Below are 57671 nucleotides of genomic sequence, written 5' to 3'. Positions count from 1 at the left end.
CGGACCCGGGGGTCGACCTGTTTGAGGTGCAGGTAGCCGATGCGCTCAGGTGCCCGTCGGATGATGGCGATGTTGTCTCCGCCGCAGTAAGAGATGTGGCCGGTGTCCAGGCACAGGTTGACGAACGCGCCGTCGGTGCCGTCGAGGAAGCGGTACACGGACTCCTCGGTGTCGACGTGGCTGTCGGCGTGTGGGTGGTACTGCGCCCGCACCCCGTACTGCTCGAACATCGCCTTGCCCAGTTCATTCATGCCGCGGGTCTTCTTGCGCCACTGTTCGGCACTGAGGGTGCGATCCTCGAGCACCGCGCCCGAGGACGCATCGCGCCACATTTCCGGGATCACCACCACGTGCTTACCGCCGACGGCGGCAGTCAGTTTCGCGACATCTTCGATCTGCCTCCAGACGGCACTCCAGGAATCATCCTGGTGCAGGTGCTCGAACACGGTGCCCGCCGACAGCTTCAGGTTGCGAGCCGCCAGCTCGTCGGAAAGTTGCCCGGGGTCGGTCGGTAGGTAGCCGAACGGGCCGAGTTCAATCCATTGATATCCCGCGGCCGAGACCTCGTCGAGAAAACGGGTGTAGGGCGTCTGCAGTGGGTCGTCGGGGAACCAGACTCCCCAGGAGTCGGGGGCTGATCCGACCAGAATCGTACTCACCGGGCGGGCCGCTATCGATCCGACGGATTGACCAGGGGGCGTTGCACTTTCTTCCAGTCGGCATACCGCTGATAAGCCGCCTGGGTGGATTCCAGACTGGAGACCTCGCTGACGGGGACATCCCACCAGGACTGGCTGTCAGGTGCGTAGACCAACGGGTCGGTCTCGACATGAATCACGGTGACCGTGTCGGCCGCCTTGGCGGCCTTGACCGCGTCGGCGAACTCGGCGGCGGTGGCGACCTTGATGACGTCGGCGCCCAGGCTCGCGGCATTGGCGGCCAGATCGACCGGAAGCGTGCCGCCGTCCAGGCGCCCGCCGTCACCGCGGTAGCGGTAGGCGGTACCGAACCGCTGCGAACCCACTGACTCTGAAAGTCCACCGATGGAGGCGAATCCGTGGTTCTGCACCAGTACCGGGATGATCTTGACGCCCTCCTGGACGGCGGTCACCAATTCGGTGGCCATCATCAGGTAGGAGCCGTCGCCGACCATGACGAACACGTCGCGGTCGGTGTCGGCCATCCGCACGCCGATACCGCCGGCGATCTCGTAGCCCATGCACGAGTAACCGTATTCGACGTGATATCCCTTGCGGTCGCGGGTGCGCCACAACTTGTGCAGGTCCCCAGGCATCGAGCCCGCGGCACACACCACCACGTCACGCGGATCCGACAGGGTATTCACCAACCCGATGACCTGATTCTGGTTGAGCTGCACCCCGTCTTCGCAGGCGTACACCGAGGACACGGTGTCGTCCCATTCGGCGGCCAGTTCGGTGATGCGGGAGCGGTATTCGTCGCCGACGGTGTAGTGGTCCAGCGCCTCAGCCAGTGCCTCGAGAGCTTCCCGGGCATCGGCGACGACGCTGACGCCGCCCTGCTTGACCGCATCCAGCGAGGCGACGTTGATGTTGACGAACCGCACCTCGGGGTTGTTGAACGCCGTGCGTGACGCCGAGGTGAAATCGCTGTAGCGAGTGCCGATTCCGATGACCACGTCAGCTTCGGCGGCCAGTGCGTTGGCTGCGGTGGTACCCGTCGAGCCGACCGCACCCACGGCTTGCGGATGGTCGAACGGCAGCGACCCTTTGCCAGCCTGACTCTCCGAGACGGGGATGCCCGTCCTCTCGGCCAGGGCTGCCAGAGCCTGTTCGGCCGCGGAGTAGTGCACACCGCCACCGGCGACAATCAGTGGCTTACTGGCCGCGGCGATGATCTCGGCGGCCCGGGCGATCACCGAGCGCTCGGGCAGCGGGCGGGCGATGTGCCAGGTGCGTTCGGCGAACAGCGATTTCGGCCAATCGTGCGCCTGCGCCTGGACGTCCTGGGGGACCGACACCGTCGCCGCACCGGTCTCGACCGGATCGGTCAGCACCCGCATGGCACCGAGCAGTGCAGCGGGCAGCTGCTCAGGACGCCAGACCCGGTCGAAGTAACGGGACAAGGGTTTGAAGGCGTCGTTGACCGTTACGTCGCCGGCGCAGGGCAGCTCGAGTTCCTGGAGAACCGGGGCACTGACCCGGGTGGCGAAGGTGTCGGCGGGCAGCAGCAACACCGGCAACCGGTTGATGGTCGCCAACGCCGCGCCGGTGAGCATGTTGGTGGAGCCGGGTCCGACGCTGGCGGTGACGGCCCAGGTCGCCAGCCGGTCCTTCTGACGCGCAAAGGCGACGGCGGTGTGCACCATGGCTTGCTCGTTGCGGCCCAGCACGTACCGCAGAGCGGGTTCGCGGCCGGCGGCCAACGAGTGGACCTCGTCCTGCAGGAGCGCCTGGCCGAGTCCGGCGACATTGCCGTGCCCGAAGATTCCGAGGCACCCGGCGAAGAACTTGGTGCGCACGCCGTCGCGCTCGACGTACTGGTTGGCGAGGAACCGGACGGTGGCCTGAGCAACGGTCAGCCGCACGGTGGCTTCGGTGTCGGCCAGCTTCTCGGTCGACTTCGGCGCGGTGGATACCACGGTCAGACTCCTCGGTTGGTGCGCATCGGCAGACGCGGATCGATCTCCTGGTGCTCCCAGCTGTCCCGCAGCCAGGTGTGATTCGGGTCGTCACAGATCAGCCACGCCCGGTTGGGACCCGAACCCGCCATGACGTTCAGGTAGTACATGTGGTGGCCGGGTGCGGCGATCGACGGACCGTGATAGCCGTGCGGGACCAGCACCACGTCACCGGAGCGGACTTCTTCGAGCACCTCGATCGGGCGTGCCGGAGTGCCGTACACCCGGTGATAGCCGAAGCCGGGGGTGCCGGCCGGGCTGTCGGCGATCTCGAAGTAGTAGATCTCCTCGAGTTGGGTCTCGACGTCGGAGTTCTCGTCGTGCTTGTGAGCGGGGTAGCTCGACCAGTTACCGCTGGGGGTGATCACCTCACAGGCGATCAGGGAATCGGCCTCGAAAGTGGTTGCGGTGCCGAAGTTGTGCACCTGCCGGCTGCAGTTGCCCGCGCCGCGCAACTCGACCGGCACGTCGGTGGCGGCCACCCGGCGGTTCGGGAATGATCGAGTCGCGCGGGCGCCACACATGGCGAACCGGCCCTCGCCGGTCAGGGTGTAGATCTTGTCGATACCGATGTAAACCATGTCGGCAGGGCCGTCGAACACCGATTCCCGCCGCGAGAGCTCGAAGGTCTCGTCGCCACACATGATCCTGCCGCCCCCGACCAGCGGCAGGATCATGACCTCGGTGGCGCCGGTGGTCAGCTCGATGCGTTGACTCTCGTCCAATTCGACGATCCGCAGCGATGATTCGGTCCAACCGGCCGACTCAGGGGTGACGTCGACGGTGAACGGGAGCTCGGCGCTTCGGGCCGGAATGTAGTACGTGCTGTTCATCGCGTCCTTCACCGCACCATCGCCACGGCGGTCGCCACCGCGGAGCTCACGTCGTCGTCTGCCGGATAGAGCAGGGTGCGCCCGACGATCAGGCCACGCACCGACGGCAGGGCAAGGGCTTTCTCCCAGCTGGCGAACGCCTCGTCGGGGTCGGTGGGGTCGCCACCCAGGAGCAGGGTCGGCAGGGTGGTGGCATCCATGACCCGATCCATTTCGGCGACCACCGGCAGTTTCATCCAGGTATAGGCCGATGTCGAACCCAGGCCCTGGCTGATGTGGATGGACTTGATCACCGCGTCGGGGCTGAGGTCGTTGCGGACCTTGCCGTCGACCCGGCGGGACAGGAACGGTTCGAGCATCGCGATCAGTCCGTGTGCGGCGAGCTCGTCGACGGCCTGTGCGCAGGCCGCCAGCGTCGCTACCGTGCCGGGATCGGCAAGGTCGATGCGGCACAGCATCTTTCCACCATTCATGCGGGCAGCAGCCGTGGCCTTCGCGGTCGCGGCGGTCATCCGGTCGTCGAGTTCGAAACTGGAGCCGGCCAGCCCACCGCGGTTCATCGAGGAGAACACCACCTTGTCCTCCAACGCCCCCAGCAGCAACAGATCGTCGAGGATGTCCGAGGTGGCCAGCACCCCGTCGACACCGGGATCGGCCAACGCAGTGCGTAACCGGTCGAGCAGGTCGGTGCGGCTGTTCATCGCGGTGGGCCGCGATCCGACAGCCAGCGCACCACGGGCGGGGTGGTCGGCGGCCACGATCATCAACCGGCCGTTGCCGCGGATGGCGGTTCGGGTGGTACGGGTCTGCCAGGCCCGGGTGATCGCGGCGGGGTCGGTGGCGCGCAGTTCGGTGATATCGGCGTAATCCTTGCAGGGGCTAGACATTGACGGCCTCCACAGCGGTCTGTTCGGCGAGTGCGGCGACTTCGGCGGCCGTGGGCATCGCCGTCGAGCACTCCAGGCGTGCGGCGACGATAGCCCCTGCGGCGTTGGCGTACCGCAACGTCTTCTCCAGCGGCCAGCCGTGCAGCAGTCCGTGGCAGAGGCTGCCGCCGAAGCTGTCGCCGGCGCCGAGTCCGTTGACCACCTCGACGTCGACCGGAGGCACCGTTACCGACGCGTTCCTGGTCTTGCCGAGCACGCCACGCGGGCCCTGCTTGACGATGGCCAGTTCGACGCCGAGGTCGAGCAGTGCGTCGGCAGCCTTGTGCGGATTGGTCTCGCCGACGGCGATCTCGCATTCCTCCCGGTTGCCGACCGCCACGGTGACGTGGTCCAGCGCGCGGTGGACTTGTTCGGAGGCTGTGGCGGGGGAGTCCCAGAACATGGGGCGGTAGTCGAGGTCCAGCACGGTCAAAGGTGCCCTGCCACGAGCCAGCCAGGCTGCGAAATGTGCACTGCGACTGGGCTCTTCGGACAGTCCGGTGACTGTCGACCAGTAGAGTCGGGCAGCTCGGATGGCGGTCAGATCCAATTCGTCGGCCTCGATCTGGAGGTCGGGGGCGCTGGGCTTGCGGTAGAAGTACAGCGGGAAGTCGTCGGGCGGGAAGATCTCACAGAACGTCACCGGCGTCGGGTACTCGGAGTGGGTGGTGACGTAGCGGTTGTCGACTCCGAGGCGGCCCAGCTCGGCGCGGACGAACCGCCCGAACGGGTCGTTGCCTACGCCGGAGATCAGTGCGGCGCTGTTGCCCAGCCGGGCGGCGGCCACGGCAACGTTGGCGGCCGACCCGCCCAAGAACTTCCCGAAGGATTGCACCTGCTCGAGGCCGACACCGACCTGAAGGGGGTAGATGTCGACTCCACTGCGCCCGATGGCGAGGACGTCGAAGGGCGGGGTACTGGTCACGTCAGCTCTTTTCAGGGCTCGATGGGGCTTGTTATGACTGTGCCCCCCGCCACAACCTGATGTCAATACTTTGTCCTGACATTCGGTCTTTGTGTCAATCAATGTTAAACTGCAGCTACTGTTGGGATTCGAGTTTCTTCGATCGGAGTCGATGTGCCGTTGGCAGTCGAACTGGACAGGTCAAGTCCTGTTCCCCTGTACTACCAGCTCGCTCAGGCGATTGAAGCTGCCATCCGCAGTGGCGAACTCGCACCTGGTGACCGATTCGAGAACGAGCTGGCGTTGGCCAAGCGGCTGACGCTGTCGAGACCCACGACGAGGCGGGCCATCCAGGAGCTTGTCGACAAGGGATTGTTGGTCCGCAAGCGCGGTGTCGGGACCCAGGTCGTGCAGAATCCCGTTCATCGCCGAGTCGAGCTCACCAGCCTGTTCGACGATCTGGCTCGCGCTGGACAAGAGCCCTCGACGCAGCTGCTGGAGTATCACGTCGGGGTGCCCGATGAAGACGTGGCCCGTGAACTCAGTCTGGCCGGCGACCGCGAGGTGGCCTGCATCAAACGGTTGCGGTGTGCCAACGGCGAGCCGCTGGCGCTGATGACGAACTACCTTCCCATCGAAATCGCCCCCGCGGCAGAGGAACTCGAGCGCAGCGGTCTCTATCAATCACTACGATCCCGCGGCGTGCACATTAGGTTGGCCAGTCAGCGCATCGGGGCACGAGCTGCTAACCGCACCGAGGCCAGACTGTTGGAGGAGAAGCCCGGTGCACCGCTGCTCACCATGGACCGCACGGCGTTCGACGACTCCGGGCGGGCAGTGGAATTCGGCGCGCACTGCTATCGCGCCTCTCGATACTATTTCGACACCACCGTCGTCGACCGCTGACTCGTCGCGCAGAAGGCGGTCCGAAACGCTGCCAGCGCTGCCTCGCTGTCTCCCGATGCCCACGCCTCCAAGCCGACGGTCCCGGTGTAACCCATCTCGCGCAGTGCGGCCGCGATAGCGGGGTAGTGGATCTCGCCGGTTCCCGGCTCGCAGCGGCCGGGAACGTCGGCTACCTGGATCTCGCCGATCGCCGGCCCACAGCGCCGAACCAGGTCGATGAGATTTCCTTCGCCGATCTGAGCGTGATAGAGGTCGAGCATCATCTTGACGTTCGGATGGCCCACCGACTCGACGAGTGCCAGGGTGTCTTTCGCGCGAGCCAGCGGTACGCCCGGATGATCGACGATCGTGTTGAGGTTCTCCACACAGAACACCACGCCGGCGTTCGCCCCGAGCTCACCGATACGTTCCAGCGTGCGTTGCGCGGTCAGCCACATCTGGCCGGTGGCCCGATGCCGCGGGCGGGCGGCCTGGCCGTCGGCCAATTCCGACGTGTGCACGTTGAGTCGTGGAACACCCAGTCGCTCAGCGGCTTTGATGCTCAACGCGGCGGTGCGCACCACCTCGTCCGCGCTCGAGGGGTCGATCAGGTCGCCGTGCAGATAGCCGGTCATCGAGGAAAATCGTGCGCCGGTGCCGGCCAGTGCCGCCAAGTCTTTGTCGTGCCAGCTCCAGATCTCGACCTCGAAGCCCAGTGCGTCGATCCGGCGCACGCGTTCCAGGATGGGCAGGTCGCGGAACACCATCTCCGCGCAGACCGCCAGCGTGAAATCAGCCATCGCCGGACCCTAACATTTGACCTGCAGTCCTAATGTCCGAACAAAGTCTTGACTTTCGGTTGTGAGCCGTATTACATCGAGACAGCATCGTGTCGTGCGTGATGTCGTCGAGGACAAGGAGTCGTCATGAGGTTCAATCGGCTAGCGGCCGTGGCCGGAGCGAGCGCGCTCGTCATCGGGCTCGCAGCCTGCTCGGCGACCGGAGGCAAGCCGCGGGACAACGGTGCAGGATCCGGCGGCGGCACCGTCGACACCCCCCGGATGACGATCGCGATGATCACCCATGAGGCACCCGGCGACTCGTTCTGGGACCTGGTCCGCAAGGGTGCTGAGACGGCCGCCAAGAAGGACAACATCGAGCTGCGCTACTCCAGCGATCCCGAGGCACCCAACCAGGCGAACCTCGTCCAGAGCGCAATCGACAGCGGGGTGAAGGGCATCGCGGTGACACTCGCCAAGCCGGACGCGATGAAGGCCGCCGTCGAGGGCGCCGAAGCCAAGGGGATTCCCGTGGTCGCGTTCAACGCCGGGCTGGACGCCTGGCAGGCAATGGGCGTCAAGGAATACTTCGGGCAGGACGGCTACATTGCCGGGCAGGAGGCCGGTAAGCGGTTGCAATCCGACGGTGCCAAGAAGGTCGTATGTGTGATCCAGGAACAGGGCCACGTTGATCTGGAAGCGCGCTGCGCCGGGGTGAAGAACACCTTCCCGGCCACCGAGGTGCTCAACGTCAATGGCAAGGACATGCCGTCGGTGGAGTCGACCATCACGGCCAAGCTGCAACAGGATCCGGCCATTGACACGATCCTGACCCTCGGTGCACCCTTCGCGCTGACGGCGGTCCAATCGGTCAAGAATGCGGCCAGCAATGCCAAGGTCGCGACGTTCGACACCAACGCGGCGTTGGTCGATGCGATCCAGAAGGGCGACGTGCAATGGGCCGTCGACCAGCAGCCTTATCTGCAGGGCTATCTGGCTGTCGACTCGCTGTGGCTCTACCTGAGCAACAAGAACATCATCGGTGGCAATCAGCCGACGCTGACCGGGCCGTCCTTCATCGACAAGTCCAATATTGACGCCGTGGCCGAATTGGCCAAGGGCGGAACCCGATAGCGATCGGCGGGAAACGACATGACTACGCAAGCAGACCTCGAGGTCGCCGACCACAAAGTGGTGCGGGACGACCGTGTCAAGGAACGCAACCGGCTGCAACGCCTGCTGATTCGGCCCGAGATGGGCGCGGGCATCGGTGCCATCGGTATCTTCGTCTTCTTCCTCGTCGTGGCCGCGCCGTTCCGGGAGGCCGCATCGCTGGCCACCGTGCTCTATGCCAGCTCCACCATCGGCATCATGGCGTGCGGCGTCGCGGTGCTGATGATCGGCGGCGAGTTCGACCTGTCGACCGGCGTCGCGGTGACGTTCAGCTCGCTGGCGGCCTCGATGCTGTCCTACAACCTGCACCTCAATCTCTGGGCGGGCGCTGGGCTGGCATTGATCCTGGCGCTCGGCGTCGGCTTCCTCAACGGCTTTCTGGTGATGAAAACCAAGATTCCGTCCTTCCTCATCACGTTGAGCACGTTTTTCATGCTGGCCGGCATCAATCTTGCGGTGACCAAACTCCTCGCCGGGCAGGTCGCCACCCAGAGCATCAATGACATGCAGGGCTGGGATTCCGCGCAGAAGGTGTTCGCCTCGTCGTTCACCCTGTTCGGTGTGAGCATCCGGATCACCGTCGTGTGGTGGCTGGTCTTCACCGCGGCGGCCACCTGGGTGTTGTTCAAGACCAGGATCGGCAACTGGATCTTCGCCGTCGGTGGTGACGCGGAGAGCGCACGCGCCGTGGGTGTTCCGGTGACCAAGGTCAAGATCGGGCTGTTCATGTTCGTCGGCTTCTGCGCCTGGTTCGTCGGCATGCACCTGCTGTTCGCGTTCAACACCGTGCAGTCCGGTCAGGGCATCGGCAACGAGTTCTTCTACATCATCGCCGCAGTCATCGGCGGCTGCCTGCTCACCGGTGGTTACGGCACCGCCGTGGGTGCGGCCATCGGTGCCTTCATCTTCGGTATGACCAATCAGGGCATCGTCTACGCCGGCTGGAACCCCGACTGGTTCAAGTTCTTCCTGGGCGCGATGCTGCTGTTCGCGGTGATCGCCAACAACGCCTTCCGTAACTACGCAGCGAAGAAATGACGCCATGACCATCTCTATCGAAAGACCCAGCAGCGATTCGCAATCCGGTGGCAAGGTGCCCCTCGTCGAGTTGAAGAACGTCGGCAAGAGCTACGGCAACATCACCGCGCTCAAGGACATCTGCCTACGGGTGCACGCCGGGGAGGTGACCGGCATCCTCGGTGACAACGGCGCAGGCAAGTCGACGCTGATCAAGATCATCGCCGGGCTGCATCAGCAGACCGAAGGAGACCTGCTCGTCGACGGCGAACCGACCCGGTTTTCCTCGCCCGCCGAGGCCTTGGGTAAGGGCATCGCGACGGTGTACCAGAACCTCGCCGTCGTGCCGTTGATGCCGGTGTGGCGAAACTTCTTCCTGGGCCAGGAGATCCGCAAGAAGAGTTTTCCGTGGTCGCTGGATGCCAACGCGATGCGGGCGACCACGCTGTCCGAACTGTCCAAGATGGGCATCGACCTACCGGACGTCGACGTGCCGATCGGCTCGCTGTCCGGCGGTCAGCGCCAGTGTGTGGCGATCGCGCGCGCGGTGTTCTTCGGCGCCCGAGTGCTCATCCTCGACGAGCCCACCGCGGCGCTGGGCGTCAAGCAGTCCGGCGTTGTGCTCAAATACATCACCGCCGCCAAGGAAGCCGGCTTCGGCGTCGTGTTCATCACCCATAACCCGCATCACGCGCACATGGTGGGCGACCACTTCGTGTTGCTCAACCGCGGCCGTCAGAAGCTGGACTGCACCTACGACGACATCACCCTCGAACACCTCACCCAGGAGATGGCCGGCGGCGATGAACTCGAGGCGCTCTCGCACGAGCTGGGTCGCTGAGGGCAGCGGCTTCCCGCCGCCGCAGGATGTCACCGTGCTGTGAGGGCGAACAGCCGCAATTCACGGTCGGTGCGGGTGCGATACGACTGGTACATCGGATACGCCAGGAAACGCTGCACACCACGCTCGCGCTCAGGTCCGGTGAGCAGCGTTGCGATCACCGGTATTTCGACACCGGCGATCGCCACCACCGCCAGGGGATCAGTCAGCAGGTTGGCCGTCCAGGCCGGGTGATGTTGCTGACCGAAATTGCTGCCCAACACCAGGAGACGATCGCCGTCGCGCAGGTAACTCAACGCCGTCAGCCGGGGCTGACCGGACTTGCGGCCGGTCGTGGTGAGCAGCAATTCGGGCAGCGAGGTCGGTCCGAACAGGGTGTACTTGCCCCCGGTGGCGCGCAGCACGCGCCGATCCAGGGGCACCAGCAACCGGATGAAACGTGACCCGATCGGCGACGATGCAACTGCGAGAAATGGCTTGAACAGCGGTGGGATGGCTTCATTGCCCCAATGGGCGTCAGGGAACGGTTGCGGCACCCTGAAATGGTGCCCGAATATGTGCGCGGCGTGGGCCGATTCAGCGTGGTGACATCCCCGCCGCGCGATAGGCGGCATCGACGTAGTGCATGTTCTGCACCGCGTCCCCAACCCCGATCGGCAGGGCGATGCCATCGAGGAGGTGCGCAGCGAACGCCTCCAGTTGATAGGAGTACGACGGTCGCAGCCCCAGGTGTTCCACCCAGGTCGATTGTGGTGTGCGGATGGTGATCCGGTCGTCACTGTGCGGCTTGATGAAGTTGTGTGCGACTGCGTCACCCTTGGTGCCCACCACTGTGATGGTGAACGAAAATGCCTGTCCGGCCATGGTATTGGCGCTGCATCCGGTGGCGCCGGTGGGGAAGCGGAGCTCGACGTCGCACCACTCGTCGATACCGGGGCTGCGCTGCGAGGCGTGCGCAGCGGCGATCGTGGGCCGGCCCAATCCGAGAGCACCCAGCTGTCGCATGATGTGCAATCCGTAGCAGCCCAAGTCCATCAACGCGCCACCGGCCAGGTCGAGCGACCAGCGGGGATCGTCGGCCGCCGGGGCCGGCATGGCCATCCGCACTTCCACATGCCGGAGGTCGCCAAGAGTTCCGTCGGTGGCCAGCTCGAAGATTCGCCGGGTCACCGGATGGAACAGGTAGTGAAAGCCCTCCAGGATGCTGATGTCCGCGGCTTCGGCGGCATCGGCCACCTCTCGAGCCTCATCGTGGTTGCGCGCGAACGGCTTCTCGGTGAGCACCGGCTTGCCCGCCTTGATCGCCTCGAGGTTCCATGGGGCATGCAAGGCATTGGCCAGCGGGTTGTAGACCAGGTCGACCTCGGCGTCGCCGATGACATCGGCGTAGGAATCGGCGATGCGCTCCACGCCGTAGGCTTCGGCGAAGGCTCGGGCCCGGCTTGGGTCGCGGGCGGCGACCACGACCAGCCGGTGACCGAGTTCACGGGCCGGTGCGACGATGGCCTGTTCGGCGATCCGCGCCGCGCCCAGGACACCGATTCGCAGGCTCATGCCGGGATGCGGCCGGCGATGTCCCGCAGGTGGGTGACGCTGGCCACTACGTCGCGCAATGGTCCTTGGCCTTCCGGCTCGCCGCTGAGAATGGTGTCCTGCTCGAGAACGAACCAGCCGTCGAAGCCGTTGGCCAACAACGCGGTGACGATTCCGGCAATGTCGACGTCGCCCGTGCCGAGCGGGGTGTACATGCCCTGGGCGACTGCCTCGGTGTAGGTGAGTTCACCGGCCTGCACGCTGGCGGCCAGCGTCGCATCGACATCCTTGAGGTGGGTGTGGGCGATCCGGTCAGGTACCGACTGGGCCAACAGCAGTGGATCCGTTCCGCCGATCAGCAGGTGCCCGGTGTCCAGGCACAACTGGATCGAGGAACCCGTCAGCACCCTGTCCACCTCGACGCCTTTCTCGACCATAGTGCCGACGTGCGGATGCAGCACCGCGGTGATTCCCCGCTCGGCGGCGACTGCGGCCAGCCGATCCAGGTTGGACAGCAACGTCGACCACTGCTCCTCGTCGAGCTCAGGGCGGGAGTCATAGCCCTCGGTGCCGGTGGCCGCCGCGAGAACGAGCATCGAACCACGGGACGCGACAAGAGAATCCAGTACCGCTGCCACGTCGGTGACCGGGTCATGGCTGGGATCGTGCAGCACCACCGGCGCGAAGCTGCCGACACAGCTCAGACCGTGTTCATCGAGCACGGTGACCAGTGCGGCGGGGTCGGACGGCAGGAAGCCCTCCGGTCCCAGCTCGGTGGCCGACAGCCCGGCTTGGGCCATCTCGGCGAGCACCCGGTCAGGGGTCAGTTGGTAGCCCCAGCCGGGGACTTCGCAGACACCCCAGGAAATCGGGGCACCGGCAATCTTGAGATTCATCGGGCTTGTACCTCCTCGATACGCACCGGCGCGTGCCGGTGCAGTGACTCAGTGGCGGCCTCGGCGATCCAGGCCACCTGAACGGCATCGGCGACTGTGGCACCGGTGGTGGCACTGCCTTTGGTCACGTCGACAAAGGCGGCCAGCTCGGCGCGGAACGCGTCGGTGAACCGATCCATGAAGAAATGGTGCGCAGGGCCCTCCGGAAAGGTGTTGTGCGGGTCGGTGTTTCGAACCGGCACTCCCTGGTCCCAGCCGGCGACCACGCTATCGTCGAATCCATGCACTTCTAGCCGGCAGTCGTACCCGCGAGCGTTGTAGCGGGCCGCCGAGACCACGCCTAGTGTGCCGTTCTCGAACGTCACGACCACGACGGCGGTGTCCACGTCGTCGATCTCGTTGAAACGCGGATCGCCCTGAACGCTGCCGGTGGCGTACACCTCCACCGCACGCTGTCCGGTGATCCAGCACAACGCGTCGAAATCGTGAACCGCGCAGTCGCGAAAGATGCCGCCCGAGCCGGCCAGGTAGTCGAACGGCGGCGGGGCGGGATCCATCGTGGTGCTGCGGACGGTGTGCAACGTGCCCAGCGATCCGTTGTCCACCGCCCGCTTGGCGGCCGCGAAGGCGGCGTCGAAGCGACGTTGGTAACCCACCTGCACCGGGACTCCGGAGCGGGCGATCACCTCGGCCACTCGCGCGCTCTCGGCGGCACCGGCTGCAATCGGCTTCTCGCAGAAGGTCGGCAGTCCCTTGGCGACCGCCGCCAGTGTCAGGTCCGCGTGGGCGGGCGTGGCCGCCGCGACCACCACTCCGTCGATGCCTGAATCAAGCAGTTGTTCAACGGAATACACCGGTTTGGCGCCGTGCTTGGCAGCCACCGCAGCCACCACGTCCGGCCGTTCGTCGGTGACGACAAGGCCGTCGACACCGGCGAGGTTGCTCAGTGTTTCGGTATGAAATGCACCGATTCGGCCCAGGCCGATGACGCCGAGTGTGGTCATGGGATTCTCCGTTCGTTCTGGTCGCGCAGCGCGACGTCGAGGGCATCGGGGGTCAGGTCGTCGGCCAGCGCTGCGAGCACCACATCCACCTGGCTGGGCGGTGCAAGGCTGCCGATCGGCTGGTCGTTGTCGAGGTTGGTGGGGAAGGGATAGCCGTCCGCGGCGGCGACGACGACATTGAGCAGTTCTGCGGGTGCGCGGCCAGCCGCCCTCATCGCGCGCAGCGCCGGGTAGACGGCCCGCACCATGGCGGTGTGGTCGAGGGCCTCCATCGCCCGGCCGAAGGGTGATGAGACCTGCAGCAGGTTGGCCATCCGCCGAATATCGGCCGAGGTGTTGGCCCCCGCCCCGTGATACAGCGCCGGATTGAAGAAGACAGCATCGCCCTTCTGCAACGGGATCTGCACGTGATGGCTGGCGAAGTAGTCGATGAATTCGGGTCGGTGGAACGCCAGGTAACCGCCCTCGACAAGCTGCGAATAGGGCAGCAGCATGGTCGGTCCGCTTTCCACCGGCATTGCCGTGTGGGCAACCGCCCCTTGCAGGGTCAGGGCCGGGGACAGTCGGTGAACATGGGCCGGATAGTCGGCCAGCTGGGCCGGCGTGACGAAGCCGAGATGGTAGTCGCGATGGGGAACCTGGGCTGCGCCACCGGGATTGACCACGTTCACCTGTGCGGTGACCTGATAGCGCGGGCCCAGCCAGGCCTGGCAGATCAGGGCCAGCGCGTCGTTGGCGTAGTACTCGGCGTACACCTCGGGTGCTTGCAGCGCCAGCTTCTGAGCGGCATTCCACAGCCGGTCATTGGCACCGGCGGAGCCGAAGTGGTCGCCGGCAGTGCCGCCTGAGCCGCGCTGAACTGTGATGAGGGTGTCGAACGCTGCGCTGGCCGCATCGACGACGGCAGGTTCGAACGCCCCGGTGAACACCACGACACCGGGGCCGTCGGTGAGGGCCCTGATGAGCTCACCCTGTAGTAGTCGACGGTCGGCGTCGGCCAGATCCGTAGCGCGGTAGACGAGGATGTTGTCGCGAACCTGGGCGGCATGCGGGTAAGAGCGCGGGTCGGTCTCCCGCTCGGCCACCCGTCGCAGTTCGGCGAGTCCGGGTGCCGAGCCGTCCAGCCAGGGTGATGCCGGTGCCCGGACGTCGGTCATGGCTCAAGTCTTGCTGTGACCTAGACCGCAATCAACACCAGGAATCCATCAAAAAGCCATCAGCAGCGGGTAGTCTCGACCGGCATGGCGCACCGATTCAAGGTTCGGGAGATCGCCCAGCAGTCCGGGCTGTCGGAAGCGACCATCGATCGGGTGTTGAACGGGCGCCCGGGGGTGCGCGAGGCCACTCGCGCCGAGGTGCTGCAGGCGATCGAGGATCTGGAGAAGCAGCGAGCACAACTGCGACTCAACGGCCGCCGCTATCTCATCGACGTCGTGATGCAAACCCCGCGCCGGTTCTCCGACGCTTTCCGCGCTGCGGTCGAGGCCGAATTGCCGGCGTTCGCGCCGGCGATGCTGCGTGCGCGATTCCATCTCTGGGAGTCCGGGTCCACCGAGCAGATGGTGGAGACGTTGAGCCGAATCCGGGGCAGCCATGGGGTGATCCTCAAGGCGCAGGACGAGCCGGAGGTGGCCGAGGCCGTCGATCGGCTGGTCGCCGCGAATGTTCCCGTGGTTACCTACACCACCGACATCCCGGCCAGTGCACGCTGCGGCTATGTCGGGATCGACAATCATGGTGCCGGGGTCACCGCTGCATACCTCATGGACCAGTGGCTCGGTGATTCACCGGTAGATGTCTTGATCACCTTGAGCCGCAACGTGTTCCGGAATGAGGCGGAACGTGAGGTTGGTTTCAGGTCGGCGCTTCGCCGTTCCGGTCGCGGCGTCGTGGAGGTCAGCGGAAGTGACGGTATCGATGCGAGCAACGAGCGCCTCGTCCTGGACGCGCTCGAACACCATCCCACGGTGGCGGCCGTGTATTCGGTGGGCGGGGGTAACACCGCAACGGTGGCTGCCTTCGACCGATTGGGGCGCGCCTGCAGAGTGTTCATCGCCCACGACCTGGACCAGGACAACCGGCGGCTGCTCCGCGAGGGCCGCCTGTCGGCGGTGCTCCACAACGATCTGCGCGCCGATGCGCGGCTCGCGATGCGGTTGATTCTGGCCGAACACCGAGCGTTGCGGGCAGAGCCAGCGCGGCCCGTTCCGATCCAGGTGATCACGCCGTATAACCTGCCCGGGTGAGCACCGCGGCTCTTTGATCGGGGCAAGTCGCGACTAACATTTGGCGCCGACGGCGACGATGTTTCCGCCGAAAGTTGATGAGGAGACCGATCGGTGCCAGCGTGCGAGCTTGTCCCGGGCGTGACCGTGCTGGGCAATCTGGCCATCGACGTCATCGACGGCGCGCCGCCCTCACCCGGTGGATGCGCGTCGTTCGCCGGTGTGGCGCTGCAGGCAGCCGGCGGTCATGGCCGGATCGTGGGCCTGGCCGCCGACGAGGACCAACCACTATTCGCGCCCTTGCTCGAGAGGTTCGGCCCGCTCCTCACCATCTTGGGCGCCGACCGGACTAGCTCGTTCCGGCTCGACTACTCCGATGTGGACCACCGCCAGATGTCGGTAGAGGCGCTCGGTCCGGTGTGGGGGCCCGCCGAGCTCGATGCTGCCAATCCGAATACGACGTGGGTTCACCTGGCGCCGCTTCTGCGCACCGACTTCCCGGCCTCGACGCTGGCGCTGCTCGCGCAGCGCGGTCACCGGGTCGCCTACGACGGTCAGGGTCTGGTCCGTGCCGACCGGCTCGGTCCGTTGGTCGTCGATGCCGACTACCCGCCGGAGCTACTGGCCGATATCGACATCCTCAAGCTTGCCGAGGATGAGGCGGTGATCGTTGCCGATGGTGCCTTCGCGCAGGGCACCGCCGACCGGCTCGGCGTCCCCGAGATCCTGGTGACGTTCGGTTCCGAGGGGTGCGACATCTATACCGACGGCAGCTGCGTGCGGGTCCCCGCAGCGTGGCGCGTCGATGGGGTGCAGACCACCGGCGCAGGTGACATGTTCACCTCGTGCTACGTGGCCAACCGGGCGGCCGGGGCGGAGCCGGTCTTGGCCGCCAAGGCTGCCAGTGAGCTCGTTGCCGCTGAACTGGACAGGCGCCGCGGCGACCGGTCGTAGCCGTAGCCGTCGCCTCGAACCCGCCGCCGGGCTACTCATGAGTAGCAAAATTCTTAGAGTTAACATGACCGTAAGAGTGACGAAAGACACAAAGGTGTCTCACCGGGCCGTCCGTCATGGGCCCTGAACAGTGACTTTGTTCCCTTGACTTCGGCGTGTCAGGCCCCACCGGTGGTCTGGCTTGCCTAAGAAAGTGCAATAATCGGTACTGCGAGTGACAGCAACTGAACACGGCTGTCCGATTTCGCTGGCGCGTCGTTCGACCGCGACACGGAATTGGCCCCAGAAGAACCAATGAAAGGCGGGCACGTGGGTCCGAACGGCAACGGAGCTGCGGGTAACCGGCAGAAACTCGAGAAGGTCGTCATCCGGTTCGCCGGCGACTCTGGCGACGGTATGCAGCTCACCGGTGACCGGTTCACCTCGGAGGCCGCGCTGTTCGGCAACGACCTTGCGACGCAACCGAATTACCCGGCCGAGATCCGCGCCCCTCAGGGCACGCTGCCCGGTGTCTCGTCGTTCCAGATCCAGATCGCCGACTACGACATCCTCACCGCGGGTGACCGTCCCGACGTGCTGGTCGCCATGAACCCGGCGGCGTTGAAGGCCAATATCGCCGACCTGCCGCGTGGCGGCCTGGTGATCGCCAACTCCGACGAGTTCACCAAGCGCAATCTGGCCAAGGTGGGTTACGAGAGCAACCCCCTGGAGGACAGCAGCCTCGAGGAGTACGTCGTCGTGCCGGTCGCGATGACCACGCTCACACTCGGTGCCGTCGAGGCGATCGGGGCGTCCAAGAAGGACGGCCAGCGCGCCAAGAACATGTTCGCCCTCGGTCTGCTGTCGTGGATGTACGGCCGTCCGATCGAGGCCAGCGAGACGTTCATCCGGGAGAAGTTCGCCCGTAAGCCCGATGTCGCCGAGGCGAACGTGCTGGCGCTGAAGGCCGGCTGGAACTACGGCGAGACCACCGAGGCCTTCGGCACCACCTACGAGGTGTCCCCGGCCAAGCTCGCCCCGGGCGAGTACCGGCAGATCTCGGGCAACACGGCGCTGGCGTACGGCGTCATCGCCGCCGGTCAGCTCGCCGACATTCAGGTGATCCTGGGTACCTACCCGATCACCCCGGCGTCGGACATCCTGCACGAGCTCTCCAAGTACAAGAACTTCAACGTGCTGACCTTCCAGGCCGAGGACGAGATCGCCGGCGTCGGTGCCGCGATCGGTGCCTCCTACGGTGGAGCGCTGGGTGTCACCAGCACCTCGGGTCCCGGTGTCTCGCTGAAGTCCGAGGCCATCGGCCTGGCGGTCATGACCGAACTGCCGTTGCTGGTGATCGACGTGCAGCGCGGCGGGCCCTCGACCGGCCTGCCGACCAAGACCGAGCAGTCCGACCTGCTGCAGGCGCTGTTCGGCCGCAACGGTGAATCCCCGGTCGCGGTGCTGGCCGCCAAGTCACCGTCGGACTGCTTCGAGGTGGCCATCGAAGCCGCACGAATCGCCCTGACCTACCGCACTCCGGTCATCCTGCTGTCCGACGGCGCGATCGCCAACGGCTCGGAGCCCTGGCGAATCCCCGACGTCGGCAGCTTCGCCCCGATCGATCCGAACTTCGCCCAGCCCGGTGCGGACTTCGCGCCCTACAACCGTGACCCGGAGACGCTGGCTCGCCAGTTCGCCGTCCCCGGCACCCCGGGCCTGGAGCATCGCATCGGTGGCCTGGAGAAGGCCAACGGCTCAGGCGCCATCTCCTACGAGCCGGCCAACCACGACCTGATGGTCCGGCTGCGCCAGGCCAAGATCGACGGCATCTCGGTGCCCGATCTCGAGGTCGATGACCCGACCGGTGACGCCGAGCTGCTGCTGCTCGGTTGGGGCAGCTCCTACGGCCCGATCGGCGAGGCCTGCCGGCGCGCCCGTCGGCGCGGTATCAAGGTGGCCCACGCTCAGCTGCGCTACCTCAACCCGTTCCCGGCCAACCTCGGTGAGGTGCTCGCGCGCTACTCGAAGGTCGTCGTGCCGGAGATGAACCTGGGCCAGCTGGCGCTGGTGCTGCGCGGGAAGTACCTGGCCGACGTCCAGTCGGTGACCAAGGTGCAGGGCATGGCCTTCCTGGCCGACGAGGTCGAAGGCATCATCGATGGCGCCCTCGACGGAACACTCAGTGAGACCGAAACTGACAAGGCGAAGTTCGCCAGGCTGGCGGCTGCGACTGCGGGAGTGAACGCATGACCGACCTGATCGGAACAGACCTGCTGGCCCCGGTGTCCAAGACCGCCGGCGTCCCGACGACGGACCAGCCGCAGAAGGCCAAGGACTTCACCACCGACCAGGAAGTGCGTTGGTGCCCGGGGTGTGGTGACTACGTCATCCTCAACACCATCCGCAACTTCCTGCCCGAGCTCGGGCTGCGGCGGGAGAACATCGCCTTCGTCAGCGGCATCGGCTGTTCCAGCCGGTTCCCGTACTACCTGGAGAGCTACGGCTTCCACTCCATCCACGGGCGCGCCCCGACCATCGCGACCGGCCTGGCTCTGGCCCGCCCGGATCTGTCGGTGTGGGTCGTCACCGGTGACGGGGATGCGCTGTCGATCGGCGGCAACCACCTGATCCATGCGCTGCGCCGCAACGTCAACATCACGGTCCTGTTGTTCAACAACCGGATCTACGGCCTGACCAAGGGCCAGTACTCGCCGACCTCGGAGGTCGGCAAGGTCACCAAGTCCACCCCGATGGGCTCGCTGGACTACCCCTTCAACCCGGTGTCGCTGGCGCTGGGCGCCGAGGCGACGTTCGTGGGCCGGGCGCTGGACTCCGACCGCGCCGGTCTGTCGGAAGTGCTGCGCGCGGCCGCCGCACACCGCGGTGCCGCCCTGGTCGAGATCCTGCAGGACTGCCCGATCTTCAACGACGGCTCCTTCGACGTGCTCCGCAAGGAGGGTGCCGAGGAGCGCGTCATCAACGTCAAGCAGGGTGAGCCCGTGGTCTTCGGTGCCAACGGTGAGTACTGCGTGGTCAAGAGCGGGTTCGGGCTGGACGTCGCGAAGACCGCTGACGTCTCGGCCGCCGACATCGTGGTGCACGACGCCCAGATCGACGATCCGGCGTACTCGTTCGCACTGTCGCGGTTGAGCGATCAGAGCCTCGAGCACACGGTGATGGGCATCTTCCGGCAGGTCAACCGGCCGGCCTACGACGATGCCGCCCGCGACCAGGTCCGCCAGGCACGCGAGGCCACCCCGCACGATCTGCACGCGTTGCAGTCGCTGCTGCGCGGGCGCGACACCTGGACCGTGGACTAGCCGGGACACGCCGTGGGTGCCTCCGCTCCGCTGGCCGCAGTAGTGCTGGCCGGGGGAGCGTCGCGCCGAATGGGGCGTGACAAGGCCACCCTCGCGCATCCGAGTGCTCCGACCACTATGGTGGAGCACACCGTCGCCGTGTTGAGCCCGCGCTGCGCCCCGGTGTTCGTGATCGCCGCACCCGGGCAGGCGCTGCCCAACATGAACGCCAACGTGCTGCGCGACGAGGTCCGTGGGGTTGGACCACTGTTGGCCACCGGTCGCGGCCTGCGGGCCGCGGCGGCCGCCGGCCTCGACCGGGCATTCGTGACCGCGGTCGACATGCCCAATCTGTCGGTCGAGGTCATCGACGCGTTGGTCGATGACGACGGTGTTGACATCGTCCTGCCGTGGGACGGCCGTGACCACTACCTGGCCGGGATCTACCGCACCGGACTGGCCGACCATATCGATTCGTTGGTGGCTGCGGGGGAACGCAGCATGCGGGCGTTGGCCGAGACGGTGGTGACCCAGCGAGTGGTGGTGCCGTTCGAGCATCAGCTGGCAAACATCAATTCGCCCGCTGACTTGGCTCAGCAACCCTCGAAATAAGCCGAAAAAGCGGCGGCGATATCGCGCCGATAACAAATCGGTATCGCGATGATGACCGTGACCTGTCGTGTGAGTGAACGTCCAGCGTGAAACCTATTGTGCCGCTGGGCTTTCGGAACAACACCGCTGGTATGCGGGACGTATCGGTGATGGCGAGCGGATCACCTTGCGGCGCCCGAACCGCTACCGGCGGTCGGTGCCGGCTCGCGGTCCCGGCGGAATTGCGCCGCGTCGGGCACGGAGGCCCACGGGAGTGCGCGCCCAACGCTCCGGATCTGGGCGACCGAGAAAGCCTATGGTCAAGCGCCTTCCGGGGTGGTATGTCCGCGCACGCCCCTTCCGGAAGGCTGGCCGGATCAGCGCGGAAGTGTTCGTCGAAACCTCTGTAATATGTTGCCAGACAACGCAATACGACTCGCAAATGATGGCCGCTCGAACTGAGCTGAGCAGCTAACATCAAGCAAGCCGATACCGTCGGTATCGGCTTGCTGTGGCGATGCGACGCGGCGAAGGCCATGTTTATCGCCGCATTTCGGCTCAGCGTTATTGAAAACAGCGTGACCGCAGTCACAAAATCTGTGTGACATCCATCACTAAATTTGCGACCGCGTCATTTTCTGGGCTGGCCCGGAATCACCCCACTGACCTGCGTCGACTGCTCTCAGGTTCGCGTTGTGATCGTCCTGTTATCAAAACGAGATTGGCGTGTCGTGATGTGACTTCGTTCCGAAGCCTCCGTACGGTCCTTCCCGTTCCCTAAAGGGAGCAAACAACTCCACAGAAACAAACCCTGCGTGTGTGTGGGGCTGGGGAGGCCAAGGCCTCCTATGGATCGCCGGTGACGAACCCCGGCGGGACCGGTCGGCCACCACTGTCGTGCCCGACCGAGACGGCGCGACCCGAGGACACCCTCCTGGAATTCCAGGTGCCCGCCCCCGTGGGGGGCGACTCCCCGGCGGACGCGTGGCGAAAGGATAGATGTTGAACCACCTCCGCACGACGCTTGCACGGTCCTTCGGTATGGCCGCCATCGGCGGCGCCATGGTCGTCGCCCCGATGGCCATGGGTACCGGCACCGCTTCCGCCGACAGCGGCGTGAACTGGGATGCGGTCGCGGCCTGCGAGTCCGGCGGGAACTGGGCGATCAACACCGGAAACGGCTACTACGGCGGCCTGCAGTTCACCTTGGGCACCTGGCGTGCCAATGGTGGCAGCGGTTCGCCGCACATGGCATCGCGCGAGGAGCAGATCCGCGTGGCCGAGAACGTGCTGCGGACGCAGGGCATCGGCGCGTGGCCGGTGTGCGGTCGTCGCGGCTGATCGAGCGGGTTTTCCACGAGGGTGGCACCGGACGGTGAGTCCGGGGCCACCCTCGTCCCATGGGGAACTCTCTTATCAAAAATCTCAGAAAATTCAATTGACACGCCAGTAACACCCGGCGCTTTGGTTGCGATTCATCTCACAACAGCGCAGACGTTGCGCCCCTTGGTCGGGAAGGGCACACAGTGAGCACCATTCGCAGGATCGTCACTCTGGCAGTCATCTCCGGAGCACTGGCTCTGGCCGGGTTCGTTCTGAGCATCGGCAATGCGTCGGCGGACAGCGGCGTCAACTGGGACGCGGTGGCACAGTGCGAGTCGGGCGGCAACTGGGCGGCCAACACCGGTAACGGCTTCTATGGCGGTCTGCAGTTCAAGCCGGCCACCTGGGCCGCCAACGGTGGCGTCGGCGCTCCCGACCAGGCCTCTCGCGAGGAGCAGATTCGGGTCGCCGAGAACATCGTGAGCAAGCAGGGCATCGGCGCCTGGCCGACCTGCGGTGCTGCCGCGGCCACCCCCGGCTTCGCCGTCCCGGTCTCCAACGGCTCTGGTGCCCCGGCTCAGGATCCGTGCGCGAACGTTCTGAGCGGCCCGTTCAAGTCGATCGACTTCAACAAGATGTGCCAGGCCATCCACGACCCGGGCAAGGCCATCGCCAACGCTCTCGGCCTGCGCTGACACCGACCTCGACGCCGATATCAACGACGCCCAGCCGGTTATGCCGGCTGGGCGTCGTTGCGGGTGGGGAGCCGAAATGCCGACCGTGCGGCGATCGTGGCCAGGTGCCGGGTGATGACGGCCTCCGGCATGAGGACCGTGGCCCGGCTCAACGCGCCGCTCACCGCCGCCGGCCGCAGGTTGACGATCCGGCCGATCATCCGGGACTCGCGCACCACAGCACTGACCCGTCCGCGCCGGAAGGCGGCGTAGGAGGCAAACGCGCTCGGCAGGTCCTGGCACCAGTCCACGAAGGCGCCCAGGACGGCGGCGTCCTCGATCGCCTGGCAGCCGCCCTGGCCCAGGTGCGGGCGCATCGGGTGTGCGGCGTCACCGACCAGGACGACGGATCCCGACGCCCAGGTCTTCGCGGTCGCGCGGTCGTAGAGGTCGTTGCGCAACACCTCGGCCGGGTCGGTGGCGGCGAGCATGGCCGGAATCGGCCCGGCCCACCCCGCCAGCTTGGCCCGCAGATATGCCAGCTCACCGCCAGGCATCGAGCTGCCCTCGGTCACCCGCTCGGTGGCGAACCAGTACGTGCGGTCAGCGCCCATCGGGACGTGACCGACCTCAGTGCCTGACCCCATCGTCTCGCCGGCCAGGGCGGGATCCAGCGCCATCGACGCCACCCCACGCCAGGCCGTGTAACCGGCGTAACGATGCGGCAGCGGGCCGTTGAGGTGGCGCGCGACCACCGAACCCGTGCCGTCGGCGCCGACGACGGCGTCGACAACGCGGTCCGTCGAATCGGAGAGGTCGAGCCGAACCCCGGCCGAGGTGATGGTCAGTCCCCGCACCGCCGCGCCCGCGACCACGGTGCCGGGCGTCAGCGCGCCGGTCAGTACGTCGCGCAGCGCGGCGCGCTGCAACACGACGAGCGGTTCGCCGAGTGCGGTCACGATGCGCTCCCCGGACGGCCGCCGCAGCCAGCGGCCATCGCGCCAGCGGATCGCGCCGGCTGTCACGCGGCCACCGGCGGCGCGCACCTGATCACCGACGCCGAGGACGTCGAGCGCAGCCAGGGCGTTGGGCCAAATGCTGATGCCGGCTCCCGAACTGGTGTCGGTCCGCTCTTCGAGCACAGTGACGCAATGTCCCTGCTGCCGTAACGCGATGGCGGTGGCCAGTCCGGCGATACCCGCACCGACGACGGCGATGTCGCCCATGGCACCGACCCTAGCGCCGGCTGTGCTACGAACAGGTCATGACCCCAGGCCCGTTCGGTGACTTCAGCGATCTCGATGCCTACCTGGCACTGCCCCGAGTGTCCGGGTTGGCGGTGTCACCCGACGGATCTCGGGTCGTGACCACCGTGGCCGAACTGGACGCGAAGAAGACCGCGTATGTCAGCGCGCTGTGGGAGCTGGACCCCGCCGGGGTGAATCCGGCGCGACGGCTGACCCGCGGGGCCAAGGGGGAGTCGGCGCCGGCGTTCACCGCCAGCAACGACCTGCTGTTCACCGCGGTCCGGCCCACCGAGGACGAGGACAAGCCGCCCGCCGCGCTCTGGCGGCTCGCGGCAGCGGGCGGAGAGGCCGTCCGCGTCGCCGAACTGCCCGGCGGTATCGGTGCGGCGCTGGCGGCATCCGAGGCGGCGGTGGTGGTGGCGGCCGGGCCGTTGTTACCCGCCGCGTCCTCCATCGACGACGACCGCCGGCTGCGGACTCTGCGCAAGGACAACAAGGTCACCGCGATCCTGCACAGCGGGTATCCGGTGCGGCACTGGGACTCCGATCTCGGCCCGGACCAGACACATCTGTTCGTGGTCGGCGAGGATGGGGCGCTGACCGATGTGACGGTGCAGCCGGGGGCCGCGCTGGGCGGCGAAGCACAGTTCGTCGTCAGCGCCGACGGCAGTTTCGCGGTCGCCACGTGGCGGGTGCCGGCGCCGCGCGCGGCGCTGCGATCGGTGTTGGTGCGCATCGACTTACGCACCGGCGAACGCGTCGTGATCGCCGACGATCCCGACGCAGACCTGGAGAATCCTGCGATATCGCCAGACGGCACGGCGCTGGCTTTTACCCGCGAATCGCTGTCCACCCCGCTGCAGGCGCCGCGAATCACGTTGTGCCACATGGCGTTGGGATCGTCCGCCTGGGTACAACTCGCTCCGGACTGGGATCGCTGGCCCGCATCGGTGACCTGGAAGCGCGACGGCTCGGCTCTGCTGGTGACCGCCGACGACCACGGCCGGTGCCCGATCGTCGAGATCGGCCTTGACGGGTCGGTGAGCCGGCTCACCGACGATGACTTCAGCTACACCAACGTGATCTGCGCACCGGGCGGGGTGGTGTACGCCCTGCGCAGCTCGTATGCCGCCCCGCCGCACCCGGTGCGCATCGACGGGACGAGGGTGACGGTGCTGCCGTGCGTGGCGCTGCCGGAGCTACCAGGGGAGCTGACCGAGCTGACGGCCACGGCCGCCGACGGCACCGCGGTGCGGTCCTGGCTGGTGTTGCCGGACTCATCCAACTCTGCGCCACTTCTGCTGTGGATCCACGGCGGACCACTCAACAGCTGGAACGTGTGGTCCTGGCGGTGGAACCCGTGGCTGATGGCGGCGCACGGATATGCGGTGTTGTTGCCCGACCCGGCGTTGTCCACCGGTTACGGGCAGGACTTCATCCAGCGCGGCTGGGGTGCATGGGGTGGCGCACCCTATGAGGACCTGATGGCCGCCGTCGACGCTGCGTGCGCCGACCCTCGCATCGATGCCGCGCGCACCGCGGCGATGGGCGGATCATTCGGCGGGTACATGGCCAACTGGGTGGCCGGTCACACCGACCGGTTCCGGGCCATCGTCACCCACGCCAGCCTCTGGGCCCTCGACCAGTTCGGCCCCACCACCGATGGCGCCTACTACTGGGCCCGGGAGATGACACCGGCCATGGCACAGGCGAATTCACCGCACCGCTTCGTCGACCGCATCAACACGCCGATGCTGGTGATCCACGGCGACAAGGACTATCGCGTGCCCATCGGCGAAGCGCTGCGGCTGTGGTACGAGCTACTCACCGCATCGCGGCTGCCGGCCGCAGCCGACGGCACCTCACCGCACCGGTTCCTCTACTTTCCGAGCGAGAACCACTGGGTGCTCTCACCTCAGCACGCCAAGCTCTGGTACCAGGTCGTCACCGCATTCCTGGCCGAGCACGTTCTCGGCCAGAGCCGCACGTTGCCCGAAACCCTGGGGTAGCCGGGTCCCGGTAAGTTGGCGGACATGACCGCAGAGCAGCGTGAATTCGACATCGTTCTGTACGGGGCCACCGGCTTCGTCGGCAAGCTCACCGCCGAGTACCTGGCCAAGGCCGGCGGGGAGGCCCGGATCGCCCTGGCCGGCCGGTCACCCGAGCGTCTGCTGGCCATCCGGGAGAGCCTCGGTGAATCGGCGCAGTCCTGGCCGATCCTGACCGCCGACGCGTCCTCGCCGTCCTCGCTGAACGACATGGCCGCCCGTACCCGCGTCGTGGTGACCACCGTCGGCCCCTACAGCCGGTACGGCCTGCCCCTGGTTGCCGCCTGTGCGGCTGCCGGCACCGACTACGCCGACCTCACCGGCGAGGCGATGTTCGTGCGGCAGAGCATCGACGACTATCACAAGGAAGCCGTCGATACCGGTGCCCGCATCGTGCACGCTTGTGGATTCGATTCCATCCCTTCCGATATGAGCGTGTTCGCGTTGTACCGGCGGGCTCAGCAGGACGGCACGGGTGAGCTCGGCGACACCAACTTCGTGCTGCGCGGCTTCTCCGGTGGGGTATCCGGGGGCACCGTCGCGTCGATGATCGAGGTGTTCCGGGCCTCGTCCAACGACCCCAATACCCGGCGTCTCTTCGAGGATCCCTACACCCTGAGCCAGGATCGGGCCGCCGAGCCCGAACTGGGTCCGCAGCCCGACCTGCCGTGGCGGCGGGGGCGCGACATCGCGCCGGAGCTGGCGGGCACCTGGACCACCGGCTTCGTCATGGCCCTCTACAACACCCGAATTGTGCGGCGCAGCAACGCATTACTCGACTACGCCTATGGCACCAGATTCCGCTACGCGGAGAACATGAGCGTCGGCTCGTCCATCCTGGCCCCGGCGATCTCGGCAGTGGCCACCGCCGCGAACAACGGTGTGGTGGCGCTGGGCAGCCGGTTCTTCCGGCTGCTGCCGCGCCGGGTGGTCGAGCGGGTGGCGCCCAAGCCGGGTACCGGTCCCAGCGCGCAGGCCCGTGAGAAGGGCTTCTACCGCGCCGAGACCTACACCACCACCACGGGCGGCGCCCGCTACGTCGCGACCATCGCCCAGCAGGGCGACCCGGGTTACCAGGCGACCTCGGTGATGCTCGGGGAGTGCGCTTTGGCGCTGGCGTTCGACCGCGAGAAGCTCTCGGATCTGCGCGGGGTGCTCACGCCGGCGGCGGCGATGGGCGACGCGCTGCTGGCCCGCTTCCCGTCGGCCGGGATCACTTTGGAGACCGCGCGACTCACATGATTTTCCTGTGAGCGGAACAGGTGACCGGACTCCTCGGCTCGACTAATGTCGGCTCCGATTACCGCAAACAATCGTCTCGAAGGTGGAAGTGCAATGGCCGGTCTCGAAGACCTCTACAACCAGATCCCGGTGGCGGACATCGCCAGCAAGCTCGGTGCAGACCAGGGCGAGGTGAGCCAGGCGATCCAGACGCTGGTGCCCACGTTGCTCGGCAGCATCCAGCACAATGTCGTGTCCAACGACATCGATTCCAGCAAGCTCGAGTCGACCATCGCCGAGACGGCCCACAGCGATCTCCTCGACGGCGGCGTGAACGTTGACCAGGTCGACACCGGCCAGGGTGAGGCGATCGTCTCGCGCATCTTCGGCGGCAACGACACCAACCAGGTCGCCTCGGCACTGGCCGGCGGCGGCGCCGGCGGCAACGATCTGATCAAGAAGCTGCTGCCGATCCTGGCCCCGATCGTCATCGCCTACATCGGCAAGCAGTTCTCCGGCGGCCAGACCGCCTCCACTCAGGCGGCCTCTTCCGGCGGCGGTCTCGGTGATCTGCTCGGCGGCATCCTCGGTGGCGCGACCGGTGGCGGGGGCGGCGGCAACAACGCTCTGGGCAGCATTCTGGGCAGCGTCCTCGGCGGTCAGCAGGGTGGCGCGATCGGCAACATCCTGGGTGGCCTGCTGGGCGGAAAGCGGTAGATCCGCACCGCCCGTCACGCTGCTGGCACCCGTTCCTAGAATTGACGGGTGACTACCACTCCTGACTCTCGTGCCGAGGCCCTGCCCAAGTCGTGGGAGCCGGGAGCGGTAGAGCAGCAGATCTATCAGCGCTGGGTGGATGCCGGCTACTTCACCGCCGACGCCACCAGCGCCAAGCCCCCGTATTCGATCGTGCTGCCGCCGCCGAACGTGACCGGCAGCCTGCACATGGGTCACGCGCTCGATCACACGCTGATGGACGCGTTGACCCGTCGCAAGCGGATGCAGGGCTTCGAGGTGCTGTGGTTGCCCGGCATGGATCACGCCGGCATCGCCACCCAGACGCTGGTGGAAAAGCAGATCGCCGCCGACGGCAAGACCAAAGAGGACTTTGGCCGCGAGCTGTTCGTGCAGAAGGTCTGGGACTGGAAGCACGAATCCGGCGGCACCATCGGCGGGCAGATGCGCCGCCTGGGTGACGGGGTCGACTGGAGCCGCGACCGCTTCACCATGGACGAGGGCCTGTCGCGGGCGGTGCGCACCATCTTCAAGCGGCTCTACGACGCCGGGCTGATCTATCAGGCTGAGCGCTTGGTCAACTGGTCGCCGGTGTTGCAGACCGCCATCTCCGACCTCGAGGTCAAGTACTCCGACGTCGAGGGGGAGTTGGTCTCGTTCCGGTACGGCTCCATGGACGATGCCGAGCCGCACATCGTGGTGGCCACCACCCGCATCGAGACAATGCTCGGCGATACCGCTATCGCCGTGCATCCCGACGACGACCGCTACCGGCACCTGGTCGGCACGACGCTGCCCCATCCGTTCCTGGATCGCGACATCGTGATCGTCGCCGACGGGCATGTCGACCCGGAGTTCGGCACCGGTGCGGTGAAGGTGACCCCGGCCCACGATCCGAACGACTTCGAGATCGGCCTTCGGCACAACCTCCCGATGCCTTCGATCATGGACACCAAGGGCCGGATCGCCGACACCGGAACACCATTCGACGGCATGGACCGCTTCGAGGCGCGCGTCAAGGTCCGTGAGGCGCTGGCCGCCGAGGGGCGCATCGTCGCCGAGAAACGGCCCTACCTGCACAGCGTGGGGCACTCCGAGCGCAGCGGTGAGCCCATCGAGCCGCGACTGAGCCTGCAGTGGTGGGTGAAGGTCTCCTCGATGGCCAAGGCCGCCGGTGATGCGGTGCGCGGTGGCGACATCGTCATCCACCCCAAGAGCCTGGAGCCCCGCTGGTTCGCCTGGGTCGACGACATGCACGACTGGTGCATCTCGCGTCAGCTGTGGTGGGGCCACCGCATCCCGATCTGGCACGGCCCGGATGGCCAGACGGTGTGCGTCGGCCCGGACGAGACCCCGCCGGAGGGCTGGGAGCAGGATCCTGACGTCCTGGACACCTGGTTCTCCTCGGCGCTGTGGCCGTTCTCCACGATGGGCTGGCCGGACCGCACCCCGGACCTGGAAAAGTTCTATCCGACAAGCGTTCTGGTGACCGGTTACGACATCCTGTTCTTCTGGGTGGCCCGGATGGTGATGTTCGGTACCTTCGTCTCCGGTGACGACACCATCACCAACGACGGTGCTCGCGGTCCGCAGGTGCCGTTCGAGAATGTCTTCCTGCACGGCCTGATCCGTGACGAGCACGGCCGCAAGATGAGCAAGTCCCGCGGCAACGGCATCGACCCGCTGGACTGGGTCGAACTGTTCGGCGCGGATGCGTTGCGATTCACCCTGGCCCGCGGTGCCAGCCCCGGCGGCGACCTCTCGATCGGCGAGGACCATGCTCGGGCGTCGCGCAACTTCGCCACCAAGCTGTTCAACGCCACCCGGTTCGCGTTGATGAACGGCGCCGCCCCGGCGCCGCTGCCCGCCGCCGCAGACCTCACCGACGCCGACCGCTGGATACTCGGCCGGCTGGAACAGGTTCGCGCCGAAGTCGATTCGGCCTTCGACGGTTACGAGTTCAGCCGGGCCTGTGAGGCGCTCTACCACTTCGCCTGGGACGAGTTCTGTGACTGGTACCTCGAGTTGGCCAAAGTCCAGATCGCCGAAGGGGTTTCGCATACCACCGCGGTGCTGGCGGCGGTGCTCGACGCGTTGCTCAAACTGCTGCACCCGGTGATGCCGTTCGTCACCGAGACGCTGTGGAAAGCGCTGACTGGTGAGGAATCGCTGGTGATCGCCGACTGGCCGCAGCCGTCCGGTCTTGCGTCGGATCCTGCTGCGGCACAGCGTATCGCCGACGTACAGAAGCTGGTGACCGAGGTGCGCCGGTTCCGGAGCGACCAGGGTCTGGCGGACCGTCAGAAGGTACCCGCCCGCCTGTCGGGTATCGAGGCCGCCGGCCTGGACGCCCACGTGGCGCCGGTGACGGCACTGGCCTGGCTGACCAGCCCGGCCGGCGAGTTCAACCCGACCGCTCACGTCGAGGTGCGGCTCGCCGGCGGCACCGTCAACGTCGAGCTCGACACCTCCGGCACCGTAGACGTCGCCGCCGAGCGTCGTCGCCTGGAAAAGGATCTGGCCGCCGCGCAGAAGGAATTGGCAGGCACCACAGCCAAGCTCGACAACGAGGCATTCCTGGCCAAGGCACCCGACGACGTCGTGGCCAAGATCCGCGGCCGCCAGCAGCTGGCTCGCGAGGAAGTCGACCGGATCACCGCGCGCCTGGCCGCGCTGGCGTGATGAGCGAGCCCACGCCCGACGAGATCGCCGCGCTGCTGCAGGTCGAGCATTTGCTCGACCAGCGCTGGCCGGAGACCAAACTCGAACCGTCGACGGCCCGGATCTCGGCGCTGATGGAGCTGCTCGGCTCCCCGCAACGCAGCTATCCGTGCATTCATGTCGCGGGCACGAACGGCAAGACCTCGGTGGTGCGCATGATCGATGCGCTGCTCACGGCGTTCCACCAGCGCACCGGGCGTACCACCAGCCCGCACCTGCAGTCGGCCGTCGAACGCATCGCCATCGACAACGAACCGATCACCCCAGCCCGCTATGTCGAGGTCTACCGGGAGATCGAGCCGTTCGTCCAGATGATCGATGCCCAGTCCGAGGCGGCCGGCGGCCCGGCGATGAGCAAGTTCGAGGTCCTCACCGCGATGGCCTTCGCCGCGTTCGCCGACGCCCCCGTCGACATCGCCGTCGTCGAAGTCGGGATGGGCGGGCGATGGGACGCCACCAACATCGTCGACGCCCCTGTCGCGGTGATCACCCCGATCGGCCTGGACCACACCGAGTACCTGGGGGAGACCCTCGCCGAGATTGCCGCCGAGAAAGCCGGGATCATCAGCGCGCCACGCGGAGAAGTGGTGCAGACCGACACCGTAGCGGTGATCGGGCGTCAGGATCCGGCCGCCATGGAGGTGCTCCTGGCCGAGGTGGTCCGCGCCGATGCCGCTGTGGCGCGCGAAGATTCGGAGTTCGCCGTGCTGAGCCGCCAGGTCGCCATCGGCGGTCAGGTCATCGAGCTGCAGGGCCTGGGTGGGGTGTACCCGGACATCTTCCTGCCGCTGCACGGTGAGCATCAGGCGCATAACGCCGCAGTCGCGCTGGCCGCTGTGGAGGCGTTCTTCGGCGCCGGTGCGCAGCGCCAGCTCGACGTCGATGCGGTGCGGGCGGGGTTCGCCAACGCGGCGAGCCCCGGCCGGCTGGAACGGATGCGCAGCGCGCCGACGGTGTTCATCGACGCCGCGCACAATCCGGCTGGTGCTGCTGTGCTCGCCGATGCGCTCGGCAGCGAGTTCGATTTCCGGTTCCTCGTTGGAGTGCTGAGCGTGATGGGGGACAAGGACGTCACCGGCATCCTGACCGCACTCGAACCGGCCCTGGATCAGGTGGTCGTCACCCACAACGGATCGCCGCGGGCGCTGGAGGTCGATGCGCTGGCTGTGCGGGCCGAGGAGATCTTCGGACCCGAGCGGGTATCGCGCGCCGAGACGCTGCCCGACGCGATCGAGATGGCCACCGCGCTGGTGGAGGAGTCCGCCGCCGACGGTGACGGATTCTCCGGCGCCGGGATCGTCATCACCGGTTCGGTGGTGACCGCCGGGGCGGCACGCACGCTGTTCGGGAAGGACCCGCAATGACCGACGACACGCCCGGGACGCCCGCGGCTCCAGACCCCTGGAAGAGCTTTCGCGGGGTGATGGCCGGCACGCTGATCCTGGAGGCGATCGTCGTCCTGCTCGCCCTGCCCGTGGTGGGTTCGGTCGGCGGCGGCCTGACCGTGTGGTCCACCGCATACCTGGTCGGCTTCACGGTGTTCCTCATCTTGTTGGCCGGTGTGCAGGGCAGGCCCTGGGCGATCTGGATGAACCTCGGCGTGCAATTGATCCTGGTCGCGGGGTTCTTCGTCTACCCCGCGATCGGGTTCATCGGGCTGCTGTTCCTGGTGGTCTGGGGCGTGATCGCCTACCTGCGCGCCGAGGTGCTGCGCAGGCAGCGCCGTGGCCTGCTGCCCGGCCAGCAGCAACCCCCGCGCTGACGGGTACGCTGTCGGCCGTGACCGCGCCGGTGACGATGCAGAGCGAAGCGATGAGGAGGAGCGGCGCTAGATGACTGAGCGGACTCTTGTGCTGATCAAGCCCGACGGTGTGCAACGACGGGTGGTCGGCGAGATCATCACCCGCATCGAGCGCAAGGGCTTGACCCTGGCTGCTCTCGAGCTCAAGCAGGTCAGCGACGAGCTGGCCCGCGCGCATTACGCCGAACACGAGGGCAAGCCGTTCTTCGGCTCCCTGCTGGAATTCATCACCTCCGGTCCGGTGGTGGCCGCAGTCCTGGAGGGCCCGCGCGCCGTCGCGGCGTTCCGCCAGCTCGCCGGCGGCACCGACCCGGTGGAGAAGGCCACGCCGGGCACGATCCGGGGCGATTTCGGCCTGGAAACTCAGTTCAATCTGGTGCACGGCTCGGACTCCCCGGAGTCTGCAGAGCGCGAGATCGCGCTCTGGTTCCCCGCCAACTGACGACCCGGGCGCGGCCCATGCCGTGCCACTGCGTCAGAACTGCCCCCGCGGTGTGGGATACTGATGACGGATGTGCCCACAAACACATCCGAATGAAGACTTAGACGAGCGCGACCACCGCAAACAGCGGTGCGGCGCCGACCGTCCACAGCCGTCATTCAGCCAGGCACCGAGCGCGTTCGCTACGAGCCGTTCGGAGCGAGACCAATGACAAGCCCGGGGGAAGTAACCCGGGCGCATAGCGGAAGCCCTCGCGTGGCCGCGTCGCAGGACGCGCCCGGGGGCTCGAGGAGACTACGTGGCCGACGATGACACCTATCAGGACCAGCCCGAAACCCCGAGCGAGCCGTCGAACGGGTCGCCGTGGGAATCACCCACCGCAGCTGCCCCTGCTGGTGAGGAGCTGCCGGACCGCCTGAGGGTGCACTCCCTCGCGCGGGTGCTCGGCACCACCAGCCGGCGCGTACTCGACGCGCTGAGTGAGCTCGATGGCCGCACGCGCAGTGCGCACTCGACCGTCGACCGCACGGACGCGGTGCGGGTGCGTGACGTCCTGGCCCAGGAGCCCGCTGCCGCCGCCGAAGCGCCGGCACCAGAAACCCCCGCCGCCGAAGCACCCGCACCTGTCGAAGCGCCGGCTGCTGTCGAGGAAGCCCCGGCCGTCGAGATTGACGAGACTGCCGAGGTCCTGCCCGCTGACGAGCCCGATTCGCGGCTGATCCTGGAGACCACCACCGTCGAGCAGTCGGTCTACATGCCGTTGTTCGTCGCCCCGCAGCCGGTGGCGGCGCGAGTCGCCGACCGTGACGACGAGGCCGACGACGACGAGGACGACGACGAGGAGTCCGGCGCCGACACCGACGAGGACCAGGCCGAACGGCCGGCCAGCCGGCGTCGTCGGCGCGGACGCCGGGGCCGCGGCCGAGGTCGCGGTGAGCAGGGCGAGGCCGCCGAGGACGGCGAACAGCCCGCCGACGAGGACAGCGCCGAAAGCTCTGAGGACGACGAGACCGAGGAGAACGCCGGCGACGAGGATGCGGGGACCGGCGAGGCGGCCACCCGTCGTCGTCGCCGCCGCAGACGCCGCAAGACCGGCACCGGTGGCGAGGACGGCGAGGCCGCGTCTGAGGACGATCCGCCGAACACCGTCGTGCACGAGCGCGCCCCGCGGGCCAAAGCCGAACGCGATCCTGACGCCATCCAGGGCATCAGTGGCTCCACTCGGCTGGAAGCCAAGCGGCAGCGCCGCCGCGACGGCCGCGACGCCGGCCGGCGCCGGCCGCCCATCCTGACCGAGGCCGAGTTCCTGGCCCGTCGGGAAGCCGTCGACCGCACCATGATCGTGCGCGACAAGGTCCGCACCGAACCGCCGCACGAGGGCGCCCGCTACACCCAGATCGCGGTGCTCGAGGACGGTGTGGTCGTCGAACATTTCGTCACCTCGGCGGCCTCGGCCTCCCTGGTTGGCAACATCTACCTGGGCATCGTGCAGAACGTGCTGCCCTCGATGGAGGCCGCCTTCGTCGACATCGGCCGCGGCCGCAACGGCGTGCTCTACGCCGGTGAGGTCAACTGGGAGGCCGCGGGTCTCGGTGGTGCGCAGCGCAAGATCGAGCAGGCCCTCAAGCCCGGCGACTACGTCGTCGTTCAGGTCAGCAAGGACCCGGTGGGGCACAAGGGCGCCCGGCTCACCACGCAGGTCTCGCTGGCCGGCCGCTACCTGGTCTACGTGCCGGGTGCCTCGTCGACCGGGATCAGCCGCAAGCTTCCCGACACCGAACGCCAGCGGCTCAAGGAGATCCTGCGCGAGGTCGTTCCGGCTGACGCGGGAGTGATCATCCGCACCGCGTCGGAAGGGGTGAAAGAAGAGGACATCCGCGGCGACGTCGAGCGCCTGCAGGAACGCTGGAACGCCATCGCCGCCGAGGCCGACCGGGTCAAGGGCAACAAGGCCGGCGCCGCCGTCGCGCTCTACGAGGAGCCCGATGTCCTGGTCAAGGTGATCCGCGACCTGTTCAACGAGGACTTCTCCGGGCTTGTCGTCTCCGGCGACAACGCCTGGGACACCATCAATGAGTACGTCAATTCCGTTGCGCCCGAACTGCTTCCGAAGTTGACGAAGTACGATCCGCCGGGCGGTGCGACCGCACCGGACGTGTTCGCGGTGCACCGCATCGACGAGCAGCTGGCCAAGGCGATGGACCGCAAGGTGTGGCTGCCCTCGGGCGGCACCCTGGTCATCGATCGCACCGAGGCGATGACGGTGGTCGACGTCAACACCGGCAAGTTCACCGGTGCCGGGGGCAACCTCGAGCAGACGGTGACCAAGAACAACCTCGAGGCGGCCGAGGAGATCGTGCGCCAGCTGCGGCTGCGCGATATCGGCGGCATCGTGGTGATCGACTTCATCGACATGGTGCTGGAGTCCAACCGGGATCTGGTGCTGCGCCGGCTCACCGAGGCGCTGGCCCGCGACCGCACCCGGCATCAGGTCTCCGAGGTCACCTCGCTGGGACTGGTGCAGCTGACCCGCAAGAAGTTGGGCACCGGGTTGGTCGAGGCGTTCTCCACCACCTGCAGCCACTGCAATGGACGCGGCATCATGCTGCACGCCGACCCGGTGGACACCACCCAGGCCGTCGCCCGCAAGAGCGAGTCGGCCAACCGCCGCAGCAAGCGTGCGAAGAAGGGTCGTGCCGAGGAGCCGGCTGCGGTGTCGCGGGTTCCGGTGCATGCAGCCGGCGAGCACCCGATGTTCAAGGCGATGGCCGCGGCCAACGGCAAGCCCGAGGACGAGGACTCCGAGGAGGAGTTGGCCGACGAACTCGAGCGCGAAGAGATCGCCGAGGTCGAGGCTGACGTCGAGGAGCAGGTGGCCGAGGACGCCGTCGAAGAGGACCTAGACGACGAGGACTTCGAGGAGTCCGACGAGTCCGAGGACGACGACGAGGTCGATGAGATCGACGTCGACCTCGACGAGGACGACGAGGACCTCGATGAGGACACCCTGGACGTTGACGAGGATTCCGAGGACGACTCGGAGGACGACGACCTGGTGGCCGGCGACGACTTCGACGACGATGACGTCGACGAACCCGTCGTCGCGCCGGCGCCGGTGGCCGTGACGGGGCGGACGCGTCGTCGCGCAGCGGCCCGGCCGGCCGGGCCACCCGCCTCGTGAGGCGAGGCGGTTTGACCCTCCCGGTGCTGGTCACGTAACCTTGAGCAGTTGTCGCCAGGCGTCCAGCGCCGGTGGCAGCGGGCTTGAAGATCCCGCACCCCCAGACCCGCGCACGCAGCTTCGGTTAGCGCGCGCCCACAGAGCAAGGCAGAGGAACGAATGGCGACGTACGCAATCGTCAAGACCGGTGGCAAGCAGTACAAGGTCGCCGTGGGAGACATCGTCAAGGTCGAGAAGCTCGAGGTCGAGGCCGGTAGCTCCGTTTCGCTGCCCGTCGCGCTCGTCGTCGACGGCGCCACGGTGACCACCGACGCCAAGGCTCTGGAGAAGGTCGCGGTCACCGGTGAGGTGCTCGAGCACACCAAGGGTCCCAAGATCCGCATCCACAAGTTCAAGAACAAGACCGGCTACCACAAGCGGCAGGGTCACCGTCAGCCGTTGACCGTGCTCAAGGTCACCGGGATCAAGTAGCGACAGGGAGCGAACAGACATGGCACACAAAAAGGGCGCTTCCAGCTCGCGCAACGGTCGCGAGTCCGCCGCACAGCGGCTCGGCGTCAAGCGTTTCGGCGGTCAGGTCGTCAAGGCCGGCGAGATCCTCGTCCGTCAGCGCGGCACTCACTTCCACCCGGGCGTGAACGTCGGCCGCGGCGGCGACGACACCCTGTTCGCCACCGCGCCGGGCGCGGTGGAGTTCGGCGTGAAGCGCGGCCGCAAGGTCGTCAACATCGTCCGCGCCGCCCGACCGGAGTAGGTCTTAATTTCGCGAGTGTGCCTCCACTGCGAGATTGAGACCGATATCTCGCAGCAGGTACACACTCGACGAATGAAAGGACTCTCCGATGCCTCGCTTCGTCGACCGCGTCGTCATCAAGACCCGCGCGGGTAACGGCGGTAACGGCTGCGCCTCGGTGCACCGCGAGAAGTTCAAACCTCTCGGCGGCCCCGATGGCGGCAACGGCGGCCATGGCGGAAGCGTCATCCTGGTGGTCGATCCGCAGGTGCACACCCTGCTGGACTTCCACTTCCACCCCAATGTCGTCGCCCCTTCGGGCAAGCAGGGGATGGGCAGCAACCGCGACGGCGCCAATGGTGACGATCTCGAAGTCAAGGTTCCCGACGGAACAGTGGTGCTCGACGAGCACGGCCGACTGCTGGCCGACCTGGTCGGGACCGGCACCAGTTTCGTTGCCGCCGAAGGCGGACGCGGCGGGCTGGGTAACGCCGCGCTGGCCTCCCGGGCCCGCAAGGCGCCCGGATTCGCCCTGCTGGGCGAGAAGGGCCAGGAGCGCGATCTCACTCTTGAGCTGAAGACTGTGGCCGATGTCGGCCTCATCGGCTTCCCGTCGGCGGGCAAGTCCTCGCTGGTGTCCACCATCTCCGCGGCCAAGCCCAAGATCGCCGACTACCCGTTCACCACGCTGGTGCCCAATCTCGGCGTCGTGTCAGCGGGGGAGCACACCTTCACCGTCGCCGATGTTCCGGGCCTGATCCCGGGTGCCTCCGAGGGGCGCGGCCTGGGCCTGGATTTCCTTCGGCACATCGAGCGGTGTGCGGTTCTGGTGCACGTGGTGGACTGCGCGACCCTGGAACCGGGCCGCGATCCGATCTCCGACATCGACGCACTGGAAGCCGAACTGGCCGCGTATCAGCCGACGCTGCAAGGTGATTCGACGCTCGGTGACCTGGCCAGCCGGCCGCGCGCGGTGGTGCTCAACAAGATCGACGTCCCCGAGGCCCGCGAACTCGCCGATTTCGTCCGCCCAGAGATCGCCGAACGTGGCTGGCCGGTGTTCGAGGTGTCGACGGTGAGCCGGGAAGGCTTGCGCGAGTTGACCTTTGCGCTGTGGGATCTGGTGCAGGCCTATCAGAAGGCCCAGCCTGAGGTAGTGCCGCGCCGGCCCGTCATCCGGCCCATTCCGGTGGACCAGACCGGGTTCACCGTCGAGGATGACCCGCACCACGCCGGCGGTTTCATCGTGCGCGGTGTCCGGCCCGAACGCTGGATCGCCCAGACCAACTTCGACAACGACGAGGCAGTCGGTTACCTCGGTGACCGGCTGGCCCGGCTCGGGGTGGAAGAGGCGCTGCTGCGTCGGGGGGCCAAGCCGGGCTGCGCGGTGACCATCGGTGACATGACGTTCGATTGGGAGCCGCAGACCCCGGCCGGGGTCGACGTCACCCCGACCGGCCGAGGCACCGATGTGCGGCTGGAACAGACCGACCGGGTCGGTGCCGCCGAACGTAAGGAAGCCCGCCGGTTGCGGCGTGAGCACGAGGACGGCGCGTGATCGACGCTTGCGGAGCGAACCAACAGGCGAAGAGTCAGTTCCGCGAGGCGATCCGCACCGCGCGCAGTGTGGTCGTCAAGATCGGTACCACGGCGCTGACGACCAAAGCCGGATTGTTCGATGCGGGCAGGCTGGCCAAGCTGGCCGACGCCATCGAGGCGCGGATGCAGGCCGGCTCCGACGTCGTGATCGTGTCCTCCGGCGCGATCGCCGCGGGTATCGAGCCCCTCGGCTTGAGCCGGCGCCCCACCGACCTGGCCACCAAACAGGCCGCGGCCAGCGTCGGGCAGGTGGCCCTGGTCAACTCCTGGAGCGCGGCGTTCGCCCGCTATGACCGTACCGTCGGCCAGATCCTGCTCACCGCCCACGACATCGCGATGCGTGCGCAGCACACCAACGCCCAGCGCACCCTGGACCGGCTGCGGGCACTGCACGCGGTGGCCATCGTCAACGAGAACGACACCGTCGCCACCAACGAGATCCGGTTCGGCGACAACGACCGGCTCTCGGCGCTGGTGGCCCACCTTGTCGGTGCCGACGCGCTGATCCTGCTGTCCGACATCGACGGCCTCTACGACGGCGATCCGCGTAAGGCGACGCACGACAATCCGGCCCGGTTCATCCCCGAGGTCGCCGGCCCGGACGACCTCGACGGTGTGGTCGCCGGGCAGGGCAGCCGGCTGGGCACCGGGGGAATGCGTTCGAAACTGTCCTCGGCTCTGCTGGCCGCCGACGCCGGGGTTCCGGTGCTGCTGGCGGCGGCCGCCAACGCTGACGCCGCGCTGTCGGACGCCTCGGTGGGCACCGTGTTCGCGCCGCGGCCCGACCGGATGTCGGCGCGGCGGTTCTGGGTGCGTTACGCCGCCGAGGTGTCCGGTGCCGTGAGCCTGGACGCCGGCGCGGTCCGTGCGGTCGTCGCACAACGCCGCTCGCTGCTGCCTGCCGGTATCACCGGGGTGTCCGGCCGGTTCTTCGGCGGTGACGTGGTGGAGCTGCGCGGGCCGGATGAGGCGATCGTGGCGCGCGGTGTGGTGGCCTACGACGCCGGCGAGCTCGCGACGATGATCGGGCGTTCCACCTCTGACCTGCCTGCCGAGATGCGCAGGCCCGCCGTGCACGCCGACGACCTGGTCGCCGTTTAGTCCTTGCTGCGCCCGCGGTGCAGCAGGTTGCGGACGCTCTTCTCCAGCTCGCCGAGTTTGGTCTTGAGCACCTCGGCCCGGTCACCGGCGACGTCCATCGGATCGTCGTCGCGCTTACGCACGGTGATGCCGTTGGCCGTGGCGGTGGCGATCACCGATTCGCTCACCTTGGGGTCGGCCAGGATCAGCGTGGACAGCACGCCGGGCGAGAGCACCTTGTCGCGGCGGAACAGGCCGCCGCGGAAATGCACCTCGGCGGGGATGCGCACGTCGGCATGGTTCTCGATCTGCTGGCGGGCGGTGGCCATCAGCAGGGTCAACACCGCCGCCGAGGCCAGGCCGAGCAGCCGGCCCCGGCCCGGGAACCACGGCACCGGTAGCCGGTCCACCTGTTTCTCGACCGCGCCCGACAGCAGGTATTCGACCAGGTTGCGGGTATCGATCTCGGTGATCTTGGACCATCTGGCGTCGTCGCCGTCGAACTCCAGGGTCTCGGGTGTGATGGCGAGCCCGCCGAACCGGTTGAGGAACAGCACCGCGCCGCGCAATTTCTGGGGCAGCCGGGTGGTGTCGGCGACGATGTCACCGATGCCCAGCGCCCAGCGCTGGGTGATCGGCCCCGGCGGCGGACGCATCCGCTTGAGCAGAGCGGCAACCCGTCCGGCTTCTTCGTCGATGTCCTCTTCGGTATGAACCTCGGCCCTACCCCGGGAACGTTTCATGCAGACATGGTCTCAGTGAGCTCGTCGGCGAGCAGCACCAGGATCTCCGAGCAGCCGTTGTCGATCTTCACCGTCGCCAGCTCGTCACCGCGGGTGGGGCCGCGGTTGATGATCGCGATCGGCATCCCCAGTGCGGCGGCGTGCCGGACGAACCGGTACCCGGAGAACACCGTCAGCGACGATCCGGCGACCAGCAGCGCATCGGCGGCCTCGACCATCGAATAGGCTTGGGCCACAACATCTTTGCTCACGCTCTCGCCAAAGTAGACGATGTCGGGTTTGAGCATGCCGCCGCAGGCCGGGCAGTCGACGACGTGGAACGATTCGGTGTCGTCGACCACGGCGTCGGCGTCCGGTGCGACGGCGATGCCCCCTACGCGCTCGGCCCGTTCGGCGAAGCCCGGGTTGGCGGCTTCCAGCTGGTCGGCCAGCTCGGCGCGCGACATGGTGTGTCCGCAATCGAGGCACACCACCTGCGCATAGGTTCCGTGCAGGTTGATGACGTTGCGGCTGCCCGCCTTGGTGTGCAGCAGGTCGACGTTCTGGGTGATCACGCCGGTCACCACGCCGGCACGCTCCAGTGCGGCCAGCGCACGGTGCCCGGCGTTGGGCCGGGTCCGGGCCATGTGCCGCCAGCCCAGGTGGTTGCGCGCCCAGTACCGCTGCCGGTACTCCCGGCTGGAGGTGAACTGGCGGATGGTCATCGGGTTGGCGGGCGGGGAGTCCGGGCCGCGATAGTCGGGGATACCGGAGTCGGTGGAGATACCGGCCCCGGTGAGCACCGCCAGTCGCCGTCCCGACAGTGATGCGACGAGTTCTGGCGACTCCATACCGCCAGGATAGGCGGCTATCCGAGGTTGACGAACGGGCTGACCGCGTCGCGGGCGAACTGTGCGACATTGACCGACGGGTCACCGTCGGGATAGCTGACCGTGGCGAGCAGATTGGCTCCCGCGTCGACGAAGTTCCCATCCGCGCGGTCCTGATGGGTCGTCGAGGTCACCAGGATGATGCCGGACGTTCCCGCCTTCTCGGCCAGCGGCACTGAGAACTGGGCGTTCTGCACGGTGCTGTTGGCCTTGTCCTCCACGATGATTCGGTTGTCCGGGAAGCCCAGCAGCATCAGCATGCGGCGCATCTGGCTCGCCTCGGTCCTCCCGTTCTGCGGGTTACCGCCGGTGACGATGATCGGCGATTGGGGGAAGAACTGCGCGACGGCCAAGCCGGTCAGCACCCGGCGGCGCAGGATCACCCGCATGGTGCCGTCGGGATTGAGTCCGTAGCCCAGGATCACGATCGCCGGCTTGGAGAAGTCCTTGGTCACCGGTGCCGGTACCGGCGGTGGGGCGGCGTGTGCGGCAGCCGGGAGGACGTCGCCCGCGAAGACGGCCAGCGTCAGCAGAAGAGCAACCCAGATCGCCTTGACGTGTCGCACTGTTCCTCCGCCACCGTTGGGTTCCGCCGCTGACTCTCACATCGACGTGCTGCGCGACAGTGTTACGCAAGCGTCAGCGAGTACCTGATGGTAGGCGTGAGGCGGCTGGGATCATCTCGGTGCTCGTGTTGCATGTCGACCATCAGTAGCGCATTTCAGCCACGGCTCTTCGCATACCCGTTTCCGGACCCATGGCTACACAGGCGACAATGGGGCATGGACTTCTACTCCGCCTACCGGCACGGGTTTGCGCGCGTGGCGGCCTGCACGCACCACACGGTGCTGGCCGATCCGGCGGCCAACGCCGCGTCGGTGGTGCGGATCGCCAAGGCCTGCCATGACGACGGCGTGGCGGTGGCGGTGTTCCCCGAACTGACCTTGTCGGGGTACTCGATCGAGGACATCCTGCTGCAGGACACTCTTCTCGACTCCGTCGAAGCAGCCCTGCTCGACGTCGTCGCCGCGTCTGCGGACCTGCTTCCGGTCCTCGTCGTCGGCGCCCCGCTTCGTCACTTGCACCGTATCTACAACACCGCCGTGGTGATCCATCGCGGCGTGGTGCTCGGCGTCGCACCGAAGTCCTATCTGCCCACCTACCGCGAGTTCTACGAGAGCCGGCAGGTCGCCGCGGGTGACGATGTGCACGGCAACATCCGCATCGGTGGTGTCGAGGTGCCCTTCGGCCCGGATCTGCTGTTCGAGGCGCGCGACGTTGCCGGCCTGGTGCTGCACGTGGAGATCTGCGAGGACATGTTCGTCCCCGTCCCGCCCAGTGCGCACGCCGCGCTGGCCGGGGCGACGGTCCTGGCCAACCTGTCCGGGAGTCCGATCACGATCGGTCGTGCGGAGGACCGCACGTTGCTGGTCCGTTCCGCGTCGGCCCGCTGCCTGGCGGCCTACGTCTACGCCGCGGCGGGCGAGGGCGAGTCGAGCACCGATCTGGCCTGGGACGGCCAGACCATGATCTACGAGAACGGCCGGCTGCTGGCCGAGTCCGAACGTTTCCCGAAGGGCGAGCGCCGCTCGGTGGCCGATGTCGATCTGGATCTGCTGCGCGCCGAACGGTTGCGGATGGGCACCTTCGACGACAACCGCCGCCATCATCAGGATGCGCTGACGTCGTTCCGGCGCATCGGATTTCTGCTCGATCCCCCCTCCGGCGACATCGGCCTCAAGCGTGCCGTCGAACGGTTCCCGTTCGTGCCCAGCGATCCGCAGCGCCTCGAGCAGGACTGCTACGAGGGATACAGCATCCAGGTGTCCGGTCTGGAGCAGCGGTTGCGCGCGCTCAACTATCCCAAGGTCGTGATCGGGGTATCCGGTGGTCTGGATTCCACCCACGCGCTCATCGTCGCGGCCCGGGCGATGGACCGGGAAGGTCGCCCGCGCAGCGACATTCTGGCGTTCACCCTGCCCGGGTTCGCCACCGGCGAGCGCACCAAGAACAACGCCATCAGGCTGTCCCGGGCGCTGGGGGTGACCTTCGAGGAGATCGACATCCGCTCGACGGCCTCGTTGATGCTCACCGAGATCGGGCATCCCTTCTCCCAGGGCGAGCCGGTCTACGACATCACCTTCGAGAACGTGCAAGCCGGTCTGCGCACTGACTACCTGTTCCGCATCGCCAACCAGCGCGGTGGCATCGTGCTGGGCACCGGTGACCTGTCCGAGTTGGCGCTGGGGTGGTCGACCTACGGTGTGGGCGACCAGATGAGCCACTACAACGTCAATGCGGGCGTGCCGAAAACCCTTATCCAGCATCTCATTCGGTGGGTCATCTCCTCAGGACAGTTCAACGACGAGGTCGACGAGATCCTGCAGTCGGTGCTCGACACCGAGATCACCCCGGAACTGGTCCCGACCGGTGAGGACGAGGAGATCCAGAGCAGCGAGGCCAAGGTGGGGCCCTATTCGCTGCAGGACTTTTCGTTGTTCCAGGTGCTGCGCTACGGTTTCCGGCCGTCGAAGATCGCGTTCTTGGCCTGGCACGCCTGGAGCGATCCGGGCCGCGGTGGCTGGCCGCCGGGGTTCCCGGAAGGTAAGCGACCGGCCTACTCGCTCAAGGAGATTCGGCAATGGTTGGCGGTATTCGCCCAGCGGTACTACTCGTTCAGCCAGTTCAAACGCTCAGCGTTGCCGAACGGCCCCAAGGTGTCCCACGGTGGTTCGCTGTCCCCGCGCGGTGATTGGCGCGCACCCTCGGACATGTCGGCGCGGATCTGGCTCGCCGAGATCGAACGCGACATTCCCGAGGAGTAGGGCCCGTCATCGGGTGAGCGCGTCGTCGATGGCATCTTCGGCCGGCGCGCAATCACCGGCGCCGGGGACCAGCGTCGCCAGTGCACCGGCCGCGCAAGCCCGCCGCAGGGCACGATCGATACCGGTCGCCCAATCGGCGGCGAGCACTCCGGCGAACACATCTCCGGCGCCGGTGGTGTCGATCGCCTCGACCTCGGGAGTGGGCACCTCGAACGAACCGTGTGGGCCGCGATAGCTCGCGCCACGCGCTCCATGGGTCACCACCCGATGCGGGGTCGGCCAGATCCAGTGCGGCTCCTCGGTGTCGTTGACGACGACGACATCGGTCAGCGACGCCAGGTCGGCAAGCACAGGATCGGTGCTCACCGGGGATGCGTTGACGATGACGGTCGCGCCGGCCGCCCGAGCCTCCCGCGCGGCTGCCAGGGCGGTGGCCAGCGGGATCTCCAATTGGATCAGCACAACCTCGCTCTTCGCGATGGCCGTTCGGGCCGCTGGCGAACTGAGCGTCAGGTGCCCGTTGGCGCCCGGCGCGACGACGATCAGGTTGTCGCCGTCGGCACCGACCAGGATCACCGCGCTCCCACTGGGAGCCGACAACTCCTCCAGCCCGTCGAGCCCGACGCCGTTGGCGCCGAGATGGGCGCGCAGTTGGGCACCGGCCGGATCGGTACCGACCGCCCCCACGAACTGAACGGACGCACCCGCGCGCGCTGCCGCTACGGCCTGGTTGCCTCCCTTGCCTCCGGGTTCGGTGCGTACCGAGCTGGCCAGAATCGTCTCGCCGGCCCCTGGCAGCGACGCCACTGTGAAGAACTGATCGACGTTCACACTGCCGACGACGCACACCCGTGTCACACCCTCACGTTAACTGGGTGAACCGGCCCCCACCTGCCGGTTGGTCGGTAGACCGATACGCTGGACCGATGAGTGTCGACGCACCGTCGGTTCCCGGTGTTCGCGAACAGGTGCATGAAGCGGCCCGGCGGGCCCGCGTCGCCGCGCGCACCCTGGGATCTCTGACGACCACGGTCAAGGACCGGGCCCTGCACGCCGCGGCTGACGCGGTACTGGCCCACACCCATCAGATCATCGCCGCGAACGCCGAGGATCTCGACGCCGCCCGCGCGTCCGGCACACCCGAGGCCATGCTGGACCGGCTGGCGCTCAACCCGCAGCGCATCGACGGCATCGCCGCCGGCCTGCGCCAGGTCGCGGGCCTGCCCGACCCGATCGGCGAGGTCCTGCGCGGCCGCACCCTGCCCAACGGCCTGCAGCTGCGCCAGCAGCGCGTGCCTCTCGGTGTGATCGGCATCGTCTACGAAGGGCGCCCCAACGTCACCGTCGACGCCTTCGGGCTGACGCTGAAATCCGGCAATGCCGTACTCCTGCGCGGCAGCTCCTCGGCGGCCAACTCCAACGCTGAACTCGTCGCCGTGCTGCGCGGCGCACTCGCCGGTGAAGGCCTTGCCGAGGACGCGGTCCAACTGCTGCCCAGCGTCGACCGCACCAGCGTCACCCACCTGATCCAGGCCCGTGGTCTGGTCGACGTGGTGATCCCGCGTGGCGGCGCCGGCCTGATCGACGCTGTCGTGCGTGATGCCACGGTGCCCACCATCGAGACCGGTGTCGGCAACTGTCACGTCTACGTGCACGCCGCGGCCGACCTCGACGTCGCCGAGCGCATCATCCTCAACGCCAAGACACGGCGCCCCAGCGTCTGCAACGCCGCCGAGACACTGCTGATCGACGCCGGCATCGCCGAGACCGCAAGGCCGAGACTGCTCGGCGCGCTGCAGCAGGCCGGGGTCACCGTGCACGACAACCCCAGCGAGGACGAGCTGCGCGCGGAGTTCCTGTCGATGGACATCGCCGTCGCCGTCGTCGACGGCCTCGACGCCGCGATCGAGCACATCAACACCTACGGCACCGGCCACACCGAGGCCATCGTCACCACCAATCTCGCAGCGGCGCAACGCTTCACCGAACAGGTGGATGCGGCCGCGGTGATGGTCAACGCGTCGACCGCCTTCACCGACGGTGAGCAGTTCGGTTTCGGCGCCGAGATCGGCATCTCCACCCAGAAGCTGCACGCCCGCGGCCCGATGGGTCTGCCGGAATTGACATCGACCAAGTGGATCGTCTGGGGAGACGGCCACACCCGACCTGCCTGATCCCGACAGGAGCATCCGTGACTGAAACCCCGGCCCGCCCGGCACCGCTGTTCGCCGACATCGACGACGTCTCCAGGCGGCTGGCCGAGACCGGCTATCTGCCCGATACCGCCACGGCCACCGCGGTGTTTCTCGCCGACCGGCTCGGTAAGCCGCTGCTGGTCGAAGGTCCCGCCGGGGTAGGCAAGACCGAACTGGCTCGCGCCGTCGCGCAGTGCACGGGAGCCGGACTGGTGCGCCTGCAGTGCTACGAGGGCGTCGACGAGGCCCGCGCCCTCTACGAGTGGAACCACGCCAAGCAGATCCTGCGGATGCAGGCCGGCTCGGGCGACGGCAGTGACTGGGACCAGGCCAAGTCCGACATCTTCAGTGAGGAATTCCTGCTGTCGCGCCCGCTGCTGACCGCGATCCGGCGCACCGAGCCCACCGTGCTGCTGATCGACGAGACCGACAAGGCGGACATCGAGATCGAAGGCCTACTGCTCGAGGTGCTCTCCGACTTCGCGGTGACCGTTCCCGAACTGGGCACCATCACCGCGTCCCGGACCCCGTTCGTGGTGCTGACCTCCAACGCCACCCGCGAGCTGTCCGAGGCGCTCAAACGGCGCTGCCTGTTCCTGCACATCGACTTCCCCGATCCCGATCTGGAGCGGCGCATCCTGCTGTCCCGGGTGCCCGAACTGCCGGAATCGCTTGCCGCCGAACTGGTTCGCATCATCGGAGTGCTGCGCGGGATGCAGCTCAAGAAGCTGCCGTCGGTCGCCGAGACCATCGACTGGGGCCGGACCATCCTGGCGCTGGGGATGGACACCATCGACGACGCCACCATCGCCGCCACCCTCGGTGTGGTGCTCAAGCACCAGTCCGATCAGCAGCGTGCGGCTGGCGAGCTTCGGCTGAACTAGGAGTCCACAGATGGCCGTCCGCAGGGTGCGCCCCCCACAGCCGCTGGCCCCGCATGGCCTGCCCGGCCATCTCGTCGGCTTCGTCGAAGCGCTTCGCGCCCAGGGGATCTCGGTCGGGCCGTCGGAGACTGTCGACGCCGGCCGGGTGCTCACCGTGCTCGGCCTCGGGGACCGGCAGGCACTGCGTGAAGGACTGGCCTGTGCCGTGCTGCGCCGCGCCGACCACCGGCAGACCTATGACGCGCTGTTCGACCTGTGGTGGCCGGCCGCGCTCGGCGGGCGAACCGTTCTGGCCGACGAGGACTCCGACGATCCCACCCCCGAGGGCCTGCCCCCCGAGGACGTCGAGGCCATGCGCGGCATGCTGCTCGACCTACTCGCCGACAACCCGGACATCGGCGATATGGACGATCGTCTGGTGGCGATGATCGCCCAGATCGTCGAAGCCTACGGGCGCTACACCTCCAGCCGCGGCCCGTCCTACTCGTCGTATCAGGCGCTCAAGGCCATGGGGCTCGATGAGCTGGAGGGCCGGTTGCTGGCCGGGCTGCTCGCGCCGCACGGCGACGACCCGAGCCCCACTCAGGAGCAGATCGCCAAAGCGCTTGCCGCCCAGAAGATTCAGCAGTTGCGCCGGCTGGTGGAGAGTGAGACCAAGCGGCGCACGGCCGAGCAGCTCGGCCGCGATCACGTTCAGATGTACGGCATCCCGCAGCTCGCCGAGAACGTGGAGTTCCTGCGCGCCTCCGGTGAGCAGTTGGGCCAGATGCGCAAGACCGTCCAACCGCTGGCGCGGATGCTGGCCACCCGGCTGGCCGCCAAGCGGCGTCGGCACCGGGCCGGGCAGATCGACCTCCGCAAGACGCTGCGCAAGTCGATGTCCACCGGCGGCGTGCCGATCGACGTGGTGTTGCGCAAGCCGCGCCCGGCCCGCCCCGAACTGGTGGTGCTCTGTGACGTCTCCGGCTCGGTGGCCGGGTTCAGCCACTTCACCTTGCTGCTGGTGCACGCGCTGCGCCAGCAGTTCTCCCGGGTGCGCGTCTTTGCCTTCATCGACACCACCGACGAGGTGACCCACCTGTTCGGTCCCGATGCCGACCTCGCGGTCGCGATTCAGCGGATCACCCGCGAGGCCGGGGTCTACACCCGCGACGGGCATTCCGACTACGGCAACGCGTTCGTCTCGTTCGCCGAGAACTTCCACAACGTGCTCTCCCCCCGCAGCTCGCTGCTGGTGCTGGGGGACGCCCGCACCAACTACCGCAACCCCGCTGCCGACGTCTTGGCCCGAATGGTCAACGCCAGCAGGCACGCGCACTGGCTCAATCCCGAGCCCCGTCACCTGTGGGGGAGCGGCGACTCGGCGGTACCGCGCTACTCCGACGTCATCACCATGCACGAATGCCGGTCGGCCAAACAGCTGGCCTCGGTGATCGACCAGCTGCTGCCGGTCTGAGCCCCGACGGGCTGCCAGTAAGCTGGTCAATCGTGGTTTCTACTGGCCGGCGCAGGGTGGGCGTGATGGGTGGGACGTTCGATCCCGTCCACAACGGCCACCTGGTTGCCGCCAGCGAGGTCGCCGACCTCTTCGAACTCGACGAAGTGGTCTTCGTCCCCACCGGGCAACCGTGGCAGAAATCCCGCGATGTCACCCCGGCCGAGGACCGCTATCTGATGACGGTGATCGCCACCGCCTCCAACCCGCGGTTCTCGGTGAGTCGAGTGGACATCGACCGGGGCGGCCCTACCTACACCAACGACACACTGCGCGACTTGCGCGACCTGAACCCCGACGCCGATCTGTACTTCATCACCGGCGCCGACGCGCTGGCCTCGATCCTGTCCTGGCAGAACTGGGCGGAACTGTTCGCCCTGGCCAGGTTCATCGGGGTCAGCAGGCCCGGTTACGAACTCAACGGGCAGCACATCGTCGCCGCCTTCGACCAGCTGCCCGAGGAGGCGCTGAACCTGGTCGAGGTGCCGGCGCTGGCCATCTCGTCCACCGATTGCCGGTCCCGCGCCGCCAAGGGCAGGCCGATCTGGTACCTGGTTCCCGACGGTGTGGTGCAGTACGTCGCCAAACGCGGCCTGTACACCAACCAGGGCGGGGTGGGGACGAGGGCTGCCGCGACACTCCAGGAGGAAAACACGTGACAGCATCCGCCGAAGCCATCGAGATGGCCACGATCGCGGCCAGGGCCGCGGCGTCCAAACTGGCGCAGGACGTCGTCGTCATCGACGTCTCGGGCCAGCTCGTCATCACCGACTGCTTCGTGATCGCCTCGGCGGCCAATGACCGTCAGGTCGGTGCCATCGTCGACGAGGTCGAAGAGAAGATGCGGCTGGCCGGTCACAAGCCCGCCCGCCGGGAAGGCACCCGGGAAGGCCGGTGGGTGCTGCTGGACTACGTCGACATCGTGGTGCACATCCAGCACACCGATGAGCGCAACTTCTATGCGCTGGACCGGTTGTGGCGCGACTGCCCCTTGATCGAGGTCGATCTCGACGTCGACGAGGTGCCGTGAGGATCCGCAGGCTGGTCATGCTGCGGCACGGCCAGACCGAGTACAACGCGGGCAGCCGGATGCAGGGCCAACTCGACACCGATCTGACCGATCTGGGTCGGGCCCAGGCAGTGGCGGCTGCCGAGGTACTGGCCAAACGTCAGCCGTTGCTGATCGTGTCCTCGGATCTGCGCCGCGCCTACGACACCGCGGTGGCGCTGCACGAGCGCACCGCGCTGCCGGTGCATGTCGACACCCGGCTGCGGGAAACCCATCTCGGTGACTGGCAGGGCCTGACCCACCACGAGGTCGACGCTGCCGCCCCGGGTGCCCGGATCGCCTGGCGTGACGATGCCGCATGGGCCCCGCACGGCGGCGAGAGCCGCATCGACGTGGCCGATCGCAGTGTGCCGTTGGTAGCCGAACTGGTTGCGGCTGAACCAGAGTGGGGACGCGACGAGCCGGACAGGCCGGTGGTTCTGGTGGCCCACGGCGGACTGATCGCGGCGTTGTGCGCGGCCCTGCTGGACCTCCCGGTGGACAGCTGGCCGGTGCTCGGCGGCATGGGCAATGCCAGTTGGGCGCAGCTGTCCGGGCACAGCCCCGAGGGGGCGCCGTTCGCCGACATCCGCTGGCGGCTCGACGTGTGGAATGCCTCGGCCCAGGTGGCCAACGATGTCCTCTGACCCAGCCCGCCGGACCCTGCTGGTGTTCTGCGATTCGCTGTCCTACTACGGACCGCAGGGCGGGCTTCCCGCCGACGACCCCCGGATCTGGCCCACTATCGTTGCCCGCCATCTGGATTGGGATCTGGAGCTGATCGGGCGCATCGGGTGGACCTCGCGTGACGTCTGGTGGGCGGCCACCCAGGATCCGCGCGCCTGGGCCGCACTGCCGCGCGCCGGCGCGGTGATCTTTGCGACCAGCGGCATGGATTCGCTTCCCTCGCCGCTGCCGACGGCGTTGCGTGAACTCATCCGGTATGTGCGCCCCGCGAGCCTGCGCCGCTGGGTGCGCGATGGGTACGGTTGGGCGCAGCCCCGGCTGTCGCCGATCTCGCGTTCCGCGCTGCCTCCACACCTGACTGTCGAATATCTCGAAATGACCCGGGCTGCAATCGACTTCAACCGCCCGGGGATACCGGTTGTCGCCTCGCTGCCGTCGGTGCACACCGCCGACACCTACGGCCACGCCCACCACGGGCGCAGCGGCACTGTCTCGGCCATCACCGAATGGGCCGACGAACACCACATCCCGCTGGTGGACCTCAAAGAGGCGGTGGCCGACGAGGTGCTGGCCGGGCGAGGCAATCCGGATGGCATCCACTGGAACTTCGAGGCACACCAGGCGGTCGCCGAACTGATGCTCAAGGCGCTCGCGCTCGCGGGTGTGCCACCCGAGAATCCGCTCGACTGAACCATGGCCGTCGTCGTGGTGACAGACTCCTCGGCCGGGCTGGCGGCCGAGGGCGTCGCGGAGTCCGGGATTCACGTTGTGCCGCTGCATATCCTGGTCGACGGACAGGACCTGCGCGATGGCGTCGACGCGATTCCCGCCGACCTCTACCACCGCGGGCAGGTGTCCACCGCGGGCGCCACACCTGCGGAACTGGCTGTGGCCTACCGCCGTGCGCTGCACGACAGCAATGGCGACGGCGTGGTGGCCGTGCACCTTTCCGGGGCGCTGTCGAGCACACTGGGCGCTGCCGAGTACGCCGCCGGTGAGTTCGGTGGCGCGGTGCGGGTCGTGGACTCCAAGTCGGCGGCCATGGGCACCGGATTCGTCGCACTGGCCGCAGCCGGCGCGGCGCGCTCCGGGTCGGATCTCGAAGCCGTTGCGGCCCAGGCGGAGTCGACGGCCGGACGAGTGCACGGCTTCATCGTGGTGCATCGGCTGGACAACCTGCGCCGTAGCGGCCGGATCGGCACCGCGGCCTCCTGGCTGGGCACCGCGCTGTCGCTCAAACCTCTGTTGCGCATCGACGACAACGGCCAGCTGGTCCTCGCCGCCCGGGTGCGAACCGCGTCCAAGGCCATCGCCGCGATGGTCGAACAGGTGCTCTCAGTGGTGGGGGAGCGGCGGGCCCGGCTGGCTGTGCATCACATCGAAAACCCGGATGTCGCGGCCGACATCGCCGCGACGCTTGCTGCGGCGTTACCCGGATGCGGGCCTGCCGTCATCTCCGACCTCGGCCCGGTGCTGGGTGTGCACGTGGGCAGCGGTGCGGTGGGAGTTGTTGCCGCCGTGGACGAACCGCGTCTCTGAGCCTCAGCTGGCGGCGAAGCGCCCGGTCACCGGCGGCAGGTCGGCCAGCGTCACGATACCCGGTCGGGCGGCAACCACCGCGGGCACCGCATTGGTCACCGGCATCGCCGTGTAGATCATCCCCAGCCCCATGAAACCGTCCTCCGGCCAGCCCTTGGGCGGCAGACAGTGCAGCACCGTGCGCATGTTGGGCACCCCGAACACCTGGATGACGTGCCCGTGTTCGAGCGGCTTGGGCGGTGTGACATGGCTGCCCATGATCCAGTTGAATCCGACGCTGACCACATTGCGGTCGCCCACCCAGCCACGGTGGTACCCGTGCACCCCGCCCACGGTGCCCTCCGGGATGGTCATGAATCCCAGGTCGGAGTCGCCGGTGGCCGGGGTGAAGGTCACGTCGAACGTCATCCGATCCAGGTCGGCGCCGATCGCGTCGGCCATCATGGCCGCCGACTCGGCGAACACTTCGCTCTCGCGCCGCACGCTCTCGGCCAGGCCCGGGGTGTCGGGGTCGCAGCCGAAGCCCATGGCGGTCTGGGTGCCCGCGGATTCGTAGGTCGAGCAGTCCACCGATTCGGTGATGCGGATCTCGTCGACCCGCTCACACGCGCCGGAGAGCACCATCCCCACCATGTTGGTCATCCCCGGGTGCGCCCCGCTGCCGAAGATGGTCGACTCGCCCTTTTCGCAGGCCTTCTGGATGCGATCGAGGTCCTCGGGAGTCTGCTTGCCGCCGGTGATCCAGGCGGCCGATGCGCACACGTTTACCCCGGCTTCCAGGAGCCGCACCAGTTCGTTGACGCTGGGCCACAGTGGGTTGTAGCAGCAGGCATCCGGCTTGGCGGCCAGCAGCGCGTCGATGTCGTTAGTGGCCGTGATGCCGGTCGGTTCCGGCCAGCCGGACAGTTCGGCGGCGTCCACGCCGACCTTGTCGGCGCCGTGCGCATACACCCCCACCAGTTCCATATCCGGACGGCCGATGATGGCGTGCAGTGACCGGCGGCCGATGTTGCCGGTGGTCCACTGGATCACCCGGATCGGCCGGTCGGCGGGTGCGGTCATCGGGCAACCTCCTGGGACGTCAGTAGACACTCTCGTCGCTTTGTACACCATGGGTGGCGGACGTTGTGCACACTCTGGGATTCATCCACAGCCGGCCGCAGTCGGCCCTGGCGGCGGCCCGGTCCGGTCGGGGGCCGGCCCTACCGTCACGGCATGGGATCTGAATCACCGGCGACCAGCCTGCATCGCCGTCTGGGGGTGGCCGACCGGGACGCCGATGCGGACCAGGACACCGACGACGAGGCCGGGGAGTTGCCCAGCTGGATTCCGGCCGGCCGGCCGCAACGCGGCCAGCGGATGCTGGCCGCCATCCGGGCCGATCCCGGCCGGTCCGGTGCCGTGGCCATGGGGCTCGTGGCGCTGATCGCCGTGCTCGTCACGGTCGTCACGCTGATGCGCGACGACAGCACTCCGGTGATGTCGGCGAAGCTCCCGCCGGTGGAGATGGTGTCCTCGGCCGCCCCCCGCGCCTCGGCCGCCGCCGACCACCCCGTGGTGGTCAGTGTCGTGGGACTGGTCACCAAACCCGGGCTGGTCACATTGGCTCCTGACGCGCGCATCGCCGACGCCGTCTCGGCGGCAGGCGGCGCGCTGGCGGGCGCAGACCTGCTCGGCCTCAACATGGCCCGCCACCTCACCGACGGTGAACAGGTGGTCGTCGGGATCACGATGCCGGCCGGCCAGCCTGCCGCGTTGGGTAGCTCGGTGAGTGGCGGGGCGCCCGCGACGCCGGCCACGGCCGCCGGTGGGGCCACGCCCGCCGGTCCGGCACCATCGGCGCCGGTGGACCTCAACACGGCCACCGCCGACCAGCTCGACGCCCTTCCCGGCGTCGGGCCGGTGACCGCCGCGGCGATCGTCGCGTGGCGGGAGACCAACGGAAAGTTCACCAGCGTCGACCAACTCGGCGAGGTCGACGGCATCGGCACCGCGCGGCTGGAGAAGCTGCGGAGCCTGGTCAAGGTCTGATCGCGTGGACGCCGAGGCGGTCACCAGACTGGACGTGCGATTGGTTCCTGCCGCGCTCGCGGCCTGGGCGGTGACCGCTGCCGGCATCCTCTGGCCGGTGGGCATCCCGCTCGCGGCCGGATGCCTGGTGGTGGCCATCATCGCGGCGGTGACGGGGTGGCGCCGCGGCGGCACGGTGATCGGAATCTCGGCAGCCGCGGTGGCGGGCACCGCTGTGCTCGGTGCCGGGTTCGCGGCCGCGGTGGCGTTGCGCAGCGACGCGGTGCGCGAGCATCCGCTCAGCCATCAATTCGGCACCACCTCCTCGCTGACCGTGACCCTCACCGAGAGCCCCCGGTCGCTGGGCAATGGAAGGCTGATGTTCCCGGCCAACATCGAGCTGCTCGACATCACCGAATCATCGGGCAGGGTAGTGGTTTTCGCCCCGGTGCTCGGGTTTGCGGAGTTGTCGGCTGGTCAGCCGGTACGGTTCCGGGCCCGGATCAGCAGGCCCAGTCGCCGGGACCTGACCGTCGCGGTCCTGAACGTCAGCGGCGAACCCGTTTTCGGCGACGCTTCGCGGATCCAGCGCGCCGCACAGGTGGTGCGCTCCCGCTTCGCCGCGGCGGCACGCAAGGTGCTGCCCGTCGACCAAGCGGCGATTCTGCCCGGGCTCGTCCTTGGTGATACGTCGTCGATCACCACTACCACTACCGCCGAGTTCCGCACAGCCGGGCTGACCCATCTGACCGCGGTTTCCGGTGCCAACGTGACGATCGTGTGCGGCACCGTCCTATGGTGTGCCCGCTGGATCGGCCCGCGGCCGGCGGTCGCGCTGGCCGCAGTGGCGCTGGCGGCATTCGTCGTGGTGGTCCAACCCGGGGCCAGCGTGTTGCGCGCCGCGGTGATGGGTGCACTGGCACTGCTGGCGGTGCTGTGCGGGCGCCGCCGCCAGGCGATCCCCGCCCTGTCAGCGGCTGTGCTGGCGCTGCTCGTGTTCGCCCCGCAGTTGGCGGTCGACGTCGGATTCGCGCTATCGGTGTCGGCGACGGCAGCGCTGGTGATCCTGGCCCCGGTGTGGTCGGCCCGGCTGGTCGCTCGCGGCTGGCCGGTCCCGCTGGCTGACGCGGTGAGTATCGCGCTGGCGGCTCAGCTGGTCACCGCACCGTTGGTGGCGGCGATCTCCGGGCGCTTCAGTCTGGTCGCGGTGCTGGCGAATCTGGCTGTCGCCGTGGCTATTCCGCCCATCACTGTGCTCGGGACCGCCGCCGCGGCCCTATGCCCGCTGTGGCCGCCGGGAGCCGGCCTGCTGATCCGGTTCACCGGGCCGGAACTGTGGTGGCTGCTGCACGTCGCGCACTGGGCCGACGCGCTGCCCGGTGCGGCGCTCTCGGTGCCCTCCGGACCGGCCGGGGCCGCGACCGTCGGTGGGGTCACGGCCGCCGGTGCGGGCTTGTGGTGGTGGATCCGGCGGTGGTGATCCGGCGGTGGTGATTCGGCACTGTCGGGCCGGCATGAAACGATCGGGGCGTGAGCGCGACGGTGGCCGGCCTGCATCTGATCCTGGGCGATGAGGAGTTGCTGGTCGACCGCGCCATCAGCCAGGTGCTGCGAGCCGCACGCGCTGCCGCGGGTACCGACGACATCCCGGTCAACCGGATGCGTGCCGGTGAGGTGTCCACCAATGAACTGGCCGAACTGCTCAGTCCGTCACTGTTCGCCGACGAGCGTGTCGTGGTCCTGGAATCGGCCGCCGAGGCTGGCAAGGAGGCCGTCGACCTGATCGGGTCGGCGGCCGCCGATCTGCCGCCCGGCACCGTGCTGGTCGTCGTGCACACCGGTGGTGGTCGGGCCAAGGCGCTGGCCGATCAGCTCAAGAAGCTGGGCGCCCAGGTCCATTCCTGCGCCAAGATCACCAAGGCCGCCGAGCGCTCGGATTTCGTGCGCGCCGAGTTCCGTGCGCTGAAGGTGAAGGTCGACGACGACACACTGGCGGCCCTGCTCGACGCAGTCGGCTCCGATATCCGGGAATTGGCCTCGGCGTGCTCACAGTTGGTCGCCGACACCGGGGGACAGGTGGACGTCGCGGCGGTGCGGCGGTATCACAGCGGTAAAGCGGAGGTCTCCGGCTTTGACATCGCCGACAAGGCGGTCACCGGTGACATCGCCGGATCCACCGAGGCCCTGCGCTGGGCCATGCTGCGCGGTATGCCGCACGTCGTACTGGCGGACGCCCTGGCCGAGGCCGTCCACACCATCGCCAGGGTCGGCCCGCTCACGGGTGACCCCTACCGGCTGGCCTCCGAACTCGGTATGCCGCCGTGGCGCATCCAGAAGGCGCAGAAACAATCCCGGCGCTGGTCACGGGACCGGATCGCCACCGCGATCCGCCTGGTGGCGGCGTTGAACGCCGACGTCAAGGGCGTAGCAGCCGACGCCGACTATGTGTTGGAAGATGCGGTGCGCAAGGTGGCGCACCTGGCCGCGGGAAGCGGCCGGGACTGACGGCGACTGACCCGAGGTCGGGTCAGTGCTGAGTTACCGTCGAATCAGATCTTGTTGAAGGCCTGGGCGAGCGCCGACTTCTTGTTGGCGGCCTGGTTCTTGTGGATCACGCCCTTGCTGGCGGCCTTGTCCAGCTTGCGGCTGGTCGACAGCAGCAGCTCGCCGGCCTTGTCCTTGTCGCCTTCGGCAGCGGCCGAGCGGAATGCGCGGACAGCCGTGTGGAGCGAGCTCTTCACCGACTTGTTCCGCTGGCGGCGGCGCTCGTTGGTGCGGATCCGCTTCTCCTGCGACTTGATGTTAGCCACGCGTGAATATCCTCTTCGTTCTCAAGCTGGGGTTGTCAGTCTTGCCGGGGCCGGTCGGGCCCTCGGGCAGCGACTGTTCAGGGTACCAGTGTGGGGCACAATCGCCCAAAAGGGACTGCAGTGGCCTGCCGAAATGGCCAACTTGGTGCAGCATGTGACGGGTGAGCCTTCGCACCCTGCCCTCCGAATCCAGCCGCTCGTCGCGCAACGGTTCTCGCCAGCCGCGCCATCACGACCACATCTTCGGTGGTTACAACAAGATGGGCTCGTATGCGAAGGCGTTCGACGAGATGTTCGACGCGCAGGGCAATGTGCGGGGACCCTATAAGGGCATCTTCGCCGAGCTCGCCCCGTCCGATGACGAGGAGCTCGAAGCCCGGGCCGAGGCCCTGGGCCGCGCCTTCATCGACCAGGGCATCACCTTCTCGCTGTCCGGCCAGGAGCGGCCCTTCCCGCTGGACCTGGTGCCGCGGGTCATCTCGGCCGCTGAATGGTCGCGGCTCGAACGCGGCATCACCCAGCGGGTCAAAGCCCTCGAGATGTACCTCGACGACATCTACGGCGATCAGGAGATCCTGCGCGACGGGGTGATTCCGCGCCGGCTGGTCACGTCGTGCGAGCACTTCCACCGGCAGGCCGCCGGGATCAACCCGCCCAACGGCGTGCGCATCCACGTCGCCGGCATCGACCTGGTCCGCGACGCCCAGGGCACCTTCCGGGTGCTCGAGGACAATCTGCGCTCACCGTCGGGCGTCTCGTACGTGATGGAGAACCGGCGGACCATGGCCCGGGTCTTCCCGAACCTGTTCGCCACCCACCGGGTGCGGGCCGTCGGTGACTACTCCTCGCACCTGCTGCGGGCACTGCGCAACGCCGCCGCCACCAACGAGGCCGACCCCACGGTCGTCGTGCTCACCCCCGGCCCGTTCAACTCCGCCTACTTCGAGCACTCGCTGCTGGCCCGCCAGATGGGCGTCGAACTGGTCGAGGGCCGTGACCTGTTCTGCCGCGACAACACCGTCTACATGCGCACCACCGAGGGGGAGCGGCAGGTCGACGTGATCTACCGCCGCATCGACGACGACTTCCTGGACCCGATGCAGTTTCGGCCCGACTCGGTGCTCGGGGTCGCGGGCCTGCTCAACGCCGCCCGGGCGGGCAACGTCGTCATCTCCAGCGCCGTGGGCAACGGGGTCGGCGACGACAAGCTGGTCTACACCTACGTGCCGACCATCATCGAGTACTACCTCGGGGAGAAGC

53 protein-coding genes and 1 pseudogene (2 of these 54 only partly in view) are annotated in these 57671 nt (G+C 67.7%); 36 read left to right on the top strand and 18 right to left on the bottom strand.

Going from position 1 to position 57671, the window contains the following annotated elements:
• The 5 genes in view from G6N35_RS10265 to iolC are tightly spaced (at most 11 nt apart) and all read right to left on the bottom strand, a layout consistent with a single transcriptional unit that may run on beyond the window.
• Nucleotides 1-659: the 5' portion of a sugar phosphate isomerase/epimerase family protein gene (locus G6N35_RS10265; protein ID WP_163804162.1), read on the bottom strand. 247 nt of this gene lie to the left of the window's left edge; 659 of the gene's 906 nt are visible here — the first part of the coding sequence; the start codon lies at nt 657-659; the stop codon falls past the left edge of the window.
• Between the two features lie 11 nt (nt 660-670).
• A complete protein-coding gene (gene iolD, locus G6N35_RS10260) occupies nt 671-2620 on the bottom strand; it encodes a 3D-(3,5/4)-trihydroxycyclohexane-1,2-dione acylhydrolase (decyclizing) (protein WP_163804161.1) in 1950 nt (649 codons plus the stop codon).
• 2 nt (nt 2621-2622) lie between these two features.
• Nucleotides 2623-3492: a 5-deoxy-glucuronate isomerase gene (gene iolB, locus G6N35_RS10255; RefSeq protein WP_163804160.1), complete on the bottom strand. Its 870-nt coding sequence runs from the start codon at nt 3490-3492 to the stop codon at nt 2623-2625.
• Between the two features lie 8 nt (nt 3493-3500).
• Nucleotides 3501-4379, bottom strand: coding sequence for a Cgl0159 family (beta/alpha)8-fold protein (locus G6N35_RS10250; protein WP_163804159.1), 879 nt, complete (start codon nt 4377-4379; stop codon nt 3501-3503).
• Nucleotides 4372-5343, bottom strand: a complete 972-nt coding sequence (gene iolC / locus G6N35_RS10245) for a 5-dehydro-2-deoxygluconokinase (RefSeq protein WP_163804158.1) — start codon at nt 5341-5343, stop codon at nt 4372-4374. The genes G6N35_RS10250 and iolC overlap by 8 nt, the downstream gene beginning before the upstream one ends.
• Before the next feature lie 153 nt (nt 5344-5496).
• Here iolC and G6N35_RS10240 point away from each other — a divergent pair, with 153 nt between their 5' ends.
• Nucleotides 5497-6228 carry a GntR family transcriptional regulator gene (locus G6N35_RS10240; protein ID WP_163804157.1) on the top strand — a complete coding sequence of 244 codons (732 nt, stop codon included), beginning with the start codon at nt 5497-5499 and terminating at the stop codon, nt 6226-6228.
• Here G6N35_RS10240 and G6N35_RS10235 read toward each other — a convergent pair.
• Nucleotides 6198-7007, bottom strand: coding sequence for a TIM barrel protein (locus G6N35_RS10235; protein ID WP_163804156.1), 810 nt, complete (start codon nt 7005-7007; stop codon nt 6198-6200). The genes G6N35_RS10240 and G6N35_RS10235 overlap by 31 nt on opposite strands.
• A gap of 126 nt (nt 7008-7133) precedes the next feature.
• Here G6N35_RS10235 and G6N35_RS10230 point away from each other — a divergent pair, with 126 nt between their 5' ends.
• Genes G6N35_RS10230 through G6N35_RS10220 form a run of 3 tightly spaced genes read left to right on the top strand, consistent with a single transcriptional unit; the run spans nt 7134 to nt 10017 of the window.
• Nucleotides 7134-8120, top strand: a complete 987-nt coding sequence (locus G6N35_RS10230) for a substrate-binding domain-containing protein (RefSeq protein ID WP_163804155.1) — start codon at nt 7134-7136, stop codon at nt 8118-8120.
• 18 nt (nt 8121-8138) lie between these two features.
• A complete protein-coding gene (locus G6N35_RS10225) occupies nt 8139-9197 on the top strand; it encodes an ABC transporter permease (protein ID WP_163804154.1) in 1059 nt (352 codons plus the stop codon).
• 4 nt (nt 9198-9201) lie between these two features.
• A complete protein-coding gene (locus G6N35_RS10220; protein ID WP_163804153.1) occupies nt 9202-10017 on the top strand; it encodes an ATP-binding cassette domain-containing protein in 816 nt (271 codons plus the stop codon).
• A 29-nt stretch (nt 10018-10046) separates the two neighbouring features.
• Here G6N35_RS10220 and G6N35_RS10215 read toward each other — a convergent pair whose 3' ends face one another.
• The 5 genes from G6N35_RS10215 to G6N35_RS10195 are packed head-to-tail and all read right to left on the bottom strand — an operon-like array spanning nt 10047 to nt 14607.
• A complete protein-coding gene (locus G6N35_RS10215) occupies nt 10047-10553 on the bottom strand; it encodes a nitroreductase/quinone reductase family protein (protein WP_246224269.1) in 507 nt (168 codons plus the stop codon).
• A gap of 40 nt (nt 10554-10593) precedes the next feature.
• Entirely contained in the window at nt 10594-11571 is a 978-nt protein-coding gene (locus G6N35_RS10210) for a Gfo/Idh/MocA family protein (RefSeq protein WP_163804151.1), read from the bottom strand.
• Entirely contained in the window at nt 11568-12446 is an 879-nt protein-coding gene (locus G6N35_RS10205) for a sugar phosphate isomerase/epimerase family protein (RefSeq protein ID WP_163804150.1), read from the bottom strand. The genes G6N35_RS10210 and G6N35_RS10205 overlap by 4 nt, the downstream gene beginning before the upstream one ends.
• The gene (locus G6N35_RS10200; RefSeq protein WP_163804149.1) at nt 12443-13450 is read right to left on the bottom strand and encodes a Gfo/Idh/MocA family protein; all 1008 of its coding nucleotides are present in this window, start codon (nt 13448-13450) and stop codon (nt 12443-12445) included. The genes G6N35_RS10205 and G6N35_RS10200 overlap by 4 nt, the downstream gene beginning before the upstream one ends.
• Entirely contained in the window at nt 13447-14607 is a 1161-nt protein-coding gene (locus G6N35_RS10195; protein WP_163804148.1) for a phytanoyl-CoA dioxygenase family protein, read from the bottom strand. The genes G6N35_RS10200 and G6N35_RS10195 overlap by 4 nt, the downstream gene beginning before the upstream one ends.
• A gap of 84 nt (nt 14608-14691) precedes the next feature.
• Between G6N35_RS10195 and G6N35_RS10190 the strand changes: the two genes are divergently transcribed.
• From G6N35_RS10190 to G6N35_RS10160, 7 genes are all read left to right on the top strand, one after another.
• On the top strand, nt 14692-15696 hold the full coding sequence (locus G6N35_RS10190) for a LacI family DNA-binding transcriptional regulator (RefSeq protein ID WP_163804147.1): 1005 nt from the start codon (nt 14692-14694) through the stop codon (nt 15694-15696).
• 120 nt (nt 15697-15816) lie between these two features.
• The gene (locus G6N35_RS10185) at nt 15817-16629 is read left to right on the top strand and encodes a PfkB family carbohydrate kinase (protein WP_163807590.1); all 813 of its coding nucleotides are present in this window, start codon (nt 15817-15819) and stop codon (nt 16627-16629) included.
• A 309-nt stretch (nt 16630-16938) separates the two neighbouring features.
• The gene (locus tag G6N35_RS10180) at nt 16939-18861 is read left to right on the top strand and encodes a 2-oxoacid:acceptor oxidoreductase subunit alpha (RefSeq protein ID WP_163804146.1); all 1923 of its coding nucleotides are present in this window, start codon (nt 16939-16941) and stop codon (nt 18859-18861) included.
• Nucleotides 18858-19931: a 2-oxoacid:ferredoxin oxidoreductase subunit beta gene (locus G6N35_RS10175; RefSeq protein WP_163804145.1), complete on the top strand. Its 1074-nt coding sequence runs from the start codon at nt 18858-18860 to the stop codon at nt 19929-19931. Before G6N35_RS10180 ends, G6N35_RS10175 begins: the two co-directional genes overlap by 4 nt.
• Before the next feature lie 12 nt (nt 19932-19943).
• Complete coding sequence (gene mobA, locus G6N35_RS10170) at nt 19944-20522, top strand: molybdenum cofactor guanylyltransferase (protein ID WP_163804144.1); 579 nt, start codon at nt 19944-19946, stop codon at nt 20520-20522.
• A gap of 978 nt (nt 20523-21500) precedes the next feature.
• Nucleotides 21501-21842 carry a transglycosylase family protein gene (locus G6N35_RS10165; protein WP_163804143.1) on the top strand — a complete coding sequence of 114 codons (342 nt, stop codon included), beginning with the start codon at nt 21501-21503 and terminating at the stop codon, nt 21840-21842.
• A 185-nt stretch (nt 21843-22027) separates the two neighbouring features.
• A complete protein-coding gene (locus G6N35_RS10160) occupies nt 22028-22519 on the top strand; it encodes a transglycosylase family protein (RefSeq protein WP_163804142.1) in 492 nt (163 codons plus the stop codon).
• Between the two features lie 38 nt (nt 22520-22557).
• Here the strand turns inward: G6N35_RS10160 and G6N35_RS10155 are convergent, their stop codons facing one another.
• Nucleotides 22558-23724 carry an FAD-dependent oxidoreductase gene (locus tag G6N35_RS10155; RefSeq protein ID WP_163804141.1) on the bottom strand — a complete coding sequence of 389 codons (1167 nt, stop codon included), beginning with the start codon at nt 23722-23724 and terminating at the stop codon, nt 22558-22560.
• A gap of 38 nt (nt 23725-23762) precedes the next feature.
• Here G6N35_RS10155 and G6N35_RS10150 point away from each other — a divergent pair, with 38 nt between their 5' ends.
• From G6N35_RS10150 to proB, 12 genes are all read left to right on the top strand, one after another.
• A complete protein-coding gene (locus G6N35_RS10150; protein WP_163804140.1) occupies nt 23763-25754 on the top strand; it encodes a S9 family peptidase in 1992 nt (663 codons plus the stop codon).
• Between the two features lie 24 nt (nt 25755-25778).
• Nucleotides 25779-27035, top strand: a complete 1257-nt coding sequence (locus G6N35_RS10145) for a saccharopine dehydrogenase family protein (protein WP_163804139.1) — start codon at nt 25779-25781, stop codon at nt 27033-27035.
• Nucleotides 27036-27128: 93 nt separating this feature from the next.
• A complete protein-coding gene (locus tag G6N35_RS10140; RefSeq protein WP_163804138.1) occupies nt 27129-27731 on the top strand; it encodes a DUF937 domain-containing protein in 603 nt (200 codons plus the stop codon).
• A gap of 48 nt (nt 27732-27779) precedes the next feature.
• Nucleotides 27780-30431 carry a valine--tRNA ligase gene (locus G6N35_RS10135; RefSeq protein ID WP_163804137.1) on the top strand — a complete coding sequence of 884 codons (2652 nt, stop codon included), beginning with the start codon at nt 27780-27782 and terminating at the stop codon, nt 30429-30431.
• Nucleotides 30431-31834, top strand: a complete 1404-nt coding sequence (gene folC / locus G6N35_RS10130) for a bifunctional tetrahydrofolate synthase/dihydrofolate synthase (protein ID WP_163804136.1) — start codon at nt 30431-30433, stop codon at nt 31832-31834. The genes G6N35_RS10135 and folC overlap by 1 nt, the downstream gene beginning before the upstream one ends.
• Entirely contained in the window at nt 31831-32232 is a 402-nt protein-coding gene (locus G6N35_RS10125; RefSeq protein ID WP_163804135.1) for a DUF4233 domain-containing protein, read from the top strand. The genes folC and G6N35_RS10125 overlap by 4 nt, the downstream gene beginning before the upstream one ends.
• A 70-nt stretch (nt 32233-32302) precedes the next feature.
• The gene (gene ndk, locus G6N35_RS10120) at nt 32303-32713 is read left to right on the top strand and encodes a nucleoside-diphosphate kinase (RefSeq protein ID WP_163804134.1); all 411 of its coding nucleotides are present in this window, start codon (nt 32303-32305) and stop codon (nt 32711-32713) included.
• Nucleotides 32714-33011: 298 nt separating this feature from the next.
• Nucleotides 33012-35894 carry a ribonuclease E gene (locus G6N35_RS10115; protein WP_163804133.1) on the top strand — a complete coding sequence of 961 codons (2883 nt, stop codon included), beginning with the start codon at nt 33012-33014 and terminating at the stop codon, nt 35892-35894.
• A 159-nt stretch (nt 35895-36053) separates the two neighbouring features.
• A complete protein-coding gene (gene rplU / locus G6N35_RS10110) occupies nt 36054-36365 on the top strand; it encodes a 50S ribosomal protein L21 (protein ID WP_059018069.1) in 312 nt (103 codons plus the stop codon).
• Between the two features lie 19 nt (nt 36366-36384).
• Entirely contained in the window at nt 36385-36648 is a 264-nt protein-coding gene (gene rpmA / locus G6N35_RS10105) for a 50S ribosomal protein L27 (protein WP_163804132.1), read from the top strand.
• Between the two features lie 88 nt (nt 36649-36736).
• Nucleotides 36737-38185 carry a GTPase ObgE gene (gene obgE / locus G6N35_RS10100; protein WP_163804131.1) on the top strand — a complete coding sequence of 483 codons (1449 nt, stop codon included), beginning with the start codon at nt 36737-36739 and terminating at the stop codon, nt 38183-38185.
• Nucleotides 38185-39327, top strand: coding sequence for a glutamate 5-kinase (gene proB, locus G6N35_RS10095; RefSeq protein WP_163807589.1), 1143 nt, complete (start codon nt 38185-38187; stop codon nt 39325-39327). Before obgE ends, proB begins: the two co-directional genes overlap by 1 nt.
• On the opposite strand, the pseudogene G6N35_RS10090 reads toward proB, so the two are convergent.
• From G6N35_RS10090 to G6N35_RS10080, 3 genes and pseudogenes are all read right to left on the bottom strand, one after another.
• Nucleotides 39327-40049: pseudogene (locus G6N35_RS10090) on the bottom strand (hypothetical protein); the annotation flags it as partial. The gene proB and the pseudogene G6N35_RS10090 sit on opposite strands and share 1 nt — an antisense overlap.
• Complete coding sequence (locus tag G6N35_RS10085) at nt 40046-40879, bottom strand: NAD-dependent protein deacetylase (protein ID WP_163804129.1); 834 nt, start codon at nt 40877-40879, stop codon at nt 40046-40048. The gene G6N35_RS10085 and the pseudogene G6N35_RS10090, both read right to left, overlap by 4 nt.
• A 17-nt stretch (nt 40880-40896) precedes the next feature.
• Complete coding sequence (locus G6N35_RS10080) at nt 40897-41451, bottom strand: YdcF family protein (protein WP_407664614.1); 555 nt, start codon at nt 41449-41451, stop codon at nt 40897-40899.
• Between the two features lie 249 nt (nt 41452-41700).
• Between G6N35_RS10080 and G6N35_RS10075 the strand changes: the two genes are divergently transcribed.
• The gene (locus G6N35_RS10075) at nt 41701-43743 is read left to right on the top strand and encodes an NAD(+) synthase (protein WP_163804127.1); all 2043 of its coding nucleotides are present in this window, start codon (nt 41701-41703) and stop codon (nt 43741-43743) included.
• Between the two features lie 6 nt (nt 43744-43749).
• Here G6N35_RS10075 and G6N35_RS10070 read toward each other — a convergent pair whose 3' ends face one another.
• Nucleotides 43750-44601 carry a ribokinase gene (locus G6N35_RS10070; protein WP_163804126.1) on the bottom strand — a complete coding sequence of 284 codons (852 nt, stop codon included), beginning with the start codon at nt 44599-44601 and terminating at the stop codon, nt 43750-43752.
• Between the two features lie 68 nt (nt 44602-44669).
• Here G6N35_RS10070 and G6N35_RS10065 point away from each other — a divergent pair, with 68 nt between their 5' ends.
• Genes G6N35_RS10065 through G6N35_RS10030 form a run of 8 tightly spaced genes read left to right on the top strand, consistent with a single transcriptional unit; the run spans nt 44670 to nt 51591 of the window.
• Nucleotides 44670-45917, top strand: a complete 1248-nt coding sequence (locus G6N35_RS10065) for a glutamate-5-semialdehyde dehydrogenase (protein WP_163804125.1) — start codon at nt 44670-44672, stop codon at nt 45915-45917.
• Between the two features lie 17 nt (nt 45918-45934).
• Nucleotides 45935-46822 carry an AAA family ATPase gene (locus tag G6N35_RS10060; RefSeq protein ID WP_163804124.1) on the top strand — a complete coding sequence of 296 codons (888 nt, stop codon included), beginning with the start codon at nt 45935-45937 and terminating at the stop codon, nt 46820-46822.
• Nucleotides 46823-46832: 10 nt separating this feature from the next.
• A complete protein-coding gene (locus tag G6N35_RS10055; protein WP_163804123.1) occupies nt 46833-48278 on the top strand; it encodes a vWA domain-containing protein in 1446 nt (481 codons plus the stop codon).
• Nucleotides 48224-48976, top strand: a complete 753-nt coding sequence (gene nadD / locus G6N35_RS10050; RefSeq protein ID WP_407664539.1) for a nicotinate-nucleotide adenylyltransferase — start codon at nt 48224-48226, stop codon at nt 48974-48976. The genes G6N35_RS10055 and nadD overlap by 55 nt, the downstream gene beginning before the upstream one ends.
• Complete coding sequence (gene rsfS, locus G6N35_RS10045) at nt 48973-49347, top strand: ribosome silencing factor (protein WP_163804121.1); 375 nt, start codon at nt 48973-48975, stop codon at nt 49345-49347. The genes nadD and rsfS overlap by 4 nt, the downstream gene beginning before the upstream one ends.
• On the top strand, nt 49344-50012 hold the full coding sequence (gpgP, locus tag G6N35_RS10040) for a glucosyl-3-phosphoglycerate phosphatase (protein ID WP_163804120.1): 669 nt from the start codon (nt 49344-49346) through the stop codon (nt 50010-50012). The genes rsfS and gpgP overlap by 4 nt, the downstream gene beginning before the upstream one ends.
• Nucleotides 50002-50742, top strand: coding sequence for a diglucosylglycerate octanoyltransferase (gene octT / locus G6N35_RS10035; protein ID WP_163804119.1), 741 nt, complete (start codon nt 50002-50004; stop codon nt 50740-50742). The genes gpgP and octT overlap by 11 nt, the downstream gene beginning before the upstream one ends.
• A gap of 3 nt (nt 50743-50745) precedes the next feature.
• On the top strand, nt 50746-51591 hold the full coding sequence (locus G6N35_RS10030) for a DegV family protein (protein ID WP_163804118.1): 846 nt from the start codon (nt 50746-50748) through the stop codon (nt 51589-51591).
• Between the two features lie 3 nt (nt 51592-51594).
• On the opposite strand, the gene G6N35_RS10025 is transcribed toward G6N35_RS10030, so the two are convergent.
• On the bottom strand, nt 51595-52653 hold the full coding sequence (locus tag G6N35_RS10025) for an NAD(P)H-dependent amine dehydrogenase family protein (protein WP_163804117.1): 1059 nt from the start codon (nt 52651-52653) through the stop codon (nt 51595-51597).
• Nucleotides 52654-52806: 153 nt separating this feature from the next.
• Between G6N35_RS10025 and G6N35_RS10020 the strand changes: the two genes are divergently transcribed.
• Genes G6N35_RS10020 through holA form a run of 3 tightly spaced genes read left to right on the top strand, consistent with a single transcriptional unit; the run spans nt 52807 to nt 56106 of the window.
• Nucleotides 52807-53622, top strand: a complete 816-nt coding sequence (locus G6N35_RS10020) for a ComEA family DNA-binding protein (RefSeq protein ID WP_163804116.1) — start codon at nt 52807-52809, stop codon at nt 53620-53622.
• A gap of 34 nt (nt 53623-53656) precedes the next feature.
• Nucleotides 53657-55081, top strand: a complete 1425-nt coding sequence (locus G6N35_RS10015) for a ComEC/Rec2 family competence protein (protein ID WP_163807588.1) — start codon at nt 53657-53659, stop codon at nt 55079-55081.
• Between the two features lie 50 nt (nt 55082-55131).
• Nucleotides 55132-56106 carry a DNA polymerase III subunit delta gene (gene holA / locus G6N35_RS10010; RefSeq protein WP_163804115.1) on the top strand — a complete coding sequence of 325 codons (975 nt, stop codon included), beginning with the start codon at nt 55132-55134 and terminating at the stop codon, nt 56104-56106.
• Nucleotides 56107-56150: 44 nt separating this feature from the next.
• Here holA and rpsT read toward each other — a convergent pair whose 3' ends face one another.
• The gene (gene rpsT, locus G6N35_RS10005) at nt 56151-56411 is read right to left on the bottom strand and encodes a 30S ribosomal protein S20 (RefSeq protein WP_163804114.1); all 261 of its coding nucleotides are present in this window, start codon (nt 56409-56411) and stop codon (nt 56151-56153) included.
• Nucleotides 56412-56671: 260 nt separating this feature from the next.
• Between rpsT and G6N35_RS10000 the strand changes: the two genes are divergently transcribed.
• Nucleotides 56672-57671, top strand: the 5' portion of a protein-coding gene (locus tag G6N35_RS10000; RefSeq protein WP_407664613.1) for a circularly permuted type 2 ATP-grasp protein. The gene runs 566 nt beyond the window's last position; 1000 of the gene's 1566 nt are visible here — the first part of the coding sequence; its start codon is at nt 56672-56674; the stop codon falls past the right edge of the window.

The organism is Mycolicibacterium anyangense (genome assembly GCF_010731855.1).
Taxonomy (GTDB): domain Bacteria; phylum Actinomycetota; class Actinomycetes; order Mycobacteriales; family Mycobacteriaceae; genus Mycobacterium; species Mycobacterium anyangense.
This window is presented reverse-complemented; position numbering and strand designations above follow the sequence as displayed.

Coding starts and splice junctions, on each gene's coding strand:
- iolB (WP_163804160.1), bottom strand. CDS start 3,492: ATGAACAGCACGTACTACATTCCGGCCCGAAGCGCCGAGCTCCCGTTC.
- G6N35_RS10250 (WP_163804159.1), bottom strand. CDS start 4,379: ATGTCTAGCCCCTGCAAGGATTACGCCGATATCACCGAACTGCGCGCC.
- G6N35_RS10235 (WP_163804156.1), bottom strand. CDS start 7,007: ATGGCTGATTTCACGCTGGCGGTCTGCGCGGAGATGGTGTTCCGCGAC.
- G6N35_RS10230 (WP_163804155.1), top strand. CDS start 7,134: ATGAGGTTCAATCGGCTAGCGGCCGTGGCCGGAGCGAGCGCGCTCGTC.
- G6N35_RS10225 (WP_163804154.1), top strand. CDS start 8,139: ATGACTACGCAAGCAGACCTCGAGGTCGCCGACCACAAAGTGGTGCGG.
- G6N35_RS10220 (WP_163804153.1), top strand. CDS start 9,202: ATGACCATCTCTATCGAAAGACCCAGCAGCGATTCGCAATCCGGTGGC.
- G6N35_RS10210 (WP_163804151.1), bottom strand. CDS start 11,571: ATGAGCCTGCGAATCGGTGTCCTGGGCGCGGCGCGGATCGCCGAACAG.
- G6N35_RS10205 (WP_163804150.1), bottom strand. CDS start 12,446: ATGAATCTCAAGATTGCCGGTGCCCCGATTTCCTGGGGTGTCTGCGAA.
- G6N35_RS10200 (WP_163804149.1), bottom strand. CDS start 13,450: ATGACCACACTCGGCGTCATCGGCCTGGGCCGAATCGGTGCATTTCAT.
- G6N35_RS10195 (WP_163804148.1), bottom strand. CDS start 14,607: ATGACCGACGTCCGGGCACCGGCATCACCCTGGCTGGACGGCTCGGCA.
- G6N35_RS10190 (WP_163804147.1), top strand. CDS start 14,692: ATGGCGCACCGATTCAAGGTTCGGGAGATCGCCCAGCAGTCCGGGCTG.
- G6N35_RS10175 (WP_163804145.1), top strand. CDS start 18,858: ATGACCGACCTGATCGGAACAGACCTGCTGGCCCCGGTGTCCAAGACC.
- G6N35_RS10165 (WP_163804143.1), top strand. CDS start 21,501: ATGTTGAACCACCTCCGCACGACGCTTGCACGGTCCTTCGGTATGGCC.
- G6N35_RS10155 (WP_163804141.1), bottom strand. CDS start 23,724: ATGGGCGACATCGCCGTCGTCGGTGCGGGTATCGCCGGACTGGCCACC.
- G6N35_RS10150 (WP_163804140.1), top strand. CDS start 23,763: ATGACCCCAGGCCCGTTCGGTGACTTCAGCGATCTCGATGCCTACCTG.
- G6N35_RS10145 (WP_163804139.1), top strand. CDS start 25,779: ATGACCGCAGAGCAGCGTGAATTCGACATCGTTCTGTACGGGGCCACC.
- G6N35_RS10140 (WP_163804138.1), top strand. CDS start 27,129: ATGGCCGGTCTCGAAGACCTCTACAACCAGATCCCGGTGGCGGACATC.
- folC (WP_163804136.1), top strand. CDS start 30,431: ATGAGCGAGCCCACGCCCGACGAGATCGCCGCGCTGCTGCAGGTCGAG.
- G6N35_RS10125 (WP_163804135.1), top strand. CDS start 31,831: ATGACCGACGACACGCCCGGGACGCCCGCGGCTCCAGACCCCTGGAAG.
- ndk (WP_163804134.1), top strand. CDS start 32,303: ATGACTGAGCGGACTCTTGTGCTGATCAAGCCCGACGGTGTGCAACGA.
- rplU (WP_059018069.1), top strand. CDS start 36,054: ATGGCGACGTACGCAATCGTCAAGACCGGTGGCAAGCAGTACAAGGTC.
- rpmA (WP_163804132.1), top strand. CDS start 36,385: ATGGCACACAAAAAGGGCGCTTCCAGCTCGCGCAACGGTCGCGAGTCC.
- obgE (WP_163804131.1), top strand. CDS start 36,737: ATGCCTCGCTTCGTCGACCGCGTCGTCATCAAGACCCGCGCGGGTAAC.
- G6N35_RS10085 (WP_163804129.1), bottom strand. CDS start 40,879: ATGGAGTCGCCAGAACTCGTCGCATCACTGTCGGGACGGCGACTGGCG.
- G6N35_RS10075 (WP_163804127.1), top strand. CDS start 41,701: ATGGACTTCTACTCCGCCTACCGGCACGGGTTTGCGCGCGTGGCGGCC.
- G6N35_RS10065 (WP_163804125.1), top strand. CDS start 44,670: ATGAGTGTCGACGCACCGTCGGTTCCCGGTGTTCGCGAACAGGTGCAT.
- G6N35_RS10055 (WP_163804123.1), top strand. CDS start 46,833: ATGGCCGTCCGCAGGGTGCGCCCCCCACAGCCGCTGGCCCCGCATGGC.
- nadD (WP_407664539.1), top strand. CDS start 48,224: ATGCCGGTCGGCCAAACAGCTGGCCTCGGTGATCGACCAGCTGCTGCC.
- octT (WP_163804119.1), top strand. CDS start 50,002: ATGTCCTCTGACCCAGCCCGCCGGACCCTGCTGGTGTTCTGCGATTCG.
- G6N35_RS10030 (WP_163804118.1), top strand. CDS start 50,746: ATGGCCGTCGTCGTGGTGACAGACTCCTCGGCCGGGCTGGCGGCCGAG.
- G6N35_RS10025 (WP_163804117.1), bottom strand. CDS start 52,653: ATGACCGCACCCGCCGACCGGCCGATCCGGGTGATCCAGTGGACCACC.
- G6N35_RS10020 (WP_163804116.1), top strand. CDS start 52,807: ATGGGATCTGAATCACCGGCGACCAGCCTGCATCGCCGTCTGGGGGTG.